A 57,671-nucleotide genomic window follows, 5' to 3' on the forward strand; every position below is an offset into this window, starting at 1 on the left:
GCTAATGAAAACAGGTAAGGGTAGTTGCACCACTTTTTTTACTAAGGCAAACGAAGTTTAGGCTGACGCCTTATAACAATTTAGTGTACGGAAAAAATCCTTTATGCAAGGCGGAAAGTTTCCATATATCACCCAAATAATATTTTAACTTTCGCACGTAAGTTAACTTATATCAATATCCTACACTTTGTATCTGAAAACACTGTACTTAAGTACGGAATGTTTCCTTTTTATTTTACGGCGTACTAAAAAATCGTAATGCTGTATGTAATTACAGTTTAAATGTGAAAAATAAAAATGAAATCAATGTTTATGCAAATGGTGGTTCAACACATGCGAAATCACCGTTACGCTAAGCGCTCTATACAGCTTTATAGTGGGTGGATTGTTAGTTATATTCGGTTTCACAATACTAGGCATCCTGCCGAGATGGGAGACAAAGAAGTAGAATTGTTTCTATCTCACTTAGTGAATAAAAAGAATGTAGCACCGGCTACTCAAGCCAGCGCACTCAATGCGTTGGCATTTCTTTATCGAGACATACTAGAAAAGCCTCTTTCCTTGAGCCTTGATTTTGTTACAAGTCGCAGGCAAGCCAAGTTACCTGTTGTGCTTCGCAAGACGAAGTGGTTGCGCTTTTTGCTCAACTTCCTGCTCATTTAAAGTTACCTATTTCGTTACTTTATGGAAGCGGGTTACGTTTAATGGAGGCTGTGAGGTTGCGTGTAAAAGACATTGATTTCGACTACAACGCTATTCGAATATGGGATGGTAAAGGCGGCAAACATCGTGTTGTTACTTTAGCATCAGAGCTAAAACCTGGGCTTAATCGGCAAATAAGTGTAGTTGAAAGTTACCTTATTGCAGATTTAGATAACCCTAGTTACCAAGGGGTATATTTGCCTCATCGTTTGCGTGTTAAATACCAAAATGCGCCTAAAGAACTTGGATGGCATTATCTTTTTCCTTCTGCGCGTTTATCGGTTGATCCCGAGAATGGAAAAACGCGTCGACATCATATTGATGAATCAAGCATACAAAAGGCGATAAGAATAACCGCAAGTGCGTGTGGGCTTAAAAAGAAGGTTACGCCGCATACCTTACGACATTCATTTGCTACTCACCTTTTACAGTCGGGTGCCGACATTCGTACTGTGCAAACGCAACTTGGTCATTCTGATGTGAAAACTACGCAAATTTACACTCATGTATTACAACAGGGGGCGCAAGGGGTAGTTAGCCCGCTTTCCCGTGTTTTAAAATAGTCGTGTTTGCTCAAGCTGTATTGTGCTTTACGAACCTCATGCAACAAAAAAGGGCCCGAAGGCCCTTTCAATAAAACGTAAATAATTAATTACACACGTTCAAATACAGTGGCTATACCTTGGCCTAAACCAATACACATGGTGGCTAAGCCTAGCTCTACATCTTGCGATTCCATCAGGTTAATCAAGGTACCTGATATACGTGAACCAGAACAACCTAGAGGGTGGCCTAGTGAAATAGCGCCGCCGTTAAGGTTAATCTTGTCATCAAGATTGTCCATCCAACCTAGTTGCTTAATGCACGATAGTGCTTGGGCAGCAAAGGCTTCGTTGAACTCAGCCAGTTGAATATCGTCCATGCTAAGGCCAGCACGTTTTAGGGCTTTTTGTGTTGCCGGTACTGGGCCGTAACCCATAATAGCTGCATCACAACCTGCCACTGCCATTGAACGAATTTTAGCGCGAGGTGTTAAACCTAGTGCTTTTGCTTTGTCGGCAGACATAAGCAACATGGCAGACGCACCGTCAGACAACGCTGATGATGTACCTGCTGTAACGGTGCCGTTTACTGGGTCGAACACAGGGCGAAGTTGCGCCATGCTTTCAGCTGTGCTTTCTGGGCGAATAACTTCATCATGGTCAATCAGTTTAAGCGTACCGTTGGCATCATGGCCTTCGATAGGCACAATCTCGTTAGCCCAGCGGCCTTCAAGGTGTGCTTTATGCGCTAGCTGATGCGAACGTGCGCCAAACGCATCTTGCATTTCACGAGTGATACCATTTTGACGACCAAGTAGCTCGGCGGTCATACCCATCATGCCAGAGGCTTTTGCGGTGTACTTAGCAAGGCCTGGGTGAAAGTCGATGTTGTAGTTCATAGGTACATGGCCCATGTGCTCAACACCACCAATCATGTATATATCGCCACGACCGCTCATAATGCCGCTAGTCGCATCATGCAATGCTTGCATCGATGAACCGCATAAACGGTTAACGGTGACTGCACCTGTAGTACGTGGAATTTGGGTTAGCAATTGCGCATTACGCGCAATGTTGAAACCTTGTTCTTTGGTTTGCTGTACACAGCCCCATATAATGTCTTCAATTTCTGCTGGATCAACACCTGGGTTGCGCTCAAGTAATGCGGTCATTAGCGCGGCAGACATAGTCTCTGCACGAACATTTCTAAATACACCGGCTTTCGAGCGTCCCATAGGGGTACGAACACAATCGATAACTACGACTTCTTTCATTATTAGTCTCCTTGGGAATTAAGCGAAGTAAGATTTACCTTCAGCGGCCATCTTGCGAACGCCATCTGAAATTTGGTAAATCGGGCCAAGACTGGCGTATTTGTCGGCTAGTTCGACAAAGTTCGCTAATCCCATTGTTTCAATCCAGCGGAATACACCACCGCGGAATGGAGGGAAGCCTAAACCGTAAAGTAAGGCCATATCTGCTTCAGCTGCAGTACCTACAATGCCTTCTTCTAGGCAACGAATTGCTTCGTTAGCCATAGGGATCATCAAGCGTGCAATAATGTCTTGCGCGTCGAAGTCTTTGGTATCGGCTGTAATAGGAGCAAGCAAGCTGTATGCTTCTTCAGCAGCCACTTTCGTAGGCTTACCGCGCTTGTCTTTACCGTAGTTATAAAAGCCTTTGCCATTTTTCTGGCCTAAGCGTTTTTCTTTATAAAGCACGGTTACTGGGTCGTCGCCAATACGTGCCATACGCTCTGGAATACCTGCTGCCATAACGTCTGCAGCGTGGTCGCCAGTATCAATACCAACAACATCCATTAGGTAAGCGGGGCCCATTGGCCAGCCGAACTGTTTTTCCATTACTTTATCAACAGCAACAAAATCAGCGCCATCTATTAGCAACTTACTGAAGCCTGCGAAGTAAGGGAACAATACGCGGTTTACCAAGAACCCTGGGCAATCGTTAACCACAATTGGGGTTTTACCCATGCGAAGTGTGGTGGCCACTACGGCATTAATAGTATCTTCCGAGGTATTTTCACCACGAATAATTTCAACCAATGGCATGCGGTGTACTGGGTTAAAGAAGTGCATACCACAGAAGCGTTCTGGCTTGTCTAAGCTTTTCGCTAATTGGTTAATTGAAATAGTAGAGGTGTTAGAACAGATGATAGCGTCATCGGCCACTACGTCTTCTACTTCTTTAAGCACTATGCCTTTTACTTTCGGGTTTTCAACAACGGCTTCAATCACAAGATCTGCATCTTTAAGCGTGTTGTAGTCAAGGGTAGGCGTAATAGCGTTAAGGGTTTTTGCCATGGTTTTGGCATCAACTTTACCGCGCTGCATACCTTTACCAAGAATATTGGCAGCTTCGTTTAAGCCTAGGTCTAGTGCTTCAGTGTTAATGTCTTTCATGATCACTGGCATGCCTTTAACAGCACTTTGATACGCAATACCGCCACCCATAATGCCCGCACCCAGTACGGCATTAAGTTTTACCTCTTTTGTGGCAGCTTTAGCTTGTTTCTTACCTTTACTTCTTACTAGCTGGTCGGCTAGGAAAATACCAATTTGCGCTTGCGCTGCATCGGTTTTAGTTAGGGCAACAAAGCCAGCGTTTTCAAGCTTAAGTGCGCCATCGCGGTCAAGGCCTGCGGCTTTTTGAACGGTTTCTACCATTTTGTGCGGAGCAGGGTAGTGCTTGCCTGCTTGGGCAAATACCATGGCTTGTGCGGTAGAAAAACTCATCATAGCTTCGTTTTTATTTAGCTGTAATGGGGCTTTCTTCTGAGCACGACGTGCTTCCCATTTGAACTTGCCATCTGCGGCATCTTTTAGCATAGAAAGTGCGCTGTCGCGTAATGACTCTGGTGCAACTACGGCGTCAACGGCGCCTTCAGCAAGGGCTTTTGCGCCTTTTCTGTCTTTACCTGTGGTCATCCACTCTAGTGCATTGTCGGCACCAATTAAGCGAGGTAAACGTACGGTGCCACCAAAGCCAGGCATTATGCCTAATTTAACTTCTGGTAGGCCAATAGAGGCAGTTGTATCTGCAACGCGAAGGTCACAGGCTAGTGTCATTTCACAGCCACCACCCAATGCAAAACCGTTAATGGCAGCAACGGTAGGGAAAGGCAAATCTTCGAAGCGGTCAAACACCTGAGACGTGTTTGCTACCCAGTTTAGTACTTCGGCTTCATCCATCGCGAATAAGCCGGTAAATTCGGTGATATCAGCACCTACAATAAATGCAGATTTTGCGCTGCGTACTACTAAGCCTTTAACACCGCTTTCTTTAAGCAATGCTTGGGTTGCTTCATCAAGTTCTGTCACCGTTTGGCGGTCGAACTTGTTTACTGAACCTTCGGCATCAAATACCAGTTCAGCAAAGCCATCATCTAACAGACTGACGGATAAACTCTTGCCTGTGTATATCATTATCATCTCCTTCGGCGTTGGCCGGGATAGTAGTGTAGCAATCTAACCATTCGCTATAAGCGTATAAACCAAACATACATTCTGGTCGTACCACAACACTAATGCGTTAGGGTGGCTAGCTTTTTAACTAAACTTAAACAAAATATCAATGAAAAATTCAAACGAGCGTTTCAATTGTTAAAAATGGAGGTCATTCATCGAAAATCAAGCTTCATTTCAATAATAGTGCTTGTATAATGGATGCTATTGACGCAAAGCGCCAATCCAGCAAAACAATAATCTACAATCATGATGTAAATGGTTGTAAGTCATAATCATCAACGCTGGCACTTTTTACTTCTGTGGCACGGATCCACGCCGATAATTTTTCGGCTTTCACGCAAGCATCGTTTTATCATTACACCAACTCTGGTGTATTTGAATGCAACAAGGGGTAGGAGTTCACATTGTGTCGTATAAAGTAGGAATAAATTTTTTTCCAACTGCACTCGCATTTTTCAAGCAGTTGCCTTTGCATAAGCCATTGGGGTTATTTACGATAGTGGCTATTTCAAGCTGCCTTCAGCTAAGCCATGCGCAAGTTTCGCCGCTATTCCCTGATGACATCTACGCCGATGAGCGGGCACGTTTCTTAATTTTAGAAAAAAGCTTACGAACCCTACCGAAAAGACGTTTAGAAGATTTAGACGCAGAAATTTACGGGTTGGCGAATTATCCACTCTATCCGTATCTACTTCGTTTGCGATTAGAACGCACCATGTCGCTTAAAACTCAGCGTGAAGTAGAACAGTTTCTAGAAGATTACGCGGGGCAACCTGTTAGTTATGGTTTGCGCTATAGATGGCTGAACTACCTATCTTCTCAAGGCCACGAAAACGCGTTTTTAAGTAGTTATCGTGATGGCATGGGCGCTAAACTTACCTGCCAAGCCTTGGGTTACAAATTAAAACGTACCGACGATCCCAAACCTGTGCTAACGGATGTAGACCCTCTTTGGTACAGCGGCCAGTCGCAGCCCGATGAATGCGACCCTCTATTTGCAAAGTGGCGAAGCAATGGCCTCATGACGCCAGATAAAGTGGTTAAGCGTATTGCCATTGCAGCGAAAGAAGATAATCGCCGCATTATTCCTTATTTAAAACGCCAATTGCCCACTAGTCATCAGTATTTAGCCGATGCGTGGTCATCGGTATCACGTGATGTAAGTTTAGTTAACCGAACCCGCCTGTTTCCTTTGAAACACAAAAACAGCGAAGCTGAAATATTAACCTGGGGTATAGAAAAACTGGCGTGGAGAAACCCTAAAGCGGCAATAAAGGCTTACAATACCTACGCCCCGAAAAACATTTTCTCAGAGCCTGAATTACATATTATTCAACGGGCTATTGCCTTAAGCGCGACTTTAGATTTCTTACCTGAAGCCCATGAATGGCTAGATAAGGCCGATATCGCAGGTGCTAGCGATGATGTGAAATTTTGGCATGTGTCGTTTTTGCTTCGCGGCAAACAATGGCAGCGGGTCGTCGATGTGATTGATGCCGCCAGTCCTGAACTCCAGCAAGAGGAAAACTTCCGCTATTGGAAAGCCCGCGCGCTCGAAGAACTAGGGAATGTGATGCAGGCTACGGTGATGTATCAGCAACTGTCCACCGAACGCAATTATTATGGTTTTATGGCGAGTGCCCGTATTAATAGTCAGCCTAATTTGGCATATACGCCAGCGCCTCGGGTGCAAAGTGCGGTGCACGCTATTGCGAATACCCCCGCTACCCAACGGGCAACGGAATTTTACCGTTTAGAGCGTTCTACGAGTGCGCGTCGAGAGTGGCGCTATTTGCTATCGAATTTACCCGATTCACAAGTGACTGATGCAGGAGTGCTGGCTTACGAGTGGGGTATATACGACCAAGCCATCATCAGTTTCGCTAAAAGTGGTTATTGGGACGATGTTGAGCGTCGTTTCCCCTTGGCGTTCGAGTCACAATTTAGTGAAAAGAGTGAAACCTACGACGTATCAAAAGCGTTTGCGATGGCAATCGCCCGTCGTGAAAGCTCTTTCATGGTAGACGCAGTATCGCCGGTGGGCGCGGCAGGGTTAATGCAACTTATGCCAGGTACCGCGCAATACTTAGCCAAAAAGAAAGTCAGTCGACATACCTTGTTTCAAGTTGAGAATAATCTCGACTACGGTGTGCAGTATTTACGTTATCTAGGCGATAAACTTGATAATAATCCTGTATTGGTGTCGGCGTCGTATAACGCTGGCTGGCGTAAAGTGTTGGAATGGTTACCCGCAGGCGAAGCGTTGCCAGTGGACATTTGGATTGAGAATATTCCTTACAAAGAAACCCGTAGTTACGTAAAAGCGGTATTGGCTTATCAGTATATTTACGAGCATCAGCTGGGTGAAAATAAAAACGTGTTTCCGCAGCTTACCCAAGATGTTATTCCTTCATCAAGTGCAGTTAGCACCCACCCTGTAACGGGAACCTTGCAATTAGCGCCTCACTAGCGCAGATGTTTAACTAATGATACAAGCCGCTCGGTGAAAGCTAAGCGGCTATCGTGGTACACTATTCTCCTTTAAGAGAGCGTACTCAAGTCGCCTTAGAAGAGAAGCACACTTAACGACAATGGCTAATATTATTCACTTCTCGCACTTAGTGAAGCTAGCGTAGAACCTGCGATTTGAAACGGCTGGTAACGCGTTGCTCATTGAAGAAGGCCAGTTAGCCATGCAAATCAAAAAACTTAAATGAGGTGTTATGTCAAAACATCAGGCAAGCTATCAGCAACATATCGATGAACTTCAATCTCGCACTCGCGAAGCACTTCAGCGTGAAGGGCTAGAAGGGTTAGTCATCCATTCAGGGCAAGGCAAGCGCTTGTTCTTAGACGATAACCATTATCCATTTAAGGTAAACCCACAATTTAAAGCATGGGTGCCGGTTATCGATAACCCCAATTGCTGGTTAGTGGTTAATGGTGAAGATAAGCCTACCCTTATTTTTTATCGCCCAGAAGACTTCTGGCACAAAGTACCGCCAGAGCCACAAGATTTTTGGACCGACAGCTTCAATATTATTTTGCTTCAACAAGCCGATGCTGTCGAGAAGCACCTGCCTTACGATAAGCGTGGTTTTGCTTATGTTGGAGAATACATTGAAGTAGCTAAAGCATTAGGGTTTGAAAACGTAAACCCAGATAGAGTGCTGCATTATTTGCATTACCAACGGGCGTATAAAACCGATTACGAACTAGAGTGTATGCGTGAAGCAAACAAGCTGGCGGTAGCAGGGCACAAAGCGGCAGAGCAAGCCTTTATTGAAGGCAAAAGTGAATTTGATATTAATTTAGCGTACAGCGCAGCGTGCCGCCAAGGCGATAACGACGTGCCTTACACAAGTATTATTGCGCTAAACGAACACGCGGCAATTCTGCATTACATGCAGTGCGATACCATTGCCCCAAAGCAGTCTCGTTCTTTCTTAATTGATGCAGGAGCAAATTATCACGGTTATGCTGCTGATATCACCCGAACCTACAGTCAAAACTCGACGCTATTTTCAGACCTTATTCAAGCCGTGGATAAAGTTACGCTAACCTTGGTAGATTCGCTTAAGCCAAGTGTCGCCTATACCGATATTCATTTGCTTGCCCATGCAGGTATAGCTCAAATCCTACAAGACACAGGCATTGTGAATCTTCCGGCGGCAGATATTGTTGAACAAGGTATTACGCGAACGTTCTTCCCTCACGGCATTGGCCACTTTTTAGGGCTGCAAGTACACGATGTAGGTGGTTTGGTAAATGACGACAGAGGTACACCTAAGCCTGCCCCTGAAGATCATCCTTTCTTACGTTGTACGCGCATGATTGAAGCGCGCCAGGTGTTTACCATCGAGCCTGGTTTGTATTTTATTGACAGCTTGCTCAGAGACTTAAAAGCCACCCCAGCGTCGAAATACATCAATTGGGATACGGTAGATACGTATCGTCCATTCGGTGGTATTCGCATTGAAGACAATATCATTGTGCACCGCGATAAGAACGAAAACATGACCCGAGATCTTAATTTAAAATGATCTCATCGCCACGCATCACTCTATGATTAATAGCGTTAGGCTTAAAAATTATAGATGCGCTCAGCGAGAACAATGAAAAAAGACAGCCACTTGAGCTGTCTTTTTTTATGGTTATTAAGCACTTTACCAATAGTGTTAGGCTAAGTAATGGAACGACTCAAGGCATAGGGAGCAGACATGCAGCAACCCGATATTCTAAATCTCATTATAGTGGCAACCTTAGCTGGCCTCGCTATGCCTGCTGGTGCGCTCTTATCTAAGGTAAAAGGCTTCCGTCCTAAGTGGTTAGAACAAGAATTGCGTCACGGTATTTTAGCCTTGGGGGCGGGTGCGTTAATTTCAGCGGTAGCATTAGTGTTGGTGCCTGAAGGTATCAAAGACGTATCGGTTTTAATGGCGTGTAGTTGTTTTGTCGGCGGGGCACTTGCCTTTATGGCGTTGGATATTTATCTGGCAAAAAAGAAAACCGCAGGAAGCCAACTTGCCGCCATGTTAAGTGATTTTGTGCCAGAATCGGTAGCGCTAGGCACCACTGCCGCACTAGGTGGAGGTACTATGTTGTTAGGCGTGTTAATAGCAGTACAAAATCTACCAGAAGGGTTTAATGCTTATCGTGAAATGACCCCAGCAAACAAAAACCGTAGTACTAAGCTTATTTGGATTTTTGTATTGATGAGCTTACTTGGCCCAATAATGAGCGCAGTAGGGTTTTATTATTTGGCAGATTTCCCCGTCATCATGAGTGGCATTATGCTATTTGCAGCAGGGGGAATTTTGTATTCAGTATTTCAAGACATAGCCCCTGGTATTCGCATGGAAAACCATTGGTTACCCCCCTTAGGCGCAATACTTGGCTTTTTAGTGGGGCTGGTGGGCGCTATGCTTGAAGCGGGTTAACGCACTAACTAGTGCGTTCTACCGAGATATGAGCAAGAGCAATCAATGCCTCTTTGTAAGGTGAATCTGGAATAATAGATAAACTATCAATGGCCATTTTCACTTCGTTGTTGGCACACGTGCGGGTGTAATCGAGTGCCCCAGTGCTTTCCATGATTTGTTGAATGCGGGTAAGGTGAGGTAAACCGTTGCTTTGCTCTATGGCATCGCGAATAAGGGCTTTATCTTCTTCACTGTCGGTATTCCACATTGCATATAGCAAAGGTAGCGTAGGCTTTCCTTCCGCTAGATCATCACCTGCGTTTTTGCCCATTTCATCACTGTCGGCCATGTAATCTAGAATATCGTCGGCTAACTGAAAGGCGGTGCCTAAGTGCTTGCCGTATTCTTGCATGGCATGCTCTACGTTTTCTGGTTGGTCGGTCAATACCGCTGCCAGTTGCGTAGCCGCTTCAAACAAGCGGGCGGTTTTACCGTAAATTACGTCGAAATACCGTGCTTCTGTGGTAGAGGCATCGTTGCAGTTCATTAACTGCAATACTTCACCCTCGGCAATTTGATTGGTTGCTTCAGATAAAATGTCCATAACACGCATGCGTTTTAAACTTACCATCATCTGAAATGAGCGGGTATATAGAAAGTCACCTACTAAAACTGATGCTTGGTTACCAAATACGGCGTTAGCGGTTTCACGTCCGCGTCGCATGGTCGATTCATCTACCACATCGTCGTGCAACAAGGTGGCGGTATGTATAAATTCAACAATAGCGGCGAGGGTATGGTGGTCAGCATTTTCAATGCCCATTGCACGTGCACTTAACACGGTAAGTAATGGGCGAAGGCGCTTACCGCCACTATTAACAATGTAGAATCCCAATTGATTAATAAGTGCAACGTCAGAGTCGACTTGCTGTTGAATCAAGTGGTTAACCGCTTGCATATCATCGTTTGATAGCGCGCGTATTTGATTTATATCCATTGGCATGGGCGTAAAAACTTATTCATTTCTTAGGCAATTATAGGGGCTGATTGTACCTGAATGCGCTGTACTATCCACCCAATTAAACACATTAGCCACCCAATTAAACGCATTGGCCACCGAATTAAACGCATTGGCCACCGAATTAAACGCATTGGCTACCGAATTAAACGTATTACCCAGCCAATTCAACCGAATCGCAGTCGACATGTCTTGAAAAGGTCACGGTGAACATATCTTCGGGAATTGCACAGCCAATTATCAATCAGTCGTTAATATATACTTAATATACTTACGTTAAGTCTCATTATAGGTGCTATCACTCAATTTTGATGTGAAATGTGTATTTTCAGAAATATTCTTTTTGCTAGCTGCGAAGTTCAGATCAAAATGCTACAATCTCGGATCTGTTATTCGATCGTTTTGATCACGGTGATTTAAAGGCGCGGTTTATGCGCGTTTTTATGATCAGATCGGCGCGGTTGGATCGTATTCGATTTTCCATCTACAGATAACGCATTCCATGCTTTTATTAGTTATAAATGCTTATCGAATTTGGCGGTTATCATCTCGAATTTTACCGTTTGTCCATTTACTTAGCGCTGTTTTCTAAGTGTGACAACGTGCATTTTTGGGTGAATTCACGCAAAAATTCACCCATGTTGGAAAAATAATCTACTTTTATCAGAATCGGGGTTGTGATTTGCGGATGTTTCACGTACAATTCGCGCCCTGTTTTTTGAATTGATTGCGTCAGTGACGCAGAGCGGAGTTAACTATGTACGCGGTTTTCCAAAGTGGCGGTAAACAACACCGTGTGGCCGAAGGCCAAACCGTTCGTCTAGAAAAAATCGAAGTTGCCCCAGGTGACACGATTGAATTCGACAAAGTTTTAATGGTAAGCAACGGTGACGACGTAAAAATCGGCACACCAAACGTTGCTGGTGGTAAGGTGACTGCTGAGGTGGTTACACACGGTCGTGGCGATAAAATTAAAATCGTTAAGTTCCGTCGTCGTAAGCATTCACGTAAGCAGATGGGTCACCGTCAGTGGTTCACGGAAGTGAAAATTACTGGCATTAACGCTTAATAGGAGCACGAACACATGGCACATAAAAAAGCTGGTGGTAGTACCAAAAACGGTCGTGATTCAGAGAGTAAACGCCTAGGTGTTAAACGCTTTGGTGGAGAATCTGTTCTTGCTGGTAACATCATTGTTCGTCAACGTGGTACTCGTTTCCACGCTGGTGACAACATGGGTATCGGTAAAGACCACACGTTGTTTGCATTAAAAAGCGGTAAAGTTCAGTTTGATGTTAAAGGACCGAACAACCGTAAATTTGTAAGCATCGTAGCAGAGTAAGCGCCTTAGCTACTCGCCGAACAGGCTTAGAAAAACCCCGCGCTTGCGGGGTTTTTTGTTTTATGGAAACCCGAGCTTTAGTATCTGGGCAGTACATAACAATTTGGTGTAAACTTAGTAGTTAAATACTGAGTATAAATAACCCCTACGGCAACAATGCCCGGAGTGATAAATGAAATTTGTAGATGAAGCTGAAATTCGTGTTGAAGCCGGTGACGGCGGCAACGGCGTAATTGGCTTTAGAAGGGAAAAATATGTTCCCAAAGGTGGCCCTGATGGTGGCGACGGGGGCGACGGCGGTAGTGTTTTTCTTCTTGCCGATGAAAACCTGAATACATTGATCGACTATCGTTTCGAGCGTTTCCACCGTGCAGAGCGTGGCCAAAATGGTCAAGGCGCTAACTGTATTGGCCGTGGCGGTAAAGATTTAACGGTAAGTGTTCCAGTAGGAACCCGAGCTACCGACAGCGATACCGGTGAAGTACTTGGCGACCTTACTCGTCATGGGCAACAGCTTAAAGTGGCACAAGGTGGGTTTCACGGTTTAGGTAATGCGCGTTTTAAGAGCAGTACTAACCGTGCACCACGTCATAAAACCAACGGTACGCCAGGCGAAATTCGTAATTTAAAACTCGAATTAATGCTATTGGCCGATGTGGGTTTACTAGGTATGCCGAATGCAGGTAAATCTACGTTTATCCGCTCTGTATCTGCAGCTAAGCCTAAAGTGGCCGATTACCCGTTTACTACGCTAGTACCAAACCTAGGTGTAGTTCGTCAAGACGCACAGCGCAGCTTCGTAGTAGCCGACATTCCTGGGCTTATTGAAGGTGCAGCTGACGGCGCAGGTTTAGGTATTCGTTTCCTTAAGCATTTAGAGCGCTGCCGTATACTGCTTCATGTTGTAGACATTATGCCTGTGGATGAAAGCGATCCAGCTGAAAATGCCAAGGCTATTGTTGAAGAGCTCGAAAAGTACAACCCTAAATTAGCAAGTAAACCTCGCTGGTTAGTGTTTAACAAAGTCGATTTGATGCTTGAAGAAGAAGCCAATGAGCGCTGCAAAGAAATTGCCGCACAAATTGGTTGGGAAGGCCCAATATACCAAATATCTGCTTTCCAGAAGATTGGCTTAGAGCCGCTTTGCCGAGAAATCATGGACTTCATCGATACGCTTCCAACCGAAGTTATTGCAGAAGAAGAAACGAAAGATGTTGAGTTCAAGTGGGATACTTACCATCGTAATACGTTAGAAGCACAAGAAGCTGACTTAGGCGACGACTTCGAAGACAATTTAAGTGATGACTTAGACGATGATGAAGATTGGGACGAAGATGACTACGATGTAGAAGTTGAGTACCGTCGTTAACTAAAAAAGCATGCACGCTTATTTCAGTGCTAAACGAACAACATTAAAACCGCTAGTTTGCGAAAACTAGCGGTTTTTTATTAAAAGCTTCTGATTTTTTTAAATACACAGTTTACATGCCAAGCTGGTAAGTATTTTTATCAGCTTACTGATGTACAGATTTAAGTAAAAACGCTGATAACAGAGCCGATTCTGTGGCTTGTAAAACTGAATGCGTTCTGTCCAATATGGCGTTTCTGTAATTGGGAAGGTTTAGGTGGTAATAAGTTTCCTCTAATAACCCGGCTAAACTTTTTACTTTATGTATCAAGGCATCGTTTTCACCCCCATCTACTTCTAAGAGAATAACCGCAATATCAAAAGCGCAACCTAAGTAAGGAATAGCTTCTGTGTATTGTCCGCAGTGCAGTAAAAGCGTGCCTTGCATCTCGTCTCTGGCCATAAAGTGAAGCGCTTGCTCCGGGTTGTTGTAAATCCAATCTTCGTGTTTTGCACACAAGTAAGTTATTTGCATTTGCTTGCCCTCCTAATTACACCCTAGACGATATAGTATATTATCGCAAATGATAATTGTTTTTATTTGCATGTGGTTCGTAATTAAGATTGACTCGTCTCGCTTTTTTCACCCTAGCAACGCGCAGTAGACAATAAGGCCCAGCAGACCATATGGGGAGAAAGGAGAAAGGAGAAAGGAGAAAGAGGAAGACTATTTGATCTGTATCTAAGTAAGTCAAAAATGAGAAAATAAACAGGACAGAAAAGTGGCTAGGTTTGTTTAAATTCATAGTAACTGGGGCAGGTAAGTCGAAGGGTGTTATCGCCTCGGTTTTAATCAGTTATCATAGGTGCAATTGAAACACTTTTGGTCAGTATTACTATGAAAATTGCGATGATTGCCGCGATGGCTAATAACCGTGTTATCGGAGCTGATAACGACATGCCTTGGCATTTGCCAGCAGATTTGAAACATTTCAAACAAGTAACCATGGGTAAGCCTGTCATTATGGGGCGTAAAACCTATGAGTCTATCGGACGCGCTTTGCCGGGAAGACCGAATATTGTTATCACTACAAACAGCGCTTACAGTTTGCCAGACGCGTCGGTTGTATCATCACCTGAAGCGGCTATCGAATATGCTTCAGCATTAGAGAGTCACCCAGATGAGGTTATGATTATTGGTGGTGGCACCATTTATCAGGCGTTTTTAGATAAGGCTGATACTTTGCACCTAACATTTATTAATTTGGCAGTAGAAGGCGATACACAGTTTCCTGATTATGATGCCCATGGCCATTGGAAAGAGAAAAGCCGTGAGGAGCACACCGCTGATGAGAAGAACCCACATAACTACACTTTTGTGAGTTTAACCAGGGTTTAAGACTACAAACAAAAATGCCGAGGGCAAAATGCGCCTCGGCATGGTGTTAGTACAATGTGCTATTAATTCATTTGGTTAAATAAATTTTCTAGCGATAGGCCTTGGTGGCCTAGAATGTCTCGCAATCGACGTAATGCCTCTACTTGAATTTGACGAACTCGTTCACGAGTAAGACCAATTTCAGCACCCACATCTTCAAGCGTTGAGGGCTCATAACCCATTAATCCAAAGCGTCTTGCCAACACTTCACGTTGCTTAGGGTTGAGTTCTTCCAGCCAGCCAACAATATTTGATTTGATGTCTGAGTCTTGTAAGTTCTCTTCTGGACCGAATTCTTTTTCATCGGCTAGAATATCTAACAACGCTTTATCGTTTTCGCCACCAATTGGGGTATCTACCGACGTAATACGTTCATTAAGTCGCAGCATCTTGGTAACGTCTTCGACAGGTTTGTCTAAGGCAAGTGCAATTTCTTCAGCAGTAGGTTCGTGATCGAGTTTCTGAGATAACTCACGAGCTGCACGTAAATATACATTAAGTTCTTTTACAACATGGATAGGTAACCGAATCGTGCGCGTTTGATTCATAATTGCGCGTTCAATGGTTTGTCTTATCCACCAGGTTGCGTACGTTGAAAAACGAAAACCACGTTCGGGATCGAACTTTTCAACAGCACGTATAAGTCCTAGATTCCCTTCTTCGATTAAATCTAACAGGGCAAGACCGCGGTTGTTGTATCGACGCGCTATTTTCACTACTAGGCGTAAATTGCTAACAATCATGCGCTTGCGTGAGGCTTCACATCCACGTAGAGCCTTTCTGGCGAAAAACACTTCTTCTTCTGCACTAAGCAGAGGCGAGAAGCCGATTTCACCTAGATATAACTGTGTGGCGTCTAGATTTTTTGGTTGGTCGTCTTGGCTTAACACTAATTCTTCTGAATTGGTGTCAGTGTCATCAGATATTATTTTATCTGTTTTCAGATCGGCTGGTATATCAATGACATTTAAGTCATCTTTCGTATTTGATTCTAGGCTTTGATTTATATGACCCACAATGAATCTCCTGCTTCAAGGTTTACCTTACGACGTTTCTCCTTAATTCGTTTCTTATTGTTATTTGTTATTATTATGGTCGTGTAGCTGGCAGATAACGCAGTGGGTCTAAAGACTTTCCACGATACCTAACTTCAAAATGAAGTTTTACCGAATTTGTTCCGCTGTCACCCATGGTGGCGATTTTTTGCCCCGCTGACACCCAGTCTCGTTCTTTAACGATAATGTTGTCGTTGTATGCGTAGGCACTTAAAAAGGTGTCGGTATGTTTGATAATAACCAAATTACCGTAGCCTCTTAAGGCGCTTCCTGAATAAACAACTTTTCCATCTGCTGCCGCGTGTATCGATGTACCTTTTGCCGCAGCGATATCAATTCCTTTGTTGCCCGACTCTGACTTACTGAACGTTTCAACAACCCTACCTTTGGTAGGCCAAACCCACTTCTTTACCTTGTTAGGAAAACTATTGGCTGCCGTTATTTTGACGCTTTCTGACGGCCTGTTGACGCTCGTAACGTTTTGTCGCTTAACAACTTTTTCACCTTCACCATACGCCCGTGGTTTGGGGGGGTCAATCAAACTTTTGTCTACTGTTGTCGTGGTCGGATCTGCTGACTGAGTGGTCTGCGGCTTGGATCTTGTCGAAATCTTTACAATTTTAGGGGGGGGAGTGATGCGTAATTCTTGACCAGGGAAAATACGATAAGGTTCTGATAAACTGTTAAATTTAGCGATATCTCGATAGTCATTTCCGGTATACCAAGCGATGCCAAAAAGGGTGTCTCCTGGCTGTACTTTATAGGTATCTGATGTGAATCCACCAGACTCTTGATCTGCTTGACTATTTAATAGAACAACGGGGGCAGGGCCGGTTCGGCTACTGCAACTTTGTAGTAGCAGTAGCACAGCACCAATCAGAACTAAGCGGTATGACATCGCTCTGCTATTATCGCAAGATAAGGTAAGCGGCAACAGCCAATAGCACCACTGCCCAGCCTAATACTTCCACATATTGGCGTAGCTTTGCTTCCATAGGGGCGCCGCCCCAGCGCATAAGTCCTGCGACCAAGAAAAATCTTGCGCCACGGCCTACCGCAGAGGCAATAAGAAACGGAAAGAACGCCATTTGTAGAAAGCCAGCACTGGTAGTGAAGACTTTATAGGGAATAGGGGAGAACCCCGCTACAAACACCACCCAAACGCCGTAATCGGCAAACCACTGCGTCGCAGTTTCTATTTTGTGGGTATAGCCCCAACTTTCAATGATAGGCGCTAACCATGCATCAAAGGCAAAATACCCCAGCCAATAACCCGCTATCCCCCCAAAAATAGACGCAAGCGTAGTAATAAGCGCGAAGCGCCACGCTTTGTCCGGTTGAGACAACGACATGGGCGCAAGCATGACATCAGGTGGAATTGGGAAAAATACTGACTCAGCAAAACTAAGCCCGCCTAAATATTTAACCGCATGGCGGTGTCTAGCCCATCGAAGTGCCATGTCGTACATTGGCTCGAACAATTTCACAATAGCTCTCCTGCTACTAAGGGAACAAAACGCACCGCTTCTATTGTGGTGGTTTTTAGCTCGCCTTCTATCCTGTCGATACACAATAGAGACTGCTGTTCATTTCCTACGGGAATGATCAGGCGGCCTCCTTCTTTTAATTGATCGCATAAATCTTGCGGCAAACTACTGGCCGCAGCCGTCACAATAATGGCATCGTAAGGACCTTTAGATGTCCACCCTTTCCATCCATCACCATGCTTCATGGCAATATTATGTAAATCGAGTTGGTTCATCCGTCTTTTTGCATGAAACTGTAGCGATTTGATTCGTTCTACGCTGAATACAGCCGAAAAAAGCTGTGCAAGAATAGCGGTCTGATAACCAGAACCTGTACCAATTTCTAACACTTTTTCAGGTTTATTCGGACTATCTAGCAGCAGTTCAGTCATTTTCGCAACAATATAGGGTTGCGAAATGGTTTGCCCCTGCCCGATAGGCAGCGCAGTATTCTGATAGGCTTTATGCTTAAGCGCATCAGGTAAGAATGTTTCCCGGGGTGTACCGGCAATGGCATTGAGCACAGGCTGCGAACGGATCCCTTCATCATAAAGCAGCTGTGCTAGCGCATCCCCTTTTCTGGAGGCTCTCATGGTGGTGCTTATTATCCTTATTATCGGCCGCGCATTATTCGGTTATTTGGCTAACCATTCTTTCATATTGTCTAAGCTTTGGTAGGCAGTCATATCTACACTCAGCGGGGTAACGGAGCAATATCCGTTTGCCACTGCGTGAAAGTCTGTACCTGGGCCTGCATCTTGTTCTGAACCTGCTGGGCCATACCAATAGATGGTTTGACCAAACGGGTCTTTATCTTCAAACATAGGTTCAGCACGATGTCGGCGACCCTGTCTGGTAACTTCTATACCTTTAAGTTCATCATAGGGTATATCAGGAACATTTACGTTCAAAATTTGATTTGCAGGTAAAGGATGAGATTGAAGTTTACGGATAATATCTAGCACTACTCGAGCTGCTGTTTCAAAGTTCTCACCTTTCTTACTGGCAAGCGACACGGCAATGGCAGGCAAGCCCATATATCGCCCTTCCGTCGCCGCGGCTACCGTACCTGAATAAACTACATCATCGCCTAAGTTAGCACCATGATTAATGCCAGATACCACCAGTTCGGGGTCATCTTTTAATATTCGGCTGATACCTAAATGAACACAGTCTGATGGCGTGCCATTGACAGAATAAAAGCCACTGTCCATGCGTTGAATACGAAGGGGTTGATGTAACGAAAGGGCGTTACTTGCGCCGCTACAGTTACGATCGGGGGCGATAACAGTAATATCGTGCTCGCTGGCGATGGTTTTGTGCAAAATAGCTAAGCCTTTTGCAAACACACCATCATCGTTACTCATTAGGATTTTCATGCAATCTCAACTAAATACTGTGAATGGGAGAAACGGTTTCAACACATTCCCTAAGTACGGATGTGGCAAAACAACCGCTAGGTAATGAAAAAGATAGGGTTAATGTATCACCCTTACTTTGCCATTCAAGTTGCGATGGCCATATTTTTATTGCACGACGTTCTTGCTCGAAGCCACATTGCCCTAGGAAGTCGATAACTTCAGGATGGCCCGTCGCTACTTTCTCCTCCGTAGCGTTTGCTTCTGATGTGGTAACTAAGTCACCCTTTCCCCAAAGCGGTGCCGAAGGACATACATCTTTGTCTTCATAACGTTGCTGACTGCCTTGCTGCTTGTCATCGTCAATAAAGAAACTGTTTGAGCCGGTTAATACCAAGGCATCACCGGTAAGTACTTTATCGAAGGTCTCGTTTTCTAAACGAGTAGAGATGACCTCATTGAATAGCCAGCTACGCAAGGCCGATAATGCCATAGAGCGCTTATTTCTATGACGAATGGTTTCACCGTTTATCATCCGCTCAGCCATGGCAAGGTTGCCACCGCGCTGCACTTCACCTTGCTCGTTCACACGCATGACCCCAAAGCGCTGTTCGCCATAATAATTAGGCACACCATGTTTGGCGATTTCCTGCAGGCGTTCTTCAATGGCTTCAGGGTGTACAACTTGACGCAGCGTAATGGTGAAGGCATTACCTTTTAATTGACCGGTACGAAGTTTTCTATTGTGGCGAGTTTGCTTAATAACCCGCACATCTTCTAGCTCAAAATCGCTAAAATCGAAATCAGCTTGCCCTGGTGCATGCAAACCAAACCACTGACGGGTAAGAGCATACTTATCTTTGCGGCCAGCATAAGTTACTTGGCGAAGGGGCAATTTGGTATAGCGAGCCAGTTGTTCAGCCACAAAAGCAGTATTGGTATTCATTTTCTCTACAAAAATGAATTGATGCTCGCCTTCACCGCAGGGTTCATAACCTAAGTCTTCCACAACCTGAAAGTCATCAGGTTGGAATTTAAATAAGCCAGTTGAAACGGGTTTATTGAAGTAGTAATTCCAGTGTTGAGTATGTAATGGTTTCATATCTTTTCCAGTAACACGACCGCATGTGCAGCAATGCCTTCCTTTCTGCCTGTATATCCTAACTTTTCTGTCGTAGTCGCTTTTACGTTGATTGCATCAAGCTCGCAATGACAGTCTTTGGCTATGATTTCTCGCATGGCCTGAATGTGTGGTGCCATTTTTGGGGCTTGCGCCACTATGGTCATATCGGCATTGCCTAAGGTATAGCCTTTTTCATTGACTACGTGAACCACATGCCTGAGTAGTACACGACTATCGGCACCTGAATAGGCGTCATCAGTATCGGGAAAATGTTTGCCAATATCACCTAGGGCTGCAGCGCCAAGTAAAGCGTCGCATAACGCATGTAGTAATACGTCGCCATCAGAATGGGCGACTAGGCCTTGTTCATAGTCAATGCTTACACCACCAATAAGAATGGGGCCGTTACCACCAAATTTATGAACGTCGAAACCGTGTCCTATTCGCATTCTACTTGTGCCTTCTGTCGTTGATGTAAGTAAAAATCTGCCAAGGGTAAATCCCCAGGGTGGGTTATTTTAATATTGGCTGGGTCGCTATCAATAAGTGCAACCTTGTACCCGCTGTATTCTATGGCCGATGCTTCATCGGTAATGGATGCGCCAGCGGCGAGCCCATCGTATAACGCGTTCTTAAGCAGCGTAGTGGGAAACAACTGCGGCGTAAGGGCATGCCATAAATTTTCTCTACTTTCAGTATGAAGAACCGTTGGAAAATTGGCATTAGCAGCCTGGCTATCGGCACCTCGTTTCATGGTATCTCGTACCCGAGACGCTAAAATACCGCCTGCTACCTGTTCATTATTCATCACCGTTAGCAATTGAGTAATGTCATGAGCACTTACGCAAGGACGCGCGGCATCGTGCACTAATGCCCACGTATTTTCTGGCAGGGTGTTTACGGCATTCAGCACAGAGTCAGCCCGTTCATTGCCACCTTCTACGACTTTAACCTTCGGATTCTTAGCAATGGCAAGAGAAGGGAAGTAGGTGTCGTGAGGGCTAATGGCAATAACAAGGTAATCGATGGCGTGATGGTTTAGCAGTATTTCAACGGTGTGTTCAAGAATCGTTTTCCCTTGAAGGGTTAAATACTGTTTGGGGCGATCAGCCTGCATTCGGCTGCCAATTCCAGCTGCGGGAATAACCGCAACCACAGAGGAGGATGTCATGTTACTCACTTAGTTTCTGGCGGTAAAATCCGGTAAAAAGTTTCCCCTTGCTTAATCAGACCTAATTCATTGCGAGCACGCTCTTCAATGGCTTCTAAACCTACTTTAAGGTCGGTGATATCTGCGTTTAGCAAGGCATTTCGCTGCGCAAGGTTTGCGTTTTGTTGGGCTTGAGCTTTTACTTCCTGCTCTCGACTAAGATAGTCAGGAATACTGTTTTTCCCAAACCATAGCCGATACTGCAACAACCCTAATAGGGTGATGAGTACAATAGAAAGCCATTTATCTTGCCACACAAAATCACCTAAAAACCGGTAAGCGGAGGAAAATTTAAAAAGGGCAGTAAACTGCCCTCTACGTTATGACCTATTATGCCGCGAAGGGCTTAGGAATCAAAGGTGCTTTATTCACCTTGCCCTAATTTCCCTTTGAGTTTGTCGAACAATTTATTCTTTTGTTCTTCAACCACACTGCTCAATTGGCTTTGAAGTAGTTCTTGTAAGGCCCCGCTGTCGCCCTGTGCCGCACTTAGCATTGAATTAATATCGACTAATTCACCTGATAGGGCATCTTGTTCACTGGCAACCATCGCATTTAGCTTGGTATTAAGTTCATCAAGCTTATCTTGCTGAGACGCGGTGAGCTGAGAAATCGCAGCTTGGGCCAGTTTATTGTCTAAATCTGACTTAATATTAAACCCAGGGTTAGCTAAAGTGCCATCAAGTAGCATGGTCATCGATAAACTACTTAACGATTGAAGTGCCGAGGCAATCGCGCTTGTCACGTCGCTTGTACCTGTGGCTTCCATCACTAACTCTTGCAAGTTAACCTTACCGTTGCCGCTTAGCTGGTTATCAACCACTTCCATTGAGCCTGTGGTTGCCATGAGTGCAGTTTTCATCACGGCGTTAAGGGTTTCATTACCGCTTACTGGAATATTTGACATATTTACCCCAGCTAACTCCCATACTTGGCTCGCATCTACGCCACTTTCATCAATCCAGAATTCACCACTTGAGGTAAATTGCTTAAGCATGTCGCCAGCTGCTTCAATGGTAAAGGTCGTTGGGTCTCCAAACACACTGTGGGTGTTGGTAATGTTCTGCCATGAGCTACTTATCGACTCGTTTTGCCAAAGCACAGACACATTAGCTTGCTTCACCAAAATAGAAGGCATATCGGCAGCAGGTTCTTCGGGTGTATCACCGCCTTGGAGTAGGGGCATCACAATTTGCATGGCCGACATTAGGTACTCTGAGTATTCAGCAGCTTTGTCGCCAAATACAAAGTAAGTCACTTGAGATAGTGCCGCTTCATCGCCCGCAATCACGCCTTTAAGTAATGCATAATCTTCACTAGGCGCTTCTTTTAAGGCCTTTACCGAGTTGCTCAACGCACTCTTAGCATTCGACGCTTTTTCGGTAAAGCTGCTAATAAGCGCACGATCTGCACTCATTTCTTCTTTTAGCTTATCTAACGACGACTTAGCTTGAATGAGGGCTTGTGGATCTTTGTAATTCGTTTCTTTAAGCGCAGCAACCTGGGTTTTGTAATAGTCGATGCGTTCTTTATCAGGCAAGTTTTCATATTCTTGCTTCAAGCCTTCAGAATAGGTGGCGTAGGCTTCTTTTGCCTCGGCAACAGCGGCGGTCGTTTTTAATGGATTACGGGCAAGCAGTTCGTCTACAGAAGGCACTGCTTCTTTGGCTTTTGCTTTAATTTCATCGTAGGACAGTGAGCTTTCAGGCACCCGGTAAACTTCACCTTCGTGCTCACGGACTTGGTCAAATTGCACATCAAGTAAGTTCAGGTTGTTTACCACAACTTGATTGGAAAGCAGCGGCATTAGGGCAACGTCAGCATTTGCTTCGCCAACTAGCACTTGATTGTGAGAAGGCTTTGTTGCGTTGGTTAAGCCAATGCCTTTAAGAGTAACAGTGGTAGGATATAAAGAGTGATCAAATTCGGCAATGTTGACTTCTGCGCCATAAGACTCGCCTAATTTCGATTCTAGTACGGCTTTAATAATGGTATTAGCAAATAGAACATACACTAAGATAAGTAAAACAAAAAAGCCCAATACCCAATACTTGATTGGGATCCCTTTACTATCACTGCTCATATATCACTCCTTGTAAACGACGTTTAGCTGGTTATCTAACGATGTAGATAACCAGTCTAAAGCACCGCTTTAAATACTTCCATACGCAGGAAGTAGTATAAACCTGTGAATACCTTCCTTTTTACGACTAATTTGGTTCACTAAAGTTTAAATTTGCTGGCAATTTCTTTTATCGCCATACAGCTAGCTTTTAGTGCCTGACTGGCACTCGCTAATTTTTCCGCCGTTTTTAGACTGTTATCAGCTGCACCTGATAAGGCATTGATGCGAATATTGGCTTCATTGGCGGCCTCTGCCTGTTGTTCTGTCGCACGAGCTATTTGGCTACTCATACCTGAAATCTCATTCATAAGCCGGTCGGCTTCTTTTAAGCTATCGTTTGCTTTGTTGGCATTGTCCACCGTATTTGCTGAAGCACTCTGACTGACTTGCACGGCGTCTACAGCAGCTTTTGCATTGCTCTGTAGCTTTTCAATCATCGCTTGAATTTCATCGGTACTTTGGCCTGTACGACTGGCTAGCGTACGAACTTCATCGGCCACCACGGCAAACCCTCGGCCTTGTTCCCCAGCGCGAGCGGCCTCAATAGCAGCATTCAGTGCAAGTAAGTTAGTTTGATCGGCAATGCCGCGAATAACGTCTAGTACAGCGCCAATACTGTTAGTTTGTTCGGCAAGCTCGCTCACCACATGGCTCACGCTCTCAATGTTCGACGTCAAAGAACGAATATCACTCACGGTACTTTCTACTACGCTGGTGCCTTGTTCTACATTGGCGCGTGCGCCGCTAGTACTCGTTTCAGCAGTATCTGCATTTTGGCTCACTTGCTGAATTTGGGTGGTCATTTGTTCCATGGCCACGGCAACTTGCATCATATTTTCATTTTGGCTTTGCGCTTGGTCATTGCTATCTTGGCTAACGGTTTCAACCAGAACGGCTTGCTGCGTTAGGGCGGTGATATTTTCACGTATACCTAACAAGGATTGCCGCATTTTATTGGTGTATTCATTGAAGTAGCGAGCAAGGCGCGTTATTTCATCGTGGCCTGATTCTGGAAGTGACCGTGTTAAATCGCCCTCTCCCATGGCAATATCTTTCATTCTTTCAGTGACTTCATGGACAGGTTTAACAATACTGCCGCCAATATAGAAGATAAGCGCTACCACCAATAACACGCTAATAATACAAATAACGATAAGCAAATTGCGTAAGTTGGCGTACTCTGCTTCAAGAGTGGATAAGTAAATACCTGAACCTACAGTCCAACCCCATGGTTTGAACTCTTTAACATACGAAATTTTGTCTACCGGCGTTTCCTCACCTGGTAGTGGCCAAACATAATCAACAAAGCCACTGCCTGAAGACTTAACCAGTTGGGCCATTTCCACAAAAAACGCTTTACCGTTTCCATCTTTAAAGCTTCGTAAATCTTGCCCGTTCAGCGATGGTTTGATGGGGTGCATGACCATGGCAGGGGTAGCATCTTGAATCCAAAAATAGTTGCTCTCATCGTATCTAAGGCGGCTAACTGCGGTCAGCGCCTGTTGTTTAGCGGCGTCTTCATCTACTCCTTCCAAGGATTCAAAGCTTGCAAGCAAGGTATGAACAACTTCTACCAGGTGTTGATTTTCTTTATACGACTTTTCTTTGAGCGCCTTGTAGTGCTGGTTTAATACCGCACCGGTTAGCACCAAAAACAACAGCGCCGTCAGCGCGACAATGATACTGAGCCTTTGAATTAAACTAAAATTGCGTAACCACATCAGCAGGAACCTCCAGTTTTTATATTATCTAGTGTAGACCTTATATTGAAGTTGTTGGCCTTGAATAGATATTTTTAAACATTTATTTAACATGGTGTGGAGTGCCACCCGTGAGTTGAATCCCTGTGAAATGTTATTCACCTGCGTTCTTAGACGCTCTATCACAGTGGCGCAAAAAGTTGACAGCGAGGGCTTGGCGAAAGACGCATTTATGCTAGTATCCGCGCAATTTCGGCGATATCGTGATCTTCATTGAGAAGATCGAAGTTTAAATACCTATTGACGCAAGCGCGGCCCACTTTAGGTGGGGCGCTTCAAGCAAAGCTTAGCTTTACTTGTTAATTCATTTTTTCCATGTAACGTTATGCTAGTTTTACGTTACCGGAACCATTTTCTACAGCTATTCGAATAAAGGGTTGCAATGCTCATTAACGACACACTTCATACTACATCTCCCCTACGCCAGCGCATTCGAGACTACTATCGAATTAGTGAATCTGTGGCTGTAGATCAAATTTTACCCATTGCTGAGGTAAACCCTCGTGCGAGAAGTCGTGCGTGGGAACGCGCCCGTAAAATGGTACTGCAAATTCGTCGAAACCAAGAAGGCCATGGTGGCGTAGATGCGTTGTTAAATGAGTATTCACTATCCACCTCAGAAGGTGTGGTATTGATGTGTTTGGCTGAAGCCTTGTTGCGTGTGCCTGATGGCGATACGCAAGATGAACTCATCCGCGACAAATTATCTAAAGGGCAGTGGACACCACACCTTGGCAATTCAGATTCTTTGTTCGTGAACGCTTCAGCATGGGGCTTATTGTTTACTGGCAACATGGTCAATTATGCTGACAAGCGCAAGAAAGAACAGTTTGGACTGTTGAAGAAAACCTTGGGTCGCTTAGGTGAGCCGGTTATCCGCCGCGCAATGAATATTGCCATGCGGGTAATGGGTCGTCAGTTTGTGATGGGCGAAACCATCAAAGATGCGGTAGAGCGTGCTAAGGAAAAAGAAACCAAAGGCTATGTATATTCCTACGACATGCTGGGCGAAGGCGCTCGCACTATGGAAGATGCAGACCGTTATTATGATTCTTACGTTAAAGCTATTGAAGTGATTGGTAAAGCGGCTAACGGCCGTGGACCTAAGCGCTCACCAGGTATTTCAGTTAAGTTGTCGGCAATACATCCACGCTTTGAGTTCTTACACAGAGAGCGCGCAATGCGTGATATTCCGCCGCGCTTAAAAGCCTTGTGTATGTTGGCTAAAGAGTACGATATTGGCTTAACGGTTGACGCTGAAGAAGCTGACCGTTTAGAGCTTTCCCTCGATATCATTGAAGCGGTATTCCGTGATGAAGATTTAAACGGATGGACTGGCTTTGGTTTAGCGGTTCAAGCCTATCAAAAACGTGCTATTCATGTAATTGAACATTTACGCGCGCTTTCGTTAGAAGTCGGCCGTTCGTTAATGGTGCGATTGGTAAAAGGCGCTTACTGGGATACGGAAATTAAGCTTACCCAACAAGCGGGCTTAGAAGAGTTTCCTGTGTTTACCCGTAAGTCATCTACCGATGTGTCTTACCATGCTTGTGCAAACCGATTATTAGAATACCGCGATACTTTGTACCCGCAATTTGCTACTCACAATGCCTACTCTGCATCAGTGATTATTGAACTGGCTGGCGACGATAAAGAAGGGTTTGAGTTCCAGTGCTTACACGGCATGGGCGATACCCTTTACGATACGGTAGTAACCGAAGAAAAAATTCAGTGCCGTGTTTATGCGCCTGTGGGTGAACATGAAGACTTATTAGCTTATCTAGTGCGTCGCTTATTAGAAAATGGCGCAAACTCGTCGTTCGTAAACGCCATTGTTGATGATGAAAAGCCGGTTGAATCATTACTTGAAGATCCGGTGGAAAAAACCCAGCGCCTTAAAGTGCGTTTCAACAAACTAATTAAAACACCACGTGGTTTATACGCACCTGAACGTGATAACTCTCGCGGACTAGATTTAACCGACGTGAACGCGGTTACCGCGCTTCAACACGAACTAGAGCGTTGGCAAGAGTTTTACAGTGTAACCGATGGTGTTCCTGAGGGCGCAACAGCGGTAAGAAACCCAATGAACCACGACGATGTGGTGGGTTACCATTATTACGCACAACCTGATGATATGCGAAAAGCGTTAGACGACGCAGATGCAGGCTTCGACGCTTGGTCTAAGCGTGACACTTCAGAACGTGCTGAAATTCTTAATCGCTCCGCTGATGCCCTAGAGCGCCACATGGCAGAACTTATTGCTATTTGTATGCGTGAAGCAGGTAAAGTCGCGCAAGACAGCATTGATGAAGTACGTGAAGCGGTGGATTTTTGTCGTTACTACGCGGCCCGTGCCCAAGAATTGGCTGAAGACAAGCGCTTGCTTCCTCGTGGTGTGGTGCTGTGTATTAGCCCGTGGAACTTCCCTCTGGCAATATTTTTAGGTCAGGTATCCGCAGCATTAGTTACCGGTAATACGGTTATTGCCAAACCAGCTGAACAAACCAGTATGGTGGCGAAACGCGCTGTGGATATTATGCAATCGGTAGGCCTGCCTGAAGACGCGTTAAAACTCATTATTGCCCCAGGTAAAGAAGTAGGTGAAACCCTGCTTTCTGATGAACGCATTAAAGCGGTGATGTTTACCGGTTCTACCCAAACGGGCACGCTAATCTCACAAGAACTTGCTAATCGTGGTGGTGAGCAAGTACCGCTCATTGCTGAAACTGGCGGGCAAAACTGCATGATTGTGGATTCAACCGCGCTACCAGAGCAGGTAGTTGATGATGTTATTCATTCTGGTTTCCAAAGTGCGGGACAACGCTGTTCAGCCCTTCGCGTATTATTCGTGCAAGAAGAAATTGCTGATGATCTTATCAGTATGTTAATCGGTGCCATGAAAGAGTTAACCATTGGCGATCCGACCATGCTGGCCACTGACGTTGGCCCAGTTATCGACGAAAAAGCACTTAAGAGCCTAACCGACCATGTAGACTTTATGGAAGGAAAAGGAAAACTGCTTTATCGAAACGATCTGCCTGAAGGCACTGAAAACGGTACTTTCTTCCCACCTACGCTTTATCAGATTGATAACTTGGATGTGCTGGAAAAAGAAGTATTTGGCCCAGTGGTGCATCTAGTGCGCTTTAAATCGAAAGAGCTAGACAATGTTTTAGAGCAAATTAATGGTACGGGTTACGGCCTAACCATGGGTATTCACTCGCGCATTGAAGAGCGTGCATACGAGCTTGCTGCTAAGAGCCGTGCAGGTAATGTCTATATTAACCGCAACATGATTGGCGCTATTGTTGGCGTACAACCCTTCGGTGGACGTGGGTTATCAGGTACGGGTCCAAAAGCGGGTGGGCCTAACTACTTGCCACGTTTAATGATGGAACGTGCTACACCGAAACCAACATTGATTGATGATGTTGATGGTACAGATAACGCGCTAGTCGGTGACGATAAAATTGCCGAACGTGCCCATGTTGTGATGGATCAAGCTAAGGAAGTTGAAGCCCAGTGGCGACATATGGCCTTAAATGATCGTATCTCTATGGTACGTCAGTTACTGGCCAAAATTGCCAAGGTCGACATTGTTGACGACCTAGCCGATGATTTAAACCGCACGTTGGCCACTGCCCGCCAGCAGTTAACCAGTGTTGAGCGTAAGTTAGCGAAACCTACCGAGCTTCCTGGTCCTACAGGCGAATCTAACAAACTTTACCTTGAACCCAGAGGCACCCTGGTATGTTTCGCCGATAAAGACGTATCGTTTGAGTACTGGATGCTGTCTATCGTTACCGCACTTGCTACAGGTAACACGGTGGTATCGGTGGTATCTGAAATCTTCTACGAAGAAGCTATTGAGATTCAAAATAAGTTTGAATCTACGGGTGCGCCGAAAGGGGTATTCCAAGTAGCGCGTTTAGGTCACTTCGATGCCTTATTGATGGATGAAGACTTAGCGGGCGTAGTTGTGGATTCAAGCACTGAACGTACGGCGCGTATTACCGCAATGCTGTCATCGCGTGAAGGGGCTATTTTGCCAGTGATCACCGCTGAATATAACGATAAGTTGATTCAGCGTTTAATGACTGAAAAAACCATTAGTATCGATACTACGGCATCCGGTGGTAATACATCTCTCATGACGTTAGTGGAAGACGATGAGTAATAGCACAAGGTAATTTTCCTTGTAGTAATCGGTAACCATGTAAAGCCAGTCCTTGTGACTGGCTTTTTTTATTTCATAGTGCATTAGTGACTCGCTTATTTGAGCGCGATAAAAAACTTCAAACAAAATTTTGGTCGTTAACCCCGCCTTAACCCCCGCTGTGACACCCTGTATGCATGGTAGGCAATAATCGAATTACAATGATCGGGTTAGGTAAAATTTCATTTATGCCATTTGTGGCACTTGTACTGACGGGGTTAACCGCGTGTGCCAGTCATGACGAGGCTTCGCTTAGCGAGTCGGCATCTGCAATGACAGGAGAAAGTGTTACGTGGCAAGTGCAATCAGAAGATGCTGTTGCGGCCACTGCATTAACCGACTTAGTGTCGGTAGAAGGGCTGCAAGCCTATATTGATGAAGCGCTTGAAAACAATGCAAGCTTGCAGCAAACGCTTATTACGTTGAGGAAAGCGCAGGTGGCGATTAAGTCGGCTGATGCGGCAGATAACCTTAATGTAGATGCCAGCTTTTCAGGCGCTAAAACGGAAAATAGTGATGCAAATTACACTAGCGGCTTAACCGTTAGCTGGGAAGTGGATCTATGGCAAAAAATTAGCGACAGTGTAACTGCCGCTAGTTTTGATGCTGCTAGCGCCCGCTCAGCGTATCAATCTTCTCGCGATGCACTTGTTGCCAGTGTTATCCGTAATTACTTAGACATTATCACGCAGAAACAATTGCTTGCTATTGAGCAGGAACGGTTGGGCGTTTACGAAAATAGTGAAAGTATTATCCTTAAGCGCTACCGTACTGGGCTTGGATCTCTTGATGATTTAGACAACGCGAAAACCAGTAGCGCAAATACCCGAGCCTCTATCGCATTGTATGAAAATACGATTAGTGCTGCCAAGCGAACGCTAGCGGTGTTGCTAGGTCGCCAAGACCAATCTTTATCTGACTTTCCCGCAGTAACGAAATTTCCAGAAGTGCTTGAACCAATGCTTGCCTTGCCAGAGCAAGACCTAGCTAGACGCCCCGATTTACAAGCGGCTTACTATGCTATTAAAGCCGATGAAGCCAATGTGAAAGTCGCATACAAAGCACTCCTACCTAGTATCAATCTGTCGGCGGGACTAACTGACAACGGTGTCACACCTTCTCAATCGCTGTTTTCTAACCCTCTGTGGAATCTTCTTGGGCAGGTAACCGCCCCCTTGTTTCAAGGCGGCGCTCTTCGCGCGCAAATCGATGATGCCAAGTTAAATACGTTAAACAGTTGGTGGCAATATCGGGAAACATTACTTAACGCAGTACAAGAAGTGCAAAACGCGTTAGATAACGAAAAAGCGTTTACTCAGCGTCAGTATTACACCGACATTGCTTACCGTAATGCATTAAATAGCGCCGAAACTTTTTCGGGGCAATACCGTCAAGGCTTGGTAGACATTTTAGATTTACTGTCAGTTTACGACACCACCTTTAATTTGCAGGCGCAGCGCGTCGAGCTTCAATATTCTCAGTTAAGTAATCGTATCGACTTGGGCCTTGCGCTAGGCCTTGGAGTGTCACAATGAACAAGAAAAAAATTATCGTAACCCTTGGTGCCGCAATGACTATTGTTATTGCCATTCTTTATACCATGAGCCAATTAGGTGGCTCAGGAGGTCCGGGTATGGGCCCTGGCCCCAAAGGAGGAAAAGAAGGCCGGGCAGGTAAAGGAAATCAAGAGATTAGTGCGCCTAGAAATGCGAATGCTGAAAAAGCGATTACTCAAGTAGAAGCACAACGTGGTGTAGAACAAACCGTGCTTGCGCCGACAGATGAACAAGGTGAAGGCCGTCAGCCTGGTGAGCGCCCGCATCGCGATATGTCTAGTCAAAAGTCAGGTCAAAAGCCTGATCAAAGCCAAAATCAAAACGGGGCGAAAAGTGCAGCCAATAATCAAACGGCTGGCAGTAGCTCAGCAGATGTTGCCGAAGTGGGCGTGGTAGAGGTTTACCCAACTACCTACAATGCAAAAGTAAAAGGGTACGGGCAAGCCAGTGCTACTCACATGCTTACGTTATCAGCGCAAGTGAGTGGGCAAATTACTGAATTGTCGCCACGCTTTGAAACCGGCGCTTTGTTAAATAAAGGTGAGGTGATGGCGTATGTAGATAATACTGATTATCGCCAAGCACTAGCCGCTGCCGAAGCAACTTATGAAACTGCTTTCGTCGCTCTTGAAGAAGAACGCCTTCAAGGGTTGCAAGCACAAGACGAATGGACACGCTCAGGGTTGACCGGTGAGCCAGAGTCGGCCTTAGTGCTTCGCGCACCTCAACTTAAATCAGCGCAAGCAGCATTGCGAGAAGCCGAGCAGAATGTCGCGGCGGCAAAGCGCGATTTAGCTTTTGCTAACATCAGCGCCCCATTTAATGCCTTAGTGGTTAGCCGCAGCATTCAGCCTGGAAGTTATGTACAAGTGGGCACCGAAGTGGCCGGTTTGTATTCCGCTGATGTGGCAGAAATTTCTATCCCACTCTCGCCTAGCCAATGGGCACAGTTGCCCCAAGCACAGGTAGGTGAAAAGCCAGATTGGAAAGTACAACTAACCGATACCACTGGCGAACATCAGTGGCTGGCAAGTATTGAGCGTATAGAGTTACACCAAGACGAAGATACCCGTCAGCGCAGAGCTGTTGCCGTTGTGGAAAGGCCATTATCGTTAGCGAGCCCTTTGTATTTCGGTACGTTTCTAGTGGCTGAAATTGAAGGCCGTGACCTTGATAATGTATGGAAAGTGCCGTCCTCGGCCATATCGCAAAAACAAGAAGTATGGTTTGTCGCGCCCGACACTAACTTGCTCAACAAGTTTACCCCTACCGTGCTTTTTGAGTACGAAGGTTTTGCTTATATCACGCCTATGGCGGGTGCTAACCAAGCGCTTATTGTAGCGCGCCCGCTTAATAACTATCTTGTAAACACTCTGGTGAAGCCTGTAGTTGAGGGCAATGGCAATGAATAGTCACAAGGGCATTATTGCGTGGTTTGCGCAAAATTCGGTGGCCTCCAACCTTCTAATGGTTGGTCTTATCGTGCTAGGCATGGTGTCCTACGGCGATATTAGAAAGGAAGCCTTTCCTAGTATGGAGCCTAGGTTTGTTAGTATCTCCATGACATATGAAAGTGGTGATGCTGAGCAAGCCGAAGAAGGCATCGCGATTAAAATAGAAAATGCGCTTGAAACCGTGCCAGGAATTAAGCGCATCACTTCTACCTCTAACGCCAATGGCGCGAATGTTCAGGTCGAAAAAGAAACCGACTACGATTTAGATGTGATGTTTAACGACATTAAAACCGAAGTCGACAGTATTTCCAATTTACCTTCTGATGCTGAAAACGCCATTATTGACAAAGCTACCCGCGACGAGCACGTTATCTGGGTGCAGCTGTATGGCGATGCCAGTCATGCTGAATTGCAGTATTTAGGTGAGCAATTAGAGCGAGACTTGCTGGCGCAAGATGATATTCGCGATGTGAGCGCAGCCAGCTTTATTGACCCTATGATGTCGATAGAAATTGATGAGGCGAAACTACAAGCCTACGGCTTAACCTTGTCAGATGTGGCCTCACGTATTAACCAAGAGTCGTCTACGTCACTCACCACTAGCTTGCGGAACCAAGAGAAAGTTATTCGTTTAAAAGCCTCTGAACAAGCTTATTACGCCGGTGATTTTGCCAAGATACCTTTAGTGACTAGCGCTGATGGTGCGGTGTTAACCGTAGATGATGTTGCAGAAGTAACCGACACGTTTGCCGACGATAGCTACTCATTAGCCAGATATAACGGCCAAAACGGTTATGGCTTGCAAGTATTAATGGATAAATACGGCGATGTTACCGATATGGTGGCACAAGCTCATGCTGTCGTTGATAGCTGGCACGAGCGCGGGTTACTCCCCGAAGGTGTACAGCTTGAAACCTGGTATGACAGAAGTACGCTTATCACAGAGCGCTTAGACTTACTTACCAATAACGCACTAATGGGTATTGTATTGGTATTTATTACCCTCGCGGTATTTTTAAACTTACGAGTCGCCTTTTGGGTGGCCGCAGGACTACCGTTTATTTTCTTCGGTACTTTGTATTTCATGACCGATTCTTACACCGGCATGACCCTTAACGAAATGACCACCTTTGGTTTTATTATGGCGCTGGGGATTGTGGTAGATGATGCCGTAGTGGTGGGCGAAAGTGTTTATTCCACTAGGCGGCGTTACGGCGATACTTTAGCAAATACCATAGAAGGTACCCGAAAAGTCGCCGTCCCTACTATTTTTGGTGTGCTTACTACGGTGGCCACTTTCTTTGCCTTGTCGAACGTATCTGGCGGCCTTGGCACCTTGTATTCTCAGTTCGGTACCATTGTTACCCTTTGCCTTTTATTGTCGGTAGTGGAATCTAAATTAATACTGCCTTCTCATTTGGCGCATCTACCCACCAAGAAAACTACGAAAAAAGGCATTGCTGGTTTGTGGGGTAAAGTGCAAGACGGTGCCGACAATGGGCTAAATTGGTTTAACGAAAAGCTCTATCAACCAGCATTAAGTGCCACGATTGCTTATCGCTATGCGGCGGTGCTGTTGTTCATTACCTTGTTTATTGTAGTTATGAGTTTGCCGTTGACCGGCGTAGTACGGGTAGGGTTTTTCCCAAGTATGCAAGGCGATACCGTGTCGGCCAATATGTCGCTTTACAGTGATGCCAGCTTTGGTCAAACCGAACGTAACTTATTACGCTTAGAAAACGCTGCACTTGAAGCCGACAAGCAGCTGGTAGAAGAAAAGGGTGTGAGTGCGAGTGGCATGAAGAGCCTGCAAGTGACAGCTAGTGGCGATCAAAGTGGCACAATTACCATTTCGCTGTCTGAAGATAAGCCTTATACCTTGGATGAACTAGCCGCACGCTGGACAGCACTAAGTGGCAACTTAGAGGCGGTGAAAAAGCTTAAGATTCAAGCGCGACGTGAAATGGTTGATGCCTTCAGAGTAGAGCTAAAAAGTATAGACGACGCCACCTTAACAGCGGCTAACACCGCCTTTCAAGACGCATTGGAAAACATAGATGGCGTATTTGGTGTGGAAAGTTCTTTAACGCCCGGTGAAGCCATGATGCGCTTTGAGTTAACGCCTGAAGGTCGTGCTATGGGCATGGACACCCAAAGCTTATCGCAACAGCTGTTAAAAGCGTTTGGGGGCGAAATAGTGCAGCGTTACTTGCGCAATAAAAACGAAGTGAAAGTGCGCGTACGTTACCCTGAAGAAGACAGAATGGACCCGTCTGATGTGATGAATACGCGAGTACGTTTAGATAACGGTACGGTAGTGCCATTAAGTGTTATCGCCACTATGACACCTGATGTTCAGCAAAAGCAGGTGGTGCGTATTGACGGGCTTCGTGCGCTTACTGTTAGCGCCTCAGTAGACAGTGACGTAATAACCGCCACTGAACTGGTGAACTACTTAAACGAAAGTTTCGTGCCTACTATATCTCGTCAGTATCAAGACTTGTCACTGCATTTTGCGGGGGAAGCCGAGCAGCAAGAAGAAACCCAAAGCTCAATGGAGAGCGTATTTATATTAGCGTTAATTTCTATTTACGCCTTGCTCGCCATTCCGCTTAAATCTTACGTTCAGCCGCTTATTATTATGACCGCTATTCCGTTTGGCATTGTAGGTGCGGTATTAGGACATTGGAGCAACGGGCTAATGCTTAGCATACTCTCTCTTAACGGAATATTGGCGTTGAGCGGGGTAGTAGTTAACGACAGCCTGTTGTTGGTGTCTCGCTATAACGCATTGAAAGAAGCGGGTATGCGTGTGCAAGAGGCGGTTATTGAAGCCTGTTCAAGTCGTCTTCGTGCCGTATTGCTTACTTCCATTACTACCTTTTTAGGTTTGTACCCCATATTGGGTGAAACCTCCATGCAGGCACAATTCTTAATACCTGCCGCTGCGTCCTTGGGGTATGGTATTTTGTTTGCCACGGCTATTACATTAGTATTAATTCCTGCATTGCTGTTAATTTACGAAGATGTAGCGCAGCTAGGTAAAAAAACCAAAGACGCTGCTGTACAAGTGGCAGGGTAGAAAAGGTGGACGGAATGATTCGGGTGTTGTTAGTGGAAGATGATATTGGCTTGGCTGGTAACGTTCTTGACTACTTGGAACTAGAGGATATGCAATGCGACCATGCCAGCAATGGCGTGGCGGCATTGCAGTTTATTAATCAGCATCAATACGATGTGCTAGTGCTTGATATCAACTTGCCTCGACTCGACGGTTTCAGCGTTTGTGAGCGTTTGCGAAACGACGGCAACGATACCCCTGTTATTATGCTCACCGCGCGAGATCAGCTTGAAGACAAACTCACGGGGTTTCAAAAAGGGGCCGACGATTATTTGATTAAACCCTTTGCGATGGCTGAATTAGTGGCGCGGATAACCGCATTATCGGGGCGCCGTTCTGCGCAGGTAAATCAAATCGCTATGGGTAATGTGACACTCAACATGAATACGCAAGAAGCCCATACAAGTGGCAACCTTATTAAACTTAGCCCCATTACCTATGCACTGCTTAAAAAACTGTTGTTAGCTAAAGGGGAAGTGGTTAGCCGAGAACGGCTTATTGAAGCAGCTTGGAAAGATGGAGCACCCGAAAGCAATGTGCTCAAAGTGCACATGCATCATTTACGAAAAAGTCTAGAACAGGTGAATGCCTCACTTTCAGTGCTAAGTAAACCAAACAGTGGTTTTTACCTCGCCGAGGACGTTTGATATGGTTAAAGGCTTACACCTGAGTTTACGTCGCTATGTGTTGTGGACCTTGCTTGCCGTAGGAAGTGTGCTGATCACGTTGTTTTCAATGTTTTCAGCTGAGCGCTTTTTTCAAGGTATGGACGGCATGTTGCGCGGCACTATGGTAAGCGTGGCAAGCAATACCGAGTTAACAGGTGAGTTACCTCAACGTGTTTTGAACTTCTACATCAGTGCCGAATTTGACCAACAACCAGAAGAAATCCTCGCGTCATTTAGGCAAGACGAGCTTATTCCTTTTGTTTTAGCTAAAGATTTAAAGCGTGATTGGTTTTTCACGCGCCCGTACGCAGCACGATTTTTAGTGATGGTACCGCTTGAAAGCGGCGAGGTAAGGTACATTTCTCAGGTGTTTGGTGAGCCAAAAGGGCGTGGCCGTCGGCCGGTGTGGTTAAGCCATGAGTTGGTGAGTATCATTATTGGAATAAGTGCACTGGTTGTGTTTGCAATTGTATTGTTGCTTATCATGCGAAGCGTGACTAAGCCCGTAGAAATGCTTCAGGATTGGGCGGCGGCGCTAGATGAAAAGCAACTTGATGCGCCTATCCCAAGGTTTCGTTACAAAGAGCTCAATGCGCTTGCGTCACTGATACACAACAGCCTGCAAAGCGTGAAACAAACCCTTGAGCGAGAGCGTACTTTTGTTAATCACGCGAGTCATGAGTTACGTACTCCCATTGCTGTTATTCGAAGCAGTACGGAATTGCTACAGCGTGTTTTGGAAAAAGAGCAGTTAGAAAATCAAGCGCATACAATAGGCAGTAAAGGGGAAAATGCCTTAATGCGGATTGATAATGCCTCTAAAACAATGACCGATTTAACTGAAACCTTATTGTGGTTAGCGCGCGAAGACAGTCAACCTTTGCCTTATCATCCCGTGGATATTGCCACCACGGTTGAGCAGCTTTGTGATGACTTAGCATACTTACTAAAAGGAAAAACCGTAACCGTCGATGTGAATGTGCCAAGTACAACAATGTACCTGCCAGATACTGCTAGTAGAATAATTATTGGTAATGTTATCCGAAATGCCTTCCAACATACCGACAGCGGCGTAGTGTCTATTACATTATGTGACACTACCTTAACCATCGAGAACCAGAATGACGCAGAGGCTTCTCCACTATCAAACGTTGAAGATACTGGTTATGGGTTGGGACTTAAGCTAATTACTAAATTAACAGAACGGTTGGGGTGGCAGTGCCAAGCAGGTGTGGTCGTAAATGGTTATCACGTCACGCTAACTCTCAATGAACCTGAAAATACCGATGTGTAGTTGTGAGTGTAATTGTGAATGTCACTTAACAGGCTGGATTTAAAATAAGCGGCTAACAAGCCGCTTATTTTGTTTAACCTCGACAATTTTGCCTTGTCGATAGAGCAGTACAGGTAATTACATCCATTCTTTACTGCGATTACGCTTTTTCGGCATATAAGTCAGAAGTACGCCTAATAAAATACCTGCGCCGGCAACAATACCGCCACGGGTGAACCAGGTGACCAGTTCATCTTTATCAGCGCTTTCTACTTGAGCACTTAAGCGTTTAATATCGTTGCTTTGTTGTTCAGTATCCGTTGTGAGTTGCGTAATTTGCTGGCGCGCATCATTAAGCTGCTGGCGCAGGTTTGCATTCTCACGTTGGGTAGTTTGTAAGCTGGTTTGGCTTTGTGCTAACTGCTCACTTAGCATAGGTAGTTTTTCAGCTTGTGACATCTCTGTAGTCACATACTTTGATTCAATCCACCCCTTACGACCTTCATCATCGGTCACTTGTGTGAACTCTGCATCAGCATCACGGTCTAGCACAGTAATCGGTGTGCCTGCCTCTACAGACCCTAGAATACGGTAGTTTCGGCCTGGGCCCGTGTGTAAAAAGATAAATAAATCATCGCGAATATAGTGCGACGACGACGCTTCTAGCGTATCGCTCTCTTGAAGAGCCAGCGCTTGGCAAGAGCATGCAAAAAGGGCAACTGCTAACCACTTTCGAATCATAGGTAGTCCAAATACTCGTCTAAAACATGGAGATGGTATTGGTTGACCGCGATAAAGGCAAGTTTGTTCCACTTTTGTCTACTGGTTAATTTCATCGCAACCAGTTAACAGTGTCATTGCGAATTAGTTTGGACACAGGTAAGGTTGCATCATTATCACGTGTGCCACTGCGCAAATATGTCTGAAATTGAACTAAAATTTGTTACTCAAGATGGTGCGCATCAAGCTTTTAAAGACCGCGTACTCCCTCTTTTTGAAAAAAATAATATTACCCTCATTTCCCACACCGAACTTCGGCTTGAAAACGATTACTACGATACGGTAAATCACGATTTTCAAGAAAGTAAGATGGGTTTTCGTGTGCGCGGCAATAATGGCAGCTACGAGCAAACCTTAAAAACCAATGGGAAAGTCAGTGGTGGGTTACATCAACGTGCAGAATACAACATTGACCTTGATGCACCTGAACCCGACTTAACCCTGTTTGATACTTCAGTGTGGCCTTCTAGCTGGAATATTCCCAGCATGAACAGCAAATTGGAAAAGCAATTTAGTACCCACTTTACTCGCCATGCTTATATTGTAGAGGTAGAGAAGAGTCGCGTAGAGGTAGTGCTTGATTGCGGTGAGGCGGCTACCGATAAAGCCAGCTCGCCCATTAATGAAATTGAGCTAGAATTGCAAAGTGGAGACCTAGACAGCCTCTTTATATTGGCAACGCACATAAATAGTTGTATGGATGTCAGGCTAAGCGACGTGTCTAAAGCGGCGCAAGGGTATCAGCTACTGCATGGCTTTAACGCCAAAGTAAAACCCTTGCCAGACTTTTTGCCGCTAAATCCAAAATCGTCTACCGAAGAAGCCTTTTCAAGCGCACTTCAATTGGCTTTAGCCCATTGGCAGCACCATGAGCATGTATTTATTGAAAGTGGCTCTATTAAAACCTTAGCTGAAGTGGCCAAGAGCGTGCGCTTGCTGTTACAAAGTGTGTCTTTGTATTTACCTGTTTTACAGTGCCCAGAAATGCTTGCGTTGCATAAAAAGCTTATTGCTTACGCACAGCAATGGGCCTGGCAAGATGACTTGCAAAGCTTACGGTATTTATTGTCTAAAAAGAGCCTGTTCCACAAAACCTTAAGCAAACACCCGGCTATTGTCAGTTATTTGCAGGGACGTAAAGCAGGGCTGCTGCATGCACATGACCCAGCCAGTTTATTTTTCGACAGCATGGCTACCGATATTAAGCTGAAAGCTATCGACTTAATTAACGCAAAACCATGGCGTAGAGAAGCTACAGGGTACGATTTGCTGGTATTAGATCATGCCAAAGGGTGGTTATCTCAGGGGTGGCAAACGGTGCAGCAAAGTATGCCAGCCAATAAAACCATGGGCCCCGCCAACTATACGTTGGTAGAAGTTGTGCTTCGACAAACCTTGTGGAGCGGTTTTTTACTTGGGGATTTGTTTTTAGAAGAGCGGGGTAACTTCAGAGCACCTTGGTTAGATTTGTTAACCGGCATAGAGGAGCTTAATGCGTTACTTATGCTTCGCCAAGCGGTACAAGACTCCGAATTAGAGACACAAGATGAACTTAGTAAGTGGACAAGCAGTAAGCTGACCGTGCTCGTGAAAGTCATGGAGCGAACCCGCGCTGTGGCGTTAGAACGAGATATTTACTGGTAATGACACTAGGTAAATCGTGAACAAGGATGTAGTAAGGTGAAAGCAGATATGGTGTATGACTACGCCCTTTATGCGGCGCTGTTCTTCTATTTTATTGTGGTAATAAGATTTGTGTATTATCGCCACCGTATATTTCAGAGCCCCTGGCTAGCTGCGGCTATTCTGAGCTGGCCCATTTTCATGCTAGATGAATGGATGCGGTTGTGGCAGTTAACCCAACTGGCGCCCCTTTATGGGCTGTCAGACGTCTTTGCGGTGCTACTGATGACATGTAGCTATAGAATGGTAAAGCCCATGCTTTTGGCTTATCCGTCTAAACGTTCTCGATTGTGGGTGCCTTTTTGGGTAATGGCCGTGCTGCAACTAACTATTTTGCTTATTCCCACTGAAGACAAGCTATTGTGGTTAGAAGCCTCCCCAAGTGGCGAGCCATTAATGTTATGGCCAGCTTACTTAGCTTCGTTAACTACAGGGTTCTGCGTGTTGCTCATTGGTATTCTCATCATTGAACACATTCAAATGTATCATAGGCATTTACCCGAACAGGCGGTTGACGTTCAAGAGTTTCGCGTACCAAGACTTGCCAGCGTCATGGCAAATACGGTTGTTGTGGCGTTTGCCAGTATTTTGCTGGTGACTGCTGCCACCTTTGGCTTTTTTGCAGTGCCTTTTTGGGAAAGCCTACATCATACGGCCCTTGGCGTTTCTCTGCTCGTGGTGCTATTCAGCCTTACTTTTCCTAGGGTAACGTCACCGTCGCCTTTAGATTACGAGCGGCTGGATGAAGGTGCAGTAAAGCCAGCCGAAGTGCGAGCGGTCATTGGTCAAGCTAAGCGCACCATGATTGATGGTAAAAACTACAAGAAGCTGGGGCTAACATTGAAAGACTTTAGCGATGAGGCAGGAGTCGATCCCACCACCTTGGCGATTGCCTTGCACTTAGAGCTTAAGAAAAACTTTCGCGGTTTTGTGTACCAGTACCGGCTGGACTACGCCAAAAATGTACTGCTGCGAAGTGATGCCAAAATAGCAAAAGTGGCGAAACGCTTAGGTCTTAATTCTGAAAAGTTTTTAGGCGATGTGTTAGTGAAATACCTGCGCAATAGCCAAGAACCACACTAGTTCAGTAGGCTTTGTTTATTTAATCTACAAAGCCATGCTAGCTAAACGCATTATAAAGCACCTGCTGGGTAAAGGTTTTACGCAAGTAGAACCCACGAGGGCGCGTTTTTATTCGCTCGCCTTGCGGACCTAAAGCATCAGTTAATACTTTGCCGCTAGCAGCCTTAGGGCGAAGGTGCAACGCCTCGCCTTGTCGAGAAGTGATTGATTCTACATGCCCCGTCAGTATTTGCTCTGTAAGCTCTTCCCAGTCTTGTTTTAACATCGCATCTTCTAGTGCACTCGGCTGCCAATAAAACGCACTGGCGACTCTGCGCTGCGCCAATGGTATGCGCCTGTCTCCCTCAATAGGTAACCACAGCACTTGTTGAATTTTATTGCGTACACTGCTTGTTTCCCACGTTAACCCTGGCTGCATCAATAAGGGGGCGTAGCAAACATAGGTGGTTTCAAGAGGCATAAAATTGGCATCGATGGGAATAGTTTTAAGTTCAATACCCAGCTCTGGGAAGTCTTGCTGAGGTTTAGAGCCGGCACTGGCCCCTAGCCAACGTTCAATTAACATGCCTGGCCAACCTTTATGACGCTGTAAGTTTTCTGGTATGGCAACGTCAGCCATATGGGCTAATTCTCCCAAGGTTAAGCCCGCAATGGCGTCACAGCGCGCTAATAACGTGGTTGAATTTTCAGGTGGAGACTCGGGTGGACGCATAGTTCAGCTCAGTAATTTTCTATAAGGAAAGCATGAATTTCGATTAATGCTTTGAATGGTGTATATATTATGGAAGAATGCAGAGATATAAAAGTATAGTGTGCCCGGGAGTCTATGTGATAGATGCCGATGGATTCCGTGCGAATGTGGGCATAGTGATTTGCAACAAAATGGGTCAAATATTTTGGGCAAGGCGTTATGGTCAACATTCATGGCAGTTCCCTCAAGGCGGAATTGATGAAGGGGAATCTGCCGAACAAGCTATGTACCGCGAGCTGCACGAAGAAGTGGGACTGACGCCGAAAGATGTCACCATTTTAAGTGTTACACGTAACTGGCTTAGATATAAGCTTCCTAAGCGATTAATTCGTCAGGGAAGTAATCCGGTCTGTATAGGCCAAAAACAAAAGTGGTTCCTGCTGCAGCTTGACTGTAATGAGCGGGACGTGAATGTATTGAAAACAGGGCACCCAGAATTTGATGATTGGCGTTGGGTGAGCTATTGGTATCCAATTAGAAATGTCGTGTCGTTCAAGCGAGACGTCTACCGTCGGGTTATGAAGGAGTTTTCCCCTGTTGTAATGGCTGCTCAACAGCGTCCACAACAGCGCCATAATACGTCGTCGCAAAAGCGCGGTAAAAAGCGTAGACGAGGCTAGGCGAACGAGCAAAGTATAGGGAGTAGCGATTGGACACTCAGGGTCACAAAGGCGCAATGTTAACCACGCTTAAACGTATCGTGCAGGAAATGAATCAAATTCCTGCGCTAGATACTGCCTTGTTTCGTCTGGCATCTCGCGTTAAACAAACGCTGGATGTAGACTCATGCTCTATTTATCTTGCCGATTACGAGAAACAAACCTTTATTCTAAAGGCTACCGACGGTCTGCACCCTGATGCAGTAGAGCAAGTTCATATAGGCTTTTCTGAAGGCTTAATTGGCTTAGTCGGTCAGCGTGAAGAACCGCTTAACATTGTTAACGCCCAGCATCATCCTCGATTCAAACACTACCCTGAAGTTAAAGAAGAAAATTACAACGCATTTTTGGGTACGCCCATTATTCACCAGCGTAAAGTGTTAGGCGTCATTACCCTACAGCAAAGTGAAATGCGCCGTTTCAGTGAAGACGAAGAAGCATTCTTAGTCACCCTCGCTGCCCAGCTAGCGCTTGAAATTACCAATGCTGACATGCGCGGCGCACTAAACAATACCGCCAATGTAAACAGTATTGCACTGCAAAAAAATGTCTCTGGTATTGCGGGTTCGCCCGGCTTAGCAATTGGTAAAGGCTTCTCACCAGATAAGTCACTTAATTTAAAAAACTGGGTTGTTAAACGCAGTAAAAATCCAAACGACGAAATCCAAACCTACCGCAAAGGCGTGGAAGTCACGCGCCAACACGTGGATGGATTATCGAAAAGTTTAGATGACGATATTCCTGATGACGTTAAATCCATATTTCAGCTTTATCACCATTTACTTGATGCCAATAGCTTAGGCCGCGAGGTAGAAGAGAAAATCAGGCAAGGTTGGGATGCTGCGTCGTCACTTAAAATGGTGGTCGAAAATTACGCCGCACGTTTTCGCGCGATGGACGACCCTTACATGCAAGAGCGTGCCATCGATATCGTCGACCTTTCCGATCGTATTTTGGCGAATATTCTTACCGAAGGCCAAGGGCAAAAGCTGGTAGAAAAACTCGCCACCGAAGATAGTATTTTGGTGGCCGATGAAGTATCGGCAACCATGCTGGCTGAGTTCCCAAGAGAAAAGCTCAAAGGCATTATCTCTATACGGGGGTCAAACAACTCTCATGCCGCTATTTTAGCAAGGGCAATGGGTGTGCCTGCGGTGATGGGGTGTCAGAATGTGTCTCCTGCACTGCTTGAGGGTAAAGAGCTTTTACTCGATGGTTATGCAGGTGAGGTAATTGTTTCCCCAGAGCGGAACATCAAAACTGAATTTATTCAGCTTATTGAAGAAGAGTCGGCAATAACCGAGCGCATAGACGCCGAAGCCGGGCAGCCTTGTGAAAGCGTAGATGGCTGTCGCATGTCGCTATACATCAATGCGGGTTTGTCTGCTGAAGCCGAGCTTAATGCTGGGCATATTGGCTCGGGTATTGGTCTGTACCGTACTGAAATTCCCTTTATGCTACGGGAGCGTTTTCCTTCTGAGCAAGAGCAAGTTGAGCTTTATCGCCAAATCTTAGAGTCGGCACCCGATTTACCGATTACCATGCGTACCCTTGATGTGGGAGGAGACAAACCCCTTCCTTATTTCCCCATCAATGAAGAGAACCCGTTCTTAGGGTGGCGGGGCATACGGTTAACACTCGATCACCCCGAGATATTCTTGGTACAAGTACGGGCCATGCTAAGAGCCAGTATTGGGCTTAAAAACCTACGCATTATGTTACCAATGATATCCACGGTGGCAGAAGTGCAAGAAGCCAAGCGCTTAGTTAACCAAGCCTACTTTGAGATATGTGACGAGGTTTGTGAGTCGGGTGAAGTACTTCAGCGGCCTAAGTTAGGTATCATGTTAGAAGTACCCTCGGTATTGTATCAACTGCCGCAGCTTGCGAAACACGTAGATTTCTTCTCGGTGGGCAGTAACGACTTAACGCAATACTTGTTGGCGGTAGATAGAAACAACACTCGTGTGGCGGGGCTGTACAACAGCTACCATCCTGCGGTATTGGCTGCACTCTACGACATTGTGCAGCAATCAAACGAGAACCAAATCCCTGTTACCATTTGCGGCGAGATTGCCGGTGAACCGGCAGGTGCTATTTTATTAATGGGCATGGGGTATCGTCGTTTAAGTATGAATGCGTTCAATATTCGAAAAATTAATTGGCTTATTCGTAAGGTTTCGCTGGCGGAAAGCAAACAGCTTCTTTCTCTCGCGTTAACGTCGCAAAGCCATGAACAAGTATTCGGACATTTAAACGAATATTTAGAAACAAAAGGCTTAGGTGGGTTAATACGGGCAGGTGCGTAAAATAGGCATGGCGCTAGCAGTGTAAATGCTAGTTTCTGCTGTGTGATAAAGGATTTTGTATGGAACCGTTAACCATCATTTTTGTGAGCTGCTTAGTCCTTGGCGTGGTCGTCGGGTTATTAGCAGGAATGTTAGGTATAGGTGGTGGTCTTATCATCGTTCCTGTACTCTCCTACTTACTGATTCACTTTGCTGGTATGACCGTTGAGACCGTGATGCCGGTGGCCATAGCTACCTCACTTTCTACCATCATTTTTACGGGCATGTCGTCTGCGTTCGCACACTATCGCTTAGGTAATATCCATAAACCAACGGTGCTTTATACTGGGTTTGGTATAGCAATAGGTGCTATCTTAGGGGCGCAAATTGCCAGTCATATTTCCGGTGCGCTATTAAAAGACATCTTTGCGGTTTTGGTTATTATTATTGCCGCACAAATGATATTTGGTAAGCAGAAAACATCAGACAGCGAAGCATCGCCATGGGTGCTAAGTTGCGTGGGTAGCGGCACAGGTTTAATTAGCGCACTGATGGGTATTGGTGGTGGCGCCTTGTTAGTACCAGCTTTAGTGTGGTTCAGAATTAACATAAGATTGGCGATTGGCTGCGCGGCATTTAGTGGCTTGCTAATCGCAGTATTTGGCACCGCTAGTTTTGTTGCTGCGGGCTGGCAGCAAGCAGGTATGCCACAGTGGAGTTTAGGTTACGTATATTTGCCCGCCACAGCAGGTATTGTCACCACATCAATATTTACCGCAGGTATCGGCGCTAAGCTGGGCCAGCGGGTAAATACTCGAGTTTTAAAAGCAATGCTAGCGTGTTTGTTAGTGTTGGTAAGTATCAAAATGTTTGTAGGAATTAATTAAGCGTATGGCTGAAAGCAGTTATTTGGTTTTTCCCAGTATAGACCCTATTATTTTTAGCCTCGGGCCATTAAGTGTCCGTTGGTACGGCATGATGTACCTCGTTGGTTTTATTGCCGCGTATTTGTTAGCGCAGAAGCGTTTGTCGCGCACTGAATGGACGCGAGATCAACTTAGCGACTTATTGTTCTGGAGCTTTGTTGGTGTGATTTTAGGTGGTCGTATTGGCTATGTGTTCTTCTATCAGTTTGGCATGTTTCTAGAAAACCCCCTCTACCTGTTTAAAATATGGGCCGGTGGTATGTCGTTCCATGGCGGGCTTGTTGGCGTATTAGTGGCGTTAATGTGGCAAGCTAAGCGAATGAAAGCCACCTTCTTGCAATTAGGCGATTTCGTCGCACCACTAGTTCCCATTGGTTTAGGCGCAGGACGCATCGGAAACTTCCTTAACGCTGAATTATGGGGCCGTACCACTGATGTGCCTTGGGCTATCATTTTCCCAAACGCCGGTAATGTGCCTCGCCATCCTTCCCAGTTATATGAATTTGCCTTGGAAGGCGTATTATTGTTTGTTATTTTGTGGCTTTATTCTGCCAAACCTCGACCGGTTGGCGCGGTAAGTGGTGTCTTTTTACTTGGTTATGGGAGTTTCCGTTTTATCGTGGAATACTTTAGAGAGCCAGATGCTCACATTGGTTTATACCAAATGGGGCTTAGCCAAGGGCAGCTATTATGTTTACCTATGATTGCATTAGGCATAGGGCTAATAGTGCGCGCCTACACCCGCCAACAGCAACAAACTAAACAATAAATAAGAAGAAAGATGAAAGAATATCTCGCATTGATGCGCCATGTACGTGATACAGGTGTAAAAAAGGAAGACCGCACTGGAACCGGCACGTTAAGTGTATTTGGCTATCAAATGCGGTTTGACTTACAACAAGGCTTTCCGTTAGTTACCACTAAAAAATGCCACCTCAAATCTATTATTCACGAACTGCTATGGTTCTTGAAAGGCGAAAGTAATATCGCTTATTTGAAAGAGAATGGCGTGAGCATTTGGGATGGTTGGGCAACAGAAGAGGGTGAACTAGGCCCTGTTTACGGTAAGCAGTGGCGCAGTTGGGACAATGGCGATGGCACCACTATCGATCAGATAGCTGATGTGATTGAACAAATTAAAACCAACCCAGATTCTCGCCGTCTTATTGTCAGTGCATGGAATCCGTCTGTCTTGCCAGATACGCAATATTCGCCACGTGAAAATGCGAGTATGGGTAAGCAAGCATTGCCACCGTGTCATACTATGTTTCAATTCTATGTGCTTGATGGCAAATTGAGCTGTCAGCTATATCAACGCAGCGGTGATATTTTCTTAGGTATTCCTTTCAATATTGCTAGCTATGCTTTACTTACCATGATGATCGCCCAAGTGTGTGACCTTGAGCCAGGTGATTTCATCCTGACCTTAGGTGATGCGCATTTATATAGTAATCATCTAGAGCAAGTTGACCTGCAGTTAAGCCGAGAGCCTTTCGCGCCGCCCGTTATGGAATTAAACAAAAGCGTGAAAGACATTTTTGATTTTTCATTTGAGGACTTTACGCTTAAAGGCTATCATTCTCATCCCCATATCAAAGCACCCGTCGCAATATAAGGAGGTTTTGTGTCTACACCTATTCTTATATGTGATGATTCAGGTTTTGCACGACGCCAAATGGCACGCAGTATCCCAGATAGTTGGGAGGTTGAGATTTCATTTGCCGGTAATGGACAAGAAGCCCTTGAGGTTATCCGTGCTGGTAAAGGTGATGTGGTCTTTCTTGACTTGAATATGCCTGTTATGGATGGCTATGAAACCATGGAGGCCATTCGTAAGGAAGACTTACCTTGCTTGGTTATCGTGGTATCAGGAGACGTACAAGCGCAAGCGCGAGAACGAATGCTAGCCTTAGGTGCCATCGATTTCATTCGTAAACCAATTGATAACGAAAAGCTCACCAATATTTTATCCTCCTACGGCATTTATAGTGGTGTTTCTACTGCAGTACAGCGAGAAGCCGTTGCAAGAGACACCGATGCATCGTCATTGGAAGACAAGCTAGATGCGTACCGTGAAATGGTGAATATTGCTATGGGGCGAGCCGGTGAAAGCCTAGCGCAGCTTATGGGCGAGTTTGTCGACCTGCCTATTCCCAATGTCAATTTGCTAGAAAGTAATGAACTGTCGATGGCCATAGCCGAGATAAATCGCAACGACTGTGTGTCGGCAGTATCGAAAGGTTTTGTCAGTGCGGGAATTCGCGGTGAAGCGCTGGTTATTTTCAATGATATTAACTCACAAAACATTGTTGAGTTATTAAAATACGATGCCCATCAATCTACTGGCAGCCTAGAGCTTGAAGCGTTAATGGATGTGTCGAACATTTTAATCGGCGCATGCCTAAATGGACTGTCTGAACAATTAAACGTGTCGTTTAGCCATACGCTTCCTGTATTGCTCGGTCGTCATCAGGGGCTAGCTGCGTTAATAAACGACAATGTTAAGAAGTGGGGCAAAGTCATGGCAATCGAGATTGGTTACGCTATTAAAGCCAGAGATATTGCATTCGACTTGTTACTGCTGTTTCCCGATGAAGCGATGAACCATATTTATGGTCGTTTAGTGGATGTAGACAAGGAAGCTTCATAATGATTTCACTCACCCAAAACGGAAATTTGCCTGCTGAACTGCTCGACTCTATCGAAGTAGGTATTGTCGTGTTAGATAGAGATTTCAATGTAGAGGAGTGGAATAAATTCATGGAAAACCACTCTTCCATTCCACCGCACGATATTAAAGGCACCTCGTTGTTTAACCATTTTTCAGAAATAGATGAAAAATGGTTAAGGCTTAAATCAGGTCCGGTCTTCAACTTAAAAAGTCCTGTATTTATTATTTGGGAACAGCGCCAATATTTATTTAAATTTGGCGGCAATAGGCCCATTACTTGCCAAGCCAGTTACATGTATCAGAACGTGACCATGTTTCCCTTAATTTCTGAAACCGGTGAGGTTGAGAGGTTCTGTATCGTAGTTTATGACGTAACAGACCAAGCACTCAGCAAAATTGGTATGGAAAGGCTGAATGAAGAGCTGAAAACAGCCAGTCGAATTGATGGCTTAACAGGGCTATTTAATCGTCGATACTGGCAGGAGCGTTTTGAGCAATCTTATAAGTTAGCGAAGCGCCAAGATAAGGCGAGTACCGCAATGATGTTAGATATCGATCACTTTAAAAAAGTGAACGATACTTATGGTCACCAAGCTGGCGATAAAGTTATTCAAATGCTTTCTGCCCTTATTAAGCGCTGTGTCCGAGAAACCGATTTAGCTGGCCGTTATGGCGGCGAAGAATTTGCCGTTATTCTCACCGATTCCTCCGTTGAAAAAGCCGTCATAGTCGCTGAGCGTATTCGTCGTTTGGCCGAGCGTTTGGTGGTAGAGCATGATGGTGAAGAAATTACCTTTACAGTGAGTTTAGGCTTAGCTGAATTCGACCCTCACAGTAAAAGCTCTATGGCTTGGCTTGAGAAAGCCGATCAGGCGCTTTACGAAGCTAAAGAAAGTGGTCGAAACAAATACTGTATTAGCGCGCTGGCCGGAGCGTAACGCTGCTATTTACATCGTCGTTTTCGGTAGTATAAAACAGAGTTGGTGGTGCGCTTATTACACACCAACTCTGCGTCTACGCTCTATAACTTTAGCAGCGTCAATCCAAGCGTATTTTTCAATTCTTGAAAGGTTACAGGCTTGACCAAGTGGTAGCGAATACCTGCAAGCTCAGAGGCCTTTCTATCGTCTTTATGTGCGTTAGCCGTAATAGCAATTATAGGAATGTTCGGCTTCTTCTCTTTAATAATTTTTGCCACTTCTAAACCGCTTATATCAGGTAAATTAATATCTAACAAAATAGCGTCGTAAGGCTCTTCACGGGCCTGAATAATGGCGTCATTTCCATTAGTTACAGTCTTTGGCGAGTGGCCCATGCATATCAGCATGTTTTCTAGCATTTGTGCATTGATAAGTTCATCTTCTACCACCAGTATTTTGGCATGATTGACTGGCTGATAGGCAGACTTGTTCGGTTGCGCCAAATGGTGAAGGGTATCCACAATACGGTTCTTATCAACAGGTTTAACAAAAGACTGCCATACTTCAAGCTGGCTATTTGCAATCACATTGGCAATGTCCGGTGTTGCCGATAGCACCACAATGGGGGGCGTACGTTTTCCATAAATAGCATGAAGTGTTCGAGTAAGCTCTAAGCCATCGATACCCGGCATGTAAAGGTCAGCGAAAATGGCGGTGTATTGAAGTAACTCATCATGCAGACTTAGTAGGTCTGAACCTGAAGCAAAACAACGCGCGGAAAATCCTTCGCCCGTAATAATGTTTTGAATATGCAGTCGAGAAATTTCTAAATCATCAACGATAGCGAAGCGCGCATTGCTAGTGTTCGTTTTGGATGTTTCGATATCAGGTAAAGGCGTAATGGGAATAGTGGCAACAAACTCAGTGCCAATGCCTTCTTGGCTAGTAAAGGAAAGGCTGCCACCGAGTTGATTAATGCTTTTTTGTACCACGGTGAGCCCAATGCCAGCACCGGGAAACCGATGATCTAGCGGCTGTTCGCCACGGAAAAAGCGTTCAAAAATTTTAGGTTTTATGTCATCTGCAATACCAAGTCCTGAGTCTTTAACTTTTATGACTAAAAATATTTTTTTGTTTTTCACCAAAGTTGTGACATCTACGTGGATAATGCCATTGGGTGTAAACTTAACGGCATTGTCTAACGTGTTGCGGATGACTTTAGATAAGTTTGTGGCATCCCCTTCAATAAAGTGCGGTACGCTATGGTTGCAATGCATCGTGAATTCGACTTTTTTCCCTCTAACCTGAACGGAGTAAGGGGCAATGCATTCGTCGAGCAAGCTGATGAGGTCAACACGACCGATGTGTTTATCTTGTTCGCTGCCAATCGACAAGATATCCAGCAAGTTGTTGGTTAAATTCAATAGCCGATAGCATGATTGCTCAGCTTGTTGAATAAGCTTTCCTTGCTGCTGTTTCATGTTAGGAATAAGTTCTAGTGCAGTAATGATGGCACTAATTGGTCCTCTAAACTCGTGGCTCATTAAGTTTAGGAAGTCGCGCTTTTCATTCTCAAGTAAGGCTTCAGATTCTCGATATTTCGAAGAGATATGCGCTTCTTTCTTAAGTAGGCGAGTTCTATTTTGGTTGATTTTTGAGAAAACAAATAGCCACAGCGCCATAAGAGAAAGTGCTAACAAGGCGGTAATCACGAACAAGCTTACCTTGAGGTTCTGAGCACTGTGACTCAACCGATTCAAGGTGATTTGTTCTTGAAGCCGAATATCTCTAATGAGTGGCGAAAGCTGAAGCGGGGGGGATAGATAACCCGCTACTTCACTAGGGGGTAAACCAACAATAGTACGGAGCAAATAAAAAGTGACTTTCACCTGCTCGGGAAGTGAAAGTGAAGTGCTCATTTGTTGTTCGCTGATATAGGCATCTAAACTGAGTGCTTGGGTATTAAAGTCATCGAAATGCGCATCGTCAATTAAAAAAGCATGTTGAAAGTGATACTTTGCTTCAACGACAAGGGGCATTAATTCCCTCTGAATAGTGGCTATTTCATCTGAAGGTTGTGGCTTAGTAAGTGTCTCAATATGGTTTTCTATTTCAATGAGTGCATGATGCAGTGAGTTGCTCGCACTTAGCGATTGCGACAACGTATAGTGGGTGTGTAAAAAGTGGTATAGGTAGGCGAAAAAACACAATATAACTACGGCAAACCCTGTAGCGATGTATAAATTCCAATGCGTTGCTTCGTTAAACGGTACTTCATTCTTGCTCATAGCGACTCCATGCTACTACGCCTACTATTGGTCTTTTCTTGATTTTCTCTTAGACGTTACTAGCTTTCCACTTAGCCATAGGGCTTTCGCCAAACCCACTACTACTACGTTTTAATCGGCTACATTGAAGCCAAGTGAAAGCTTATCGTATGGCTAATTTAGGCCATCCTTTTACGAACTCATTCCTCATTATTGCTTATATGCACAGTAGTTTAACTTTAGATGGGAAATGAGTTATTGCAACCTTATTACTCAGAAGTTTTAGATTTTTCTAAATGAGTGATCTTATGTCGAATATTGTGTAAGAACAGCAAGCTGGGAATAACCATAAGTGCTGTAATAACAAAGAACTGGCTCCAATTACCGTCAAGGAAATCAACCACGAAACCACTACTGGATGCTACTAAGGTTCTTCCCGCTACACTTAGCGATGCCATAAGGGCGTATTGGGTGGCACTGAAAGCGCGATTACACAACAGGGAAATAAAAGCGACCATGGCCACGGTGCTCCAAGCAGCCGTAAAGCCGTCGATAATGACCGCAGCGGCCAGAAGGGTAACATCAGGCCCGGTAGTGGCAATAAGTGAGAACATAAGGTTGGAAGCCGCCATAGCAATGCCGGCAGTCATTAACCCCTTGTAAATGCCGTAGCGAATGTTAACTAGCCCACCTATCAGAGAAAAGATAATGGTTACCCACCAGTTGAGCAGCTTTGAGTAAGTGCCGATATCGCTATTTGAAAAACCAATTTCTTTGTAAAAAACGATACTCATTCTTCCTAAGAAGGCTTCTCCTATTTTAAACAAGAATATAAACAGTAAAAACGACAAAGCGAGTTTTACGCCATTGCGTGAGAAAAACTCAGAAAAGGGGGCTACTAAGGTTTGTTTAAACCAAAGCGCTATTTTAGAAGACGCTTCGCCTGTATTGCTGTGTGCTGGGTTCGCTACCGCTTGGCTACGCAATAGGTCCCGATCTATGTCTGGCTCTTTGGCAAACACCGTGCTGACCATAAGTACAAGCATAAACAGGGCGAGTAAACCGTAAATGTCAGGCCAGTACCAGCTGCTATTGTCCGCAATAAAAAACGGAATGGCGCCAAGTCCACCATAGCCCGTCCACCATCCTGCAGTGGCAACGGAAGATGCAGCAGATAAACCATCATTGTCATTTTCTTCAATAACATCAATTCGATAGCCATCTATCGCAATATCTTGAGTAGAAGAAAAAATGGCGATGAGTAAACCTACCACTGCCAAATAAAACAAGTGACTATTGGCTGATAATTGTGTCATTAACGCACAACACAGGGCTATGCCGCCTTGCATGATGAAAATCCAGCCTCGACGTTGGCCAAGAAAGCGAGGTTTTACGCGGTCAATTAAAGGAGACCAAAGAAAATTGAATGAATAGACCGCAAAGATAGCACCAAACAAGCCAATGGCTGACCTAGATAGGCCTTCATCTTTTAGCCAGGCCGATAGCACTGAGCTAATCATAATCCATGGAAAACCACTGGTAATGCCAAATAGAAATATACTGAGGTAACGACGGTCGTGATAAGTTTTGAGAGAGTCTAACAAATGTGTTCCATGGCCAAAGCGTGATCCATTCATATTGAGCCATGATCACGCTTGAGTTTCAATGAAAACGAGCAATAAAGGGTTGAATCACTGATAAATTAATGAATAACGAAAGCCGCTAGGGGCGGATACCTACACAGTCGATGGGGCAGTGCCCTTTACCTTCTAAGAACAATACACAGTTCATTAACTCATCGACGAGATATTTATCTGAACGTAACTTATCTTCTTGCCAAAAATGGACTTGATGGAGCAAATGCCAAAAGACCCGTTCCTTATAGGTGTAAGGTTGGGTAAATGTGTACTCTATCTGGCCCCATTCTTCCATACTATCCCAAAAGAATAGTTCGATCTCCTCGACCGGAAGCTCTCCTTGCCAAAATGACCTCAGATAAAAACACAGCTGCTTGGCCTTTTTGTTTACGAATGCTTGAACAGTCATAGACACACAGCCGCCGTTATTAAAGATTAAAATGAATTATAGTTCAGAACACCCAGTGATACCTCGTGAAACCCAAGGCAAATAAGATAGGTTACTGTTTTAAGCTATAAATTAGACTAGTTGGTTTAGATCCTAATTACCAGCCTAAATGTTGAGCCCATCCAAGAACGCTGCCAGCAATTAACTGAATTTTAGCGCTATTTTCATTGTCCATTAGACCAAAGGTTGAATTATGGGTTGAGAGTGACTGTTGTCTGTAGTGGAGTTTGAGGGAGGTGATGGCAAGTTGTTTTCGTTTCGTTTCTGTTTGCGACGCCCATGTATTGGTGTCGTTAATAGATAAATCTAATACCGGAAATTCTGTTCCGGCAATAAATTCAGGTACACCGCGATTAATGTCGGCATTCGGCCAAAAGGGGGTGATGGCGACTAAAGTGTCTGGTGAGGGAATAATGCCTTTAGAACCTAAATCCAGCAATTGTGCAGCCTGCATACCATAAGCAATGTTCATTCTAAACCCTTGATGACTTTCAAGGTGAGTGTTTAGCGCATTAATTAATATGGTTAAATGCTGACTGGACGATACGTAACTTTGTCGCTGAAGTCGACTGTCACTTTTCGGGTGAATGGCTTCATCAACGGGAAGGTCAGGGTCTTCTTCTAGCGTGGATGAAACTGGGCTAACCACCGCATGCCACCCTTTGGCATTAAGTAAACTGGCTAAGTGACGTGCATCCCCAATGGAAAGGCCGCTAGGCGAGGCATCAGCTAAAATAATGGCCGCGCCGCGTGAAATAGGTAATGCTGAGGGGCTCTCAAAAATAGGCACGCGGATTTCCCCAGCCATTACATAAGTAATGTCATCGGGTAAAAAAGCGTGGGTAATATCCTCATACAAGTTTTGCCCTTGCGCATAAGGCACAGAACACAGCAAAAAAGATAATAAGCTGCAACCCACCACAAGAAAACGAGATAAACGTAACATGGCGTACCAATAAAGCATTCAACATTCTTATTATCGGCCAAACCTGTGAAAACTTCAGTTCGAACCAAGAGTATTTTAGTGCTTTATGAGTCTACCGCTTATGAAAAAATGGGGGTAGCAGGTTACTAATTAGCGCCCGTAAGTCTTAATCTATAGACAGTGGAGCGGGGGTGTAGTGGGCATAAGCAGTGAACGGAATAGGCGTTTGAAACGTTAACCAATCTTGCGATGCAGGATGTGCAAAGCTCAAGCTTTCTGCATGCAGCTGCAATCGTTCAGCCATACCTAGCGCTTCATCATGGGCATAAAGCCTATCGCCTAAGATAGGGTGACCTAACTCAAGCATATGGACGCGAAGTTGGTGAGAGCGCCCTGTAACTGGGTATAAGGCTACTAGGGTTTCGTTTTCCTCGCCTGCCACGGTGCTAATGGGGGAGTTAACGCCAGGGCTAGTGCCGAAGCTAGTATCATTTTTTGAACTAACCACTTGATGTGATTCGTCAGACGTTACCTCTACCACTTCATAATGGGTCAGGGCTTTTTTGCCGCGCTCATAATCCACCATTTGCTTCGGGCGATTAGGCCAATCACAAATAAGGGGTAAGTTCACTTCCCCTTGGTTGCTTTTAACCTTGCCAAAAACACGGGCGAAATAGCGCTTCTTGGTTTGGCGTAATTCAAATTGCTTTGAAATATGCCGATGGCTTTCTTTGTTTAGCGCCATCACCATAATGCCCGATGTTGCCATATCAAGCCTATGTACCACAGTGGCCGTAGGAAACACGGTATTTACTCTGCTTATAAGCGAGTCTTTATGTTCTTCTGCTTTACCGGGCACACTTAATAAGCCACTGGGCTTATTCGCTACCAAGATGTCATCATCTTGGTAGAGAATAGTTAAATAAGGCTGTAGCGGCGGGTTATATACAAATGCAGGATTAGCCATTAAGGATTGTTCACCACTAAACGTAATGCATCAAACTGTACGTCAGCGCCTTGTATTACTTTATCTAAGGCACTCATTTGGTTTTCAATAAATTCAATTTCACTGTCACGTACTGACGGGTTTCGCTTTTGTAAATCGACTAAACGCTGAATTTCACTGTTTAGCGTTTTATGCATGTCTTGCAGCGCATCATGCAGTTTTTGATTCGCTTGTTGATGTGCCAGTTTACGACTGTTTTCAATTGCTAAAGTAAGCGGTTGATGCAGTGCCTTTATAAGCTGATGCGAAATTTTTCGGTTTACCTTACGCTTCACGTCAAAGGTTAAATCTACCTGTTTGCCTTGCGCATCCAAACAAATACGCATGGGCGTTTGCGGTAAAAAGCGGCCAAGTTGCAACGCTTTAGGCGCATTAGCATCTAATACAAATAGTGCCTCTAACCAGTAAGCGCCTTTGGGAAGGTCAGGGTCGGCAATAAAGCCAATGCTGCTCTTACCGTGCACATCACTAAGTACTAAATCGATAGCGGTATGTACAAGAGGGTGATCCCAACTTAAGAATTGAACATTTTCCAAGGTGGTAGCCACGCGGCGTTTATAGGTTACCGTCATGCCTTCAGGATCGAGGCCTGGTAATTGGCTAACCATAGATTCGGTTGGCATTAGAATAAAGCAATCGCTGCCTTTTTCTTCTTGCTGAACACCAATAGCATCAAATAGTCGGCCCATAAAGCGAGACAAATCTTGCGAGTTATCAAGCAATATGATGTCTTCAAGTAACTGTTCAACACGGCCTTCACCCGATGCATTAAGCTCTAATAAACGGTCACGACCCGCTTCTAGCTGTGCCACTAGCTGGCTATTTAATGTGGTACTTAAGTTGATAAGTTCATCACGGGTATGAAGGTCGTGTGGGTGCAAACACGCGCCAATCAACAAGGTTTTTACGTCGTCAAACACGCCTGATCCAGTAGGGCAGGTTTTCTCAAATGCATTCAACCCTTCATGATACCAATCCACCAACACGTGCTGAGCCGTGTTTTTCAAATAAGGTACATGAATTTCAACGGTTTGAGTTTGACCGATACGATCTAGGCGACCAATTCGCTGCTCTAGTAAATCTGGTGTAACGGGTAAATCGAACAACACCAAGTGATGGGCAAACTGGAAGTTACGACCTTCACTGCCAATTTCACTACACAGCAATATTTGCGCACCGTCTTCTTCGTCTGAAAAATAGTGAGCCGCTTTATCTCGCTCAACAATGCTCATGCCTTCGTGGAATACGCTATGACGAACACCGGTTTGAGTGCGAATGACTTCACCGAGTTCTTGTGCGGTGCGCGCACTGGCACAAATCAGTAATATCTTTTCGGGTTTAACCGATTGCATAAAATCAAGTAACCAGCCTACGCGAGGATCTTCATCCATCCAGCTATTCACTACACTAGGCATACGCTCAGGGTATAACGCATGGGTTAAATCACCACCGGTTACCGCACTTTCATACGCCTCTGGCAGTTCAAGTTGGTAGCCAAGTAGTACACGGTCAGGGAAGCCTTCAATGTTGGCTCTGCGGTTTCTAAACAGCATTCTGCCAGTACCATGGCAATCGATAAGCTGATGCACCAGTTCTCTGCGTGCTTCAGGCTGTGCTAAATCGCCGGTATTTTCCATCACATCCGGGGCGAAGTCGGTTAGCTTAGTGCGCTGTTTTTCGTCCGGTGTGGTGTCTGAAAGCAAAGGGGCTACTGCGTCTGCAAGCTGACTGTAACGCGACTCTTCGGTTAAAAAGGCTTCGTAGCTATGGAAGCGGGCAGGGTCGAGTAAACGCAAGCGAGCAAAGTGGCTTTCATGGCCTAGCTGGTCAGGGGTTGCAGTAAGCAGCAATACCCCTGGGGTTTCATTGGCTAACGCTTCTACGCAAGTGTACTCAGCAGAGGGCGCATCGGCAGACCACGCAAGGTGATGGGCTTCATCAACCACCATTAAATCCCACGATGCCGCTTGAATTTGTTGCTGACGCTTTTCGCTCTGACTCAAAAAGTCGATGCTACATAGCACTAACTGGTCGTTATCAAAGGGGTTAGTTTCACCGTCATCATCTAAGGCTTCGCATCGACTTTCGTCAAAAATAGCGAAAGGCAGGTTAATTCTGCGCAGCATTTCAACCAGCCACTGATGCACCAATGAATCTGGCACTAAAATTAGCACTCGCTGCGCACGACCGGTACGAAGCTGCTGATGGATAATAAGCGCAGCTTCAATGGTTTTACCTAAGCCAACTTCATCGGCAAGTAAAACACGCGGCGCATGACGGCTACCCACTTCAGAGGCAATATGCAGCTGGTGGGGAATAAGGGAAATACGTGCGCCGGCTAAACCAAGTGTGCTAGAGCGTAAATAATCGTATTGGTGATTT

General features: G+C 45.1%; 46 protein-coding genes and 1 pseudogene (1 of these 47 running past the window's edge). 23 read left to right on the top strand and 24 right to left on the bottom strand.

The window, feature by feature from the left end; translation table 11 throughout:
• Window positions 1-297 precede the first annotated feature (297 nt).
• A pseudogene (locus tag J5X92_RS07305) lies at window positions 298-1,265 on the top strand (integron integrase).
• Between the two features lie 89 nt (window positions 1,266-1,354).
• On the opposite strand, the gene fadA reads toward J5X92_RS07305, so the two are convergent.
• Together fadA and fadB are read right to left on the bottom strand one after the other, a co-directional pair.
• A complete protein-coding gene (fadA, locus tag J5X92_RS07310; RefSeq protein ID WP_013785548.1) occupies window positions 1,355-2,518 on the bottom strand; it encodes an acetyl-CoA C-acyltransferase FadA in 1,164 nt (387 codons plus the stop codon).
• 18 nt (window positions 2,519-2,536) lie between these two features.
• On the bottom strand, window positions 2,537-4,687 hold the full coding sequence (fadB, locus tag J5X92_RS07315; RefSeq protein WP_013785547.1) for a fatty acid oxidation complex subunit alpha FadB: 2,151 nt from the start codon (window positions 4,685-4,687) through the stop codon (window positions 2,537-2,539).
• 448 nt (window positions 4,688-5,135) lie between these two features.
• Here fadB and J5X92_RS07320 point away from each other — a divergent pair, with 448 nt between their 5' ends.
• The 3 genes from J5X92_RS07320 to J5X92_RS07330 all read left to right on the top strand — a co-directional run bounded on the left by J5X92_RS07320 (window position 5,136) and on the right by J5X92_RS07330 (window position 9,669).
• Window positions 5,136-7,199 carry a transglycosylase SLT domain-containing protein gene (locus J5X92_RS07320; protein ID WP_260563520.1) on the top strand — a complete coding sequence of 688 codons (2,064 nt, stop codon included), beginning with the start codon at window positions 5,136-5,138 and terminating at the stop codon, window positions 7,197-7,199.
• Window positions 7,200-7,452: 253 nt separating this feature from the next.
• A complete protein-coding gene (gene pepQ / locus J5X92_RS07325; protein ID WP_013785545.1) occupies window positions 7,453-8,772 on the top strand; it encodes a Xaa-Pro dipeptidase in 1,320 nt (439 codons plus the stop codon).
• A 177-nt stretch (window positions 8,773-8,949) separates the two neighbouring features.
• Window positions 8,950-9,669: a divalent cation transporter gene (locus J5X92_RS07330; RefSeq protein ID WP_208805238.1), complete on the top strand. Its 720-nt coding sequence runs from the start codon at window positions 8,950-8,952 to the stop codon at window positions 9,667-9,669.
• 4 nt (window positions 9,670-9,673) lie between these two features.
• On the opposite strand, the gene ispB is transcribed toward J5X92_RS07330, so the two are convergent.
• Window positions 9,674-10,648 (bottom strand): octaprenyl diphosphate synthase, encoded by a 975-nt coding sequence (ispB, locus tag J5X92_RS07335; protein WP_013785543.1) that lies wholly within the window; start codon window positions 10,646-10,648, stop codon window positions 9,674-9,676.
• Window positions 10,649-10,666: 18 nt separating this feature from the next.
• Window positions 10,667-10,858 carry a hypothetical protein gene (locus J5X92_RS07340; protein WP_208805239.1) on the bottom strand — a complete coding sequence of 64 codons (192 nt, stop codon included), beginning with the start codon at window positions 10,856-10,858 and terminating at the stop codon, window positions 10,667-10,669.
• A gap of 568 nt (window positions 10,859-11,426) precedes the next feature.
• Between J5X92_RS07340 and rplU the strand changes: the two genes are divergently transcribed.
• From rplU to cgtA, 3 genes are all read left to right on the top strand, one after another.
• Window positions 11,427-11,738 (top strand): 50S ribosomal protein L21, encoded by a 312-nt coding sequence (rplU, locus tag J5X92_RS07345; protein ID WP_013785542.1) that lies wholly within the window; start codon window positions 11,427-11,429, stop codon window positions 11,736-11,738.
• A gap of 15 nt (window positions 11,739-11,753) precedes the next feature.
• Entirely contained in the window at window positions 11,754-12,011 is a 258-nt protein-coding gene (gene rpmA / locus J5X92_RS07350) for a 50S ribosomal protein L27 (protein WP_013785541.1), read from the top strand.
• A 172-nt stretch (window positions 12,012-12,183) separates the two neighbouring features.
• Complete coding sequence (gene cgtA / locus J5X92_RS07355; protein WP_126873153.1) at window positions 12,184-13,380, top strand: Obg family GTPase CgtA; 1,197 nt, start codon at window positions 12,184-12,186, stop codon at window positions 13,378-13,380.
• Window positions 13,381-13,525: 145 nt separating this feature from the next.
• Here the strand turns inward: cgtA and J5X92_RS07360 are convergent, their stop codons facing one another.
• Window positions 13,526-13,894: a hypothetical protein gene (locus J5X92_RS07360; RefSeq protein ID WP_208805240.1), complete on the bottom strand. Its 369-nt coding sequence runs from the start codon at window positions 13,892-13,894 to the stop codon at window positions 13,526-13,528.
• A gap of 363 nt (window positions 13,895-14,257) precedes the next feature.
• On the opposite strand from J5X92_RS07360, the gene folA reads away from it, so the two are divergent.
• Window positions 14,258-14,758 carry a type 3 dihydrofolate reductase gene (folA, locus tag J5X92_RS07365; RefSeq protein WP_232043519.1) on the top strand — a complete coding sequence of 167 codons (501 nt, stop codon included), beginning with the start codon at window positions 14,258-14,260 and terminating at the stop codon, window positions 14,756-14,758.
• 62 nt (window positions 14,759-14,820) lie between these two features.
• Here the strand turns inward: folA and rpoS are convergent, their stop codons facing one another.
• The 11 genes from rpoS to J5X92_RS07420 all read right to left on the bottom strand — a co-directional run bounded on the left by rpoS (window position 14,821) and on the right by J5X92_RS07420 (window position 24,915).
• Window positions 14,821-15,753 (bottom strand): RNA polymerase sigma factor RpoS, encoded by a 933-nt coding sequence (rpoS, locus tag J5X92_RS07370; RefSeq protein WP_049791838.1) that lies wholly within the window; start codon window positions 15,751-15,753, stop codon window positions 14,821-14,823.
• 133 nt (window positions 15,754-15,886) lie between these two features.
• Window positions 15,887-16,750 carry a peptidoglycan DD-metalloendopeptidase family protein gene (locus J5X92_RS07375; RefSeq protein ID WP_013785536.1) on the bottom strand — a complete coding sequence of 288 codons (864 nt, stop codon included), beginning with the start codon at window positions 16,748-16,750 and terminating at the stop codon, window positions 15,887-15,889.
• A gap of 10 nt (window positions 16,751-16,760) precedes the next feature.
• A complete protein-coding gene (locus J5X92_RS07380) occupies window positions 16,761-17,339 on the bottom strand; it encodes a YqaA family protein (RefSeq protein ID WP_013785535.1) in 579 nt (192 codons plus the stop codon).
• Window positions 17,336-17,971, bottom strand: a complete 636-nt coding sequence (locus tag J5X92_RS07385) for a protein-L-isoaspartate(D-aspartate) O-methyltransferase (RefSeq protein WP_126873154.1) — start codon at window positions 17,969-17,971, stop codon at window positions 17,336-17,338. Before J5X92_RS07385 ends, J5X92_RS07380 begins: the two co-directional genes overlap by 4 nt.
• A gap of 42 nt (window positions 17,972-18,013) precedes the next feature.
• Window positions 18,014-18,757: a 5'/3'-nucleotidase SurE gene (gene surE, locus J5X92_RS07390; RefSeq protein ID WP_208805241.1), complete on the bottom strand. Its 744-nt coding sequence runs from the start codon at window positions 18,755-18,757 to the stop codon at window positions 18,014-18,016.
• Window positions 18,758-18,767: 10 nt separating this feature from the next.
• On the bottom strand, window positions 18,768-19,838 hold the full coding sequence (gene truD, locus J5X92_RS07395; RefSeq protein ID WP_208805242.1) for a tRNA pseudouridine(13) synthase TruD: 1,071 nt from the start codon (window positions 19,836-19,838) through the stop codon (window positions 18,768-18,770).
• Window positions 19,835-20,308 (bottom strand): 2-C-methyl-D-erythritol 2,4-cyclodiphosphate synthase, encoded by a 474-nt coding sequence (gene ispF / locus J5X92_RS07400; protein WP_208805243.1) that lies wholly within the window; start codon window positions 20,306-20,308, stop codon window positions 19,835-19,837. Before ispF ends, truD begins: the two co-directional genes overlap by 4 nt.
• Window positions 20,299-21,030: a 2-C-methyl-D-erythritol 4-phosphate cytidylyltransferase gene (ispD, locus tag J5X92_RS07405; RefSeq protein ID WP_208805244.1), complete on the bottom strand. Its 732-nt coding sequence runs from the start codon at window positions 21,028-21,030 to the stop codon at window positions 20,299-20,301. The genes ispF and ispD overlap by 10 nt, the downstream gene beginning before the upstream one ends.
• A 5-nt stretch (window positions 21,031-21,035) precedes the next feature.
• Entirely contained in the window at window positions 21,036-21,326 is a 291-nt protein-coding gene (gene ftsB / locus J5X92_RS07410) for a cell division protein FtsB (protein ID WP_208805246.1), read from the bottom strand.
• Window positions 21,327-21,433: 107 nt separating this feature from the next.
• Window positions 21,434-23,152: a TIGR03545 family protein gene (locus J5X92_RS07415; protein WP_208805247.1), complete on the bottom strand. Its 1,719-nt coding sequence runs from the start codon at window positions 23,150-23,152 to the stop codon at window positions 21,434-21,436.
• 140 nt (window positions 23,153-23,292) lie between these two features.
• Entirely contained in the window at window positions 23,293-24,915 is a 1,623-nt protein-coding gene (locus J5X92_RS07420) for a methyl-accepting chemotaxis protein (RefSeq protein WP_126873159.1), read from the bottom strand.
• A gap of 421 nt (window positions 24,916-25,336) precedes the next feature.
• Here J5X92_RS07420 and putA point away from each other — a divergent pair, with 421 nt between their 5' ends.
• The 6 genes from putA (at window position 25,337) to J5X92_RS07450 (ending at window position 37,266) form a co-directional block, all read left to right on the top strand.
• Complete coding sequence (gene putA, locus J5X92_RS07425) at window positions 25,337-29,134, top strand: bifunctional proline dehydrogenase/L-glutamate gamma-semialdehyde dehydrogenase PutA (protein WP_126873160.1); 3,798 nt, start codon at window positions 25,337-25,339, stop codon at window positions 29,132-29,134.
• A 227-nt stretch (window positions 29,135-29,361) separates the two neighbouring features.
• Entirely contained in the window at window positions 29,362-30,708 is a 1,347-nt protein-coding gene (locus tag J5X92_RS07430; RefSeq protein WP_244360423.1) for a TolC family protein, read from the top strand.
• Window positions 30,705-32,141 (top strand): efflux RND transporter periplasmic adaptor subunit, encoded by a 1,437-nt coding sequence (locus J5X92_RS07435; protein WP_126873162.1) that lies wholly within the window; start codon window positions 30,705-30,707, stop codon window positions 32,139-32,141. Before J5X92_RS07430 ends, J5X92_RS07435 begins: the two co-directional genes overlap by 4 nt.
• Entirely contained in the window at window positions 32,134-35,265 is a 3,132-nt protein-coding gene (locus tag J5X92_RS07440) for an efflux RND transporter permease subunit (protein ID WP_208805248.1), read from the top strand. Before J5X92_RS07435 ends, J5X92_RS07440 begins: the two co-directional genes overlap by 8 nt.
• Window positions 35,266-35,279: 14 nt before the next feature.
• Window positions 35,280-35,951: a response regulator transcription factor gene (locus J5X92_RS07445; protein WP_208805249.1), complete on the top strand. Its 672-nt coding sequence runs from the start codon at window positions 35,280-35,282 to the stop codon at window positions 35,949-35,951.
• Window position 35,952: 1 nt separating this feature from the next.
• Window positions 35,953-37,266 (top strand): HAMP domain-containing sensor histidine kinase, encoded by a 1,314-nt coding sequence (locus tag J5X92_RS07450; protein WP_126873165.1) that lies wholly within the window; start codon window positions 35,953-35,955, stop codon window positions 37,264-37,266.
• A 117-nt stretch (window positions 37,267-37,383) separates the two neighbouring features.
• Here the strand turns inward: J5X92_RS07450 and J5X92_RS07455 are convergent, their stop codons facing one another.
• Window positions 37,384-37,986: a TIGR04211 family SH3 domain-containing protein gene (locus J5X92_RS07455; protein WP_126873166.1), complete on the bottom strand. Its 603-nt coding sequence runs from the start codon at window positions 37,984-37,986 to the stop codon at window positions 37,384-37,386.
• Between the two features lie 177 nt (window positions 37,987-38,163).
• Here J5X92_RS07455 and J5X92_RS07460 point away from each other — a divergent pair, with 177 nt between their 5' ends.
• Together J5X92_RS07460 and J5X92_RS07465 are read left to right on the top strand one after the other, a co-directional pair.
• On the top strand, window positions 38,164-39,669 hold the full coding sequence (locus J5X92_RS07460) for a CYTH domain-containing protein (RefSeq protein WP_126873167.1): 1,506 nt from the start codon (window positions 38,164-38,166) through the stop codon (window positions 39,667-39,669).
• A 36-nt stretch (window positions 39,670-39,705) separates the two neighbouring features.
• On the top strand, window positions 39,706-40,791 hold the full coding sequence (locus J5X92_RS07465; protein WP_208805250.1) for a DNA mismatch repair protein: 1,086 nt from the start codon (window positions 39,706-39,708) through the stop codon (window positions 40,789-40,791).
• Between the two features lie 37 nt (window positions 40,792-40,828).
• Here the strand turns inward: J5X92_RS07465 and mutH are convergent, their stop codons facing one another.
• Window positions 40,829-41,503, bottom strand: coding sequence for a DNA mismatch repair endonuclease MutH (gene mutH / locus J5X92_RS07470; protein WP_013785517.1), 675 nt, complete (start codon window positions 41,501-41,503; stop codon window positions 40,829-40,831).
• 116 nt (window positions 41,504-41,619) lie between these two features.
• Here mutH and rppH point away from each other — a divergent pair, with 116 nt between their 5' ends.
• From rppH to J5X92_RS07505, 7 genes are read left to right on the top strand one after another with little or no spacing between them, the layout of a single operon-like run.
• On the top strand, window positions 41,620-42,162 hold the full coding sequence (rppH, locus tag J5X92_RS07475) for an RNA pyrophosphohydrolase (RefSeq protein ID WP_041453052.1): 543 nt from the start codon (window positions 41,620-41,622) through the stop codon (window positions 42,160-42,162).
• Between the two features lie 56 nt (window positions 42,163-42,218).
• Window positions 42,219-44,510, top strand: a complete 2,292-nt coding sequence (gene ptsP / locus J5X92_RS07480; RefSeq protein WP_041452591.1) for a phosphoenolpyruvate--protein phosphotransferase — start codon at window positions 42,219-42,221, stop codon at window positions 44,508-44,510.
• 59 nt (window positions 44,511-44,569) lie between these two features.
• A complete protein-coding gene (locus J5X92_RS07485) occupies window positions 44,570-45,376 on the top strand; it encodes a sulfite exporter TauE/SafE family protein (protein WP_057794086.1) in 807 nt (268 codons plus the stop codon).
• A 4-nt stretch (window positions 45,377-45,380) separates the two neighbouring features.
• The gene (gene lgt, locus J5X92_RS07490) at window positions 45,381-46,184 is read left to right on the top strand and encodes a prolipoprotein diacylglyceryl transferase (RefSeq protein WP_013785513.1); all 804 of its coding nucleotides are present in this window, start codon (window positions 45,381-45,383) and stop codon (window positions 46,182-46,184) included.
• Window positions 46,185-46,196: 12 nt separating this feature from the next.
• The gene (locus J5X92_RS07495; protein WP_013785512.1) at window positions 46,197-47,030 is read left to right on the top strand and encodes a thymidylate synthase; all 834 of its coding nucleotides are present in this window, start codon (window positions 46,197-46,199) and stop codon (window positions 47,028-47,030) included.
• 9 nt (window positions 47,031-47,039) lie between these two features.
• Window positions 47,040-48,065 (top strand): response regulator, encoded by a 1,026-nt coding sequence (locus J5X92_RS07500; protein WP_208805251.1) that lies wholly within the window; start codon window positions 47,040-47,042, stop codon window positions 48,063-48,065.
• Window positions 48,065-49,024, top strand: a complete 960-nt coding sequence (locus J5X92_RS07505) for a sensor domain-containing diguanylate cyclase (RefSeq protein ID WP_013785510.1) — start codon at window positions 48,065-48,067, stop codon at window positions 49,022-49,024. Before J5X92_RS07500 ends, J5X92_RS07505 begins: the two co-directional genes overlap by 1 nt.
• Window positions 49,025-49,107: 83 nt before the next feature.
• Here J5X92_RS07505 and J5X92_RS07510 read toward each other — a convergent pair whose 3' ends face one another.
• From J5X92_RS07510 to rapA, 6 genes are all read right to left on the bottom strand, one after another.
• Window positions 49,108-51,294, bottom strand: coding sequence for a response regulator (locus J5X92_RS07510; protein WP_208805252.1), 2,187 nt, complete (start codon window positions 51,292-51,294; stop codon window positions 49,108-49,110).
• 248 nt (window positions 51,295-51,542) lie between these two features.
• The gene (locus J5X92_RS07515; protein ID WP_244360427.1) at window positions 51,543-52,877 is read right to left on the bottom strand and encodes an MFS transporter; all 1,335 of its coding nucleotides are present in this window, start codon (window positions 52,875-52,877) and stop codon (window positions 51,543-51,545) included.
• A gap of 118 nt (window positions 52,878-52,995) precedes the next feature.
• Window positions 52,996-53,319: a hypothetical protein gene (locus J5X92_RS07520; protein WP_208805256.1), complete on the bottom strand. Its 324-nt coding sequence runs from the start codon at window positions 53,317-53,319 to the stop codon at window positions 52,996-52,998.
• A 136-nt stretch (window positions 53,320-53,455) separates the two neighbouring features.
• Window positions 53,456-54,322 carry a DUF3530 family protein gene (locus J5X92_RS07525; protein WP_208805258.1) on the bottom strand — a complete coding sequence of 289 codons (867 nt, stop codon included), beginning with the start codon at window positions 54,320-54,322 and terminating at the stop codon, window positions 53,456-53,458.
• Between the two features lie 127 nt (window positions 54,323-54,449).
• On the bottom strand, window positions 54,450-55,250 hold the full coding sequence (locus J5X92_RS07530) for a pseudouridine synthase (protein WP_129736353.1): 801 nt from the start codon (window positions 55,248-55,250) through the stop codon (window positions 54,450-54,452).
• Window positions 55,250-57,671 carry the 3' portion of an RNA polymerase-associated protein RapA gene (gene rapA / locus J5X92_RS07535; protein WP_208805260.1) on the bottom strand. Its footprint extends 407 nt past the window's final position, so the window shows 2,422 of its 2,829 coding nt (coding positions 408-2,829); the start codon falls outside the window, past its right edge; its stop codon occupies window positions 55,250-55,252. The genes J5X92_RS07530 and rapA overlap by 1 nt, the downstream gene beginning before the upstream one ends.

Source organism: Alteromonas sp. K632G (genome assembly GCF_017653625.1).
Classification (GTDB): domain Bacteria; phylum Pseudomonadota; class Gammaproteobacteria; order Enterobacterales; family Alteromonadaceae; genus Alteromonas; species Alteromonas naphthalenivorans.

Bases quoted from the DNA above. Each gene is read 5' to 3' on its own strand.
- J5X92_RS07360 (WP_208805240.1), bottom strand. From the start codon at position 13,894: ATGCAAATAACTTACTTGTGTGCAAAACACGAAGATTGGATTTACAAC.
- J5X92_RS07505 (WP_013785510.1), top strand. From the start codon at position 48,065: ATGATTTCACTCACCCAAAACGGAAATTTGCCTGCTGAACTGCTCGAC.
- putA (WP_126873160.1), top strand. From the start codon at position 25,337: ATGCTCATTAACGACACACTTCATACTACATCTCCCCTACGCCAGCGC.
- ispB (WP_013785543.1), bottom strand. From the start codon at position 10,648: ATGGATATAAATCAAATACGCGCGCTATCAAACGATGATATGCAAGCG.
- truD (WP_208805242.1), bottom strand. From the start codon at position 19,838: ATGAAACCATTACATACTCAACACTGGAATTACTACTTCAATAAACCC.
- J5X92_RS07330 (WP_208805238.1), top strand. From the start codon at position 8,950: ATGCAGCAACCCGATATTCTAAATCTCATTATAGTGGCAACCTTAGCT.
- fadA (WP_013785548.1), bottom strand. From the start codon at position 2,518: ATGAAAGAAGTCGTAGTTATCGATTGTGTTCGTACCCCTATGGGACGC.
- J5X92_RS07485 (WP_057794086.1), top strand. From the start codon at position 44,570: ATGGAACCGTTAACCATCATTTTTGTGAGCTGCTTAGTCCTTGGCGTG.
- J5X92_RS07525 (WP_208805258.1), bottom strand. From the start codon at position 54,322: ATGCTTTATTGGTACGCCATGTTACGTTTATCTCGTTTTCTTGTGGTG.
- J5X92_RS07530 (WP_129736353.1), bottom strand. From the start codon at position 55,250: ATGGCTAATCCTGCATTTGTATATAACCCGCCGCTACAGCCTTATTTA.
- J5X92_RS07385 (WP_126873154.1), bottom strand. From the start codon at position 17,971: ATGAGAGCCTCCAGAAAAGGGGATGCGCTAGCACAGCTGCTTTATGAT.
- cgtA (WP_126873153.1), top strand. From the start codon at position 12,184: ATGAAATTTGTAGATGAAGCTGAAATTCGTGTTGAAGCCGGTGACGGC.
- pepQ (WP_013785545.1), top strand. From the start codon at position 7,453: ATGTCAAAACATCAGGCAAGCTATCAGCAACATATCGATGAACTTCAA.
- mutH (WP_013785517.1), bottom strand. From the start codon at position 41,503: ATGCGTCCACCCGAGTCTCCACCTGAAAATTCAACCACGTTATTAGCG.
- J5X92_RS07445 (WP_208805249.1), top strand. From the start codon at position 35,280: ATGATTCGGGTGTTGTTAGTGGAAGATGATATTGGCTTGGCTGGTAAC.
- J5X92_RS07460 (WP_126873167.1), top strand. From the start codon at position 38,164: ATGTCTGAAATTGAACTAAAATTTGTTACTCAAGATGGTGCGCATCAA.
- surE (WP_208805241.1), bottom strand. From the start codon at position 18,757: ATGAAAATCCTAATGAGTAACGATGATGGTGTGTTTGCAAAAGGCTTA.
- J5X92_RS07375 (WP_013785536.1), bottom strand. From the start codon at position 16,750: ATGTCATACCGCTTAGTTCTGATTGGTGCTGTGCTACTGCTACTACAA.
- J5X92_RS07440 (WP_208805248.1), top strand. From the start codon at position 32,134: ATGAATAGTCACAAGGGCATTATTGCGTGGTTTGCGCAAAATTCGGTG.
- ispD (WP_208805244.1), bottom strand. From the start codon at position 21,030: ATGACATCCTCCTCTGTGGTTGCGGTTATTCCCGCAGCTGGAATTGGC.
- folA (WP_232043519.1), top strand. From the start codon at position 14,258: ATGAAAATTGCGATGATTGCCGCGATGGCTAATAACCGTGTTATCGGA.
- ispF (WP_208805243.1), bottom strand. From the start codon at position 20,308: ATGCGAATAGGACACGGTTTCGACGTTCATAAATTTGGTGGTAACGGC.
- J5X92_RS07420 (WP_126873159.1), bottom strand. From the start codon at position 24,915: ATGTGGTTACGCAATTTTAGTTTAATTCAAAGGCTCAGTATCATTGTC.
- J5X92_RS07430 (WP_244360423.1), top strand. From the start codon at position 29,362: ATGCCATTTGTGGCACTTGTACTGACGGGGTTAACCGCGTGTGCCAGT.
- rpmA (WP_013785541.1), top strand. From the start codon at position 11,754: ATGGCACATAAAAAAGCTGGTGGTAGTACCAAAAACGGTCGTGATTCA.
- J5X92_RS07450 (WP_126873165.1), top strand. From the start codon at position 35,953: ATGGTTAAAGGCTTACACCTGAGTTTACGTCGCTATGTGTTGTGGACC.
- J5X92_RS07455 (WP_126873166.1), bottom strand. From the start codon at position 37,986: ATGATTCGAAAGTGGTTAGCAGTTGCCCTTTTTGCATGCTCTTGCCAA.
- rplU (WP_013785542.1), top strand. From the start codon at position 11,427: ATGTACGCGGTTTTCCAAAGTGGCGGTAAACAACACCGTGTGGCCGAA.
- J5X92_RS07415 (WP_208805247.1), bottom strand. From the start codon at position 23,152: ATGAGCAGTGATAGTAAAGGGATCCCAATCAAGTATTGGGTATTGGGC.
- J5X92_RS07495 (WP_013785512.1), top strand. From the start codon at position 46,197: ATGAAAGAATATCTCGCATTGATGCGCCATGTACGTGATACAGGTGTA.
- J5X92_RS07520 (WP_208805256.1), bottom strand. From the start codon at position 53,319: ATGACTGTTCAAGCATTCGTAAACAAAAAGGCCAAGCAGCTGTGTTTT.
- fadB (WP_013785547.1), bottom strand. From the start codon at position 4,687: ATGATATACACAGGCAAGAGTTTATCCGTCAGTCTGTTAGATGATGGC.
- ptsP (WP_041452591.1), top strand. From the start codon at position 42,219: ATGTTAACCACGCTTAAACGTATCGTGCAGGAAATGAATCAAATTCCT.
- J5X92_RS07510 (WP_208805252.1), bottom strand. From the start codon at position 51,294: ATGAGCAAGAATGAAGTACCGTTTAACGAAGCAACGCATTGGAATTTA.
- J5X92_RS07340 (WP_208805239.1), bottom strand. From the start codon at position 10,858: ATGTCGACTGCGATTCGGTTGAATTGGCTGGGTAATACGTTTAATTCG.
- J5X92_RS07435 (WP_126873162.1), top strand. From the start codon at position 30,705: ATGAACAAGAAAAAAATTATCGTAACCCTTGGTGCCGCAATGACTATT.
- lgt (WP_013785513.1), top strand. From the start codon at position 45,381: ATGGCTGAAAGCAGTTATTTGGTTTTTCCCAGTATAGACCCTATTATT.